This is a genomic window from Polynucleobacter sp. GWA2_45_21 (assembly GCF_001830325.1).
Lineage (GTDB): Bacteria > Pseudomonadota > Gammaproteobacteria > Burkholderiales > Burkholderiaceae > Polynucleobacter.
On record NZ_MHZG01000018.1, the window covers coordinates 1 to 46,102 of the forward strand.

Annotated in this window: 43 protein-coding genes and 1 pseudogene; 17 read left to right on the forward strand and 27 right to left on the reverse strand. The window is 45.3% G+C overall.

Features of this window, described 5'->3' with window-relative positions; translation table 11 throughout:
• The 6 genes and pseudogenes from eno to gcl all read right to left on the reverse strand — a co-directional run.
• Positions 1 to 224, reverse strand: a pseudogene (gene eno, locus A2X74_RS10570) (phosphopyruvate hydratase); the annotation flags it as partial.
• Positions 221 to 1,636 carry a pyruvate kinase gene (pyk, locus tag A2X74_RS10575; protein WP_293625113.1) on the reverse strand — a complete coding sequence of 472 codons (1,416 nt, stop codon included), beginning with the start codon at positions 1,634 to 1,636 and terminating at the stop codon, positions 221 to 223. The pseudogene eno and the gene pyk, both read right to left, overlap by 4 nt.
• 2 nt (positions 1,637 to 1,638) lie before the next feature.
• Positions 1,639 to 2,943, reverse strand: a complete 1,305-nt coding sequence (locus tag A2X74_RS10580) for a glycerate kinase (protein WP_293625111.1) — start codon at positions 2,941 to 2,943, stop codon at positions 1,639 to 1,641.
• Between the two features lie 11 nt (positions 2,944 to 2,954).
• Entirely contained in the window at positions 2,955 to 3,851 is an 897-nt protein-coding gene (gene glxR / locus A2X74_RS10585) for a 2-hydroxy-3-oxopropionate reductase (RefSeq protein WP_293625109.1), read from the reverse strand.
• A gap of 23 nt (positions 3,852 to 3,874) precedes the next feature.
• Positions 3,875 to 4,663: a hydroxypyruvate isomerase gene (gene hyi / locus A2X74_RS10590; RefSeq protein WP_293625107.1), complete on the reverse strand. Its 789-nt coding sequence runs from the start codon at positions 4,661 to 4,663 to the stop codon at positions 3,875 to 3,877.
• 9 nt (positions 4,664 to 4,672) lie between these two features.
• The gene (gene gcl, locus A2X74_RS10595) at positions 4,673 to 6,463 is read right to left on the reverse strand and encodes a glyoxylate carboligase (RefSeq protein ID WP_293625105.1); all 1,791 of its coding nucleotides are present in this window, start codon (positions 6,461 to 6,463) and stop codon (positions 4,673 to 4,675) included.
• Between the two features lie 101 nt (positions 6,464 to 6,564).
• On the opposite strand from gcl, the gene A2X74_RS10600 reads away from it, so the two are divergent.
• From A2X74_RS10600 to A2X74_RS10625, 6 genes are all read left to right on the forward strand, one after another.
• Entirely contained in the window at positions 6,565 to 7,473 is a 909-nt protein-coding gene (locus A2X74_RS10600) for a LysR family transcriptional regulator (RefSeq protein ID WP_293625103.1), read from the forward strand.
• A 15-nt stretch (positions 7,474 to 7,488) separates the two neighbouring features.
• Positions 7,489 to 8,388, forward strand: coding sequence for a LysR substrate-binding domain-containing protein (locus A2X74_RS10605; protein WP_293625101.1), 900 nt, complete (start codon positions 7,489 to 7,491; stop codon positions 8,386 to 8,388).
• Positions 8,389 to 8,455: 67 nt separating this feature from the next.
• Positions 8,456 to 9,967 (forward strand): FAD-linked oxidase C-terminal domain-containing protein, encoded by a 1,512-nt coding sequence (locus A2X74_RS10610; protein WP_293625099.1) that lies wholly within the window; start codon positions 8,456 to 8,458, stop codon positions 9,965 to 9,967.
• On the forward strand, positions 9,967 to 11,112 hold the full coding sequence (glcE, locus tag A2X74_RS10615) for a glycolate oxidase subunit GlcE (RefSeq protein WP_293625097.1): 1,146 nt from the start codon (positions 9,967 to 9,969) through the stop codon (positions 11,110 to 11,112). Before A2X74_RS10610 ends, glcE begins: the two co-directional genes overlap by 1 nt.
• Before the next feature lie 8 nt (positions 11,113 to 11,120).
• Positions 11,121 to 12,428 (forward strand): glycolate oxidase subunit GlcF, encoded by a 1,308-nt coding sequence (gene glcF, locus A2X74_RS10620; RefSeq protein WP_293625095.1) that lies wholly within the window; start codon positions 11,121 to 11,123, stop codon positions 12,426 to 12,428.
• Between the two features lie 101 nt (positions 12,429 to 12,529).
• Positions 12,530 to 14,191, forward strand: coding sequence for an L-lactate permease (locus A2X74_RS10625; protein ID WP_293625093.1), 1,662 nt, complete (start codon positions 12,530 to 12,532; stop codon positions 14,189 to 14,191).
• A 508-nt stretch (positions 14,192 to 14,699) separates the two neighbouring features.
• Here the strand turns inward: A2X74_RS10625 and A2X74_RS10630 are convergent.
• The 7 genes from A2X74_RS10630 to A2X74_RS10665 form a co-directional block, all read right to left on the reverse strand.
• Positions 14,700 to 18,104 carry a site-specific integrase gene (locus A2X74_RS10630; RefSeq protein WP_293625091.1) on the reverse strand — a complete coding sequence of 1,135 codons (3,405 nt, stop codon included), beginning with the start codon at positions 18,102 to 18,104 and terminating at the stop codon, positions 14,700 to 14,702.
• A 2-nt stretch (positions 18,105 to 18,106) separates the two neighbouring features.
• Positions 18,107 to 20,896 (reverse strand): hypothetical protein, encoded by a 2,790-nt coding sequence (locus A2X74_RS10635; protein ID WP_293625089.1) that lies wholly within the window; start codon positions 20,894 to 20,896, stop codon positions 18,107 to 18,109.
• Positions 20,889 to 21,437, reverse strand: a complete 549-nt coding sequence (locus A2X74_RS10640) for a hypothetical protein (RefSeq protein ID WP_293625087.1) — start codon at positions 21,435 to 21,437, stop codon at positions 20,889 to 20,891. The genes A2X74_RS10635 and A2X74_RS10640 overlap by 8 nt, the downstream gene beginning before the upstream one ends.
• 219 nt (positions 21,438 to 21,656) lie before the next feature.
• Entirely contained in the window at positions 21,657 to 23,693 is a 2,037-nt protein-coding gene (locus A2X74_RS10645) for an HD domain-containing protein (protein ID WP_293625085.1), read from the reverse strand.
• Positions 23,694 to 23,708: 15 nt separating this feature from the next.
• On the reverse strand, positions 23,709 to 25,514 hold the full coding sequence (locus A2X74_RS11020; RefSeq protein ID WP_363925364.1) for an alpha/beta fold hydrolase: 1,806 nt from the start codon (positions 25,512 to 25,514) through the stop codon (positions 23,709 to 23,711).
• 65 nt (positions 25,515 to 25,579) lie between these two features.
• Positions 25,580 to 26,230, reverse strand: coding sequence for a CoA transferase subunit B (locus A2X74_RS10660; RefSeq protein WP_216133186.1), 651 nt, complete (start codon positions 26,228 to 26,230; stop codon positions 25,580 to 25,582).
• A gap of 50 nt (positions 26,231 to 26,280) precedes the next feature.
• Complete coding sequence (locus A2X74_RS10665; protein ID WP_293598726.1) at positions 26,281 to 26,979, reverse strand: CoA transferase subunit A; 699 nt, start codon at positions 26,977 to 26,979, stop codon at positions 26,281 to 26,283.
• Between the two features lie 204 nt (positions 26,980 to 27,183).
• On the opposite strand from A2X74_RS10665, the gene A2X74_RS10670 reads away from it, so the two are divergent.
• Positions 27,184 to 28,854 (forward strand): electron transfer flavoprotein-ubiquinone oxidoreductase, encoded by a 1,671-nt coding sequence (locus tag A2X74_RS10670; RefSeq protein ID WP_293625115.1) that lies wholly within the window; start codon positions 27,184 to 27,186, stop codon positions 28,852 to 28,854.
• A gap of 15 nt (positions 28,855 to 28,869) precedes the next feature.
• On the opposite strand, the gene A2X74_RS10675 is transcribed toward A2X74_RS10670, so the two are convergent.
• From A2X74_RS10675 to A2X74_RS10690, 4 genes are all read right to left on the reverse strand, one after another.
• The gene (locus A2X74_RS10675; protein WP_293624974.1) at positions 28,870 to 30,027 is read right to left on the reverse strand and encodes an MFS transporter; all 1,158 of its coding nucleotides are present in this window, start codon (positions 30,025 to 30,027) and stop codon (positions 28,870 to 28,872) included.
• A 20-nt stretch (positions 30,028 to 30,047) separates the two neighbouring features.
• Positions 30,048 to 31,163 carry a chorismate synthase gene (gene aroC / locus A2X74_RS10680; protein WP_293624972.1) on the reverse strand — a complete coding sequence of 372 codons (1,116 nt, stop codon included), beginning with the start codon at positions 31,161 to 31,163 and terminating at the stop codon, positions 30,048 to 30,050.
• A gap of 42 nt (positions 31,164 to 31,205) precedes the next feature.
• The gene (locus A2X74_RS10685; protein WP_293624970.1) at positions 31,206 to 31,661 is read right to left on the reverse strand and encodes a CBS domain-containing protein; all 456 of its coding nucleotides are present in this window, start codon (positions 31,659 to 31,661) and stop codon (positions 31,206 to 31,208) included.
• A gap of 77 nt (positions 31,662 to 31,738) precedes the next feature.
• Positions 31,739 to 32,587: a YihY family inner membrane protein gene (locus A2X74_RS10690; protein WP_293624968.1), complete on the reverse strand. Its 849-nt coding sequence runs from the start codon at positions 32,585 to 32,587 to the stop codon at positions 31,739 to 31,741.
• Positions 32,588 to 32,617: 30 nt separating this feature from the next.
• Here A2X74_RS10690 and wrbA point away from each other — a divergent pair, with 30 nt between their 5' ends.
• From wrbA to A2X74_RS10705, 3 genes are all read left to right on the forward strand, one after another.
• Positions 32,618 to 33,214, forward strand: a complete 597-nt coding sequence (gene wrbA, locus A2X74_RS10695) for an NAD(P)H:quinone oxidoreductase (RefSeq protein ID WP_293624966.1) — start codon at positions 32,618 to 32,620, stop codon at positions 33,212 to 33,214.
• Between the two features lie 8 nt (positions 33,215 to 33,222).
• Complete coding sequence (locus A2X74_RS10700) at positions 33,223 to 33,621, forward strand: DUF2069 domain-containing protein (protein ID WP_114652794.1); 399 nt, start codon at positions 33,223 to 33,225, stop codon at positions 33,619 to 33,621.
• 112 nt (positions 33,622 to 33,733) lie between these two features.
• Positions 33,734 to 33,919 (forward strand): hypothetical protein, encoded by a 186-nt coding sequence (locus A2X74_RS10705; protein WP_162785873.1) that lies wholly within the window; start codon positions 33,734 to 33,736, stop codon positions 33,917 to 33,919.
• Between the two features lie 42 nt (positions 33,920 to 33,961).
• Here the strand turns inward: A2X74_RS10705 and A2X74_RS10710 are convergent, their stop codons facing one another.
• Positions 33,962 to 35,146, reverse strand: a complete 1,185-nt coding sequence (locus A2X74_RS10710) for an MFS transporter (protein ID WP_293624962.1) — start codon at positions 35,144 to 35,146, stop codon at positions 33,962 to 33,964.
• Positions 35,147 to 35,291: 145 nt separating this feature from the next.
• On the opposite strand from A2X74_RS10710, the gene A2X74_RS10715 reads away from it, so the two are divergent.
• Positions 35,292 to 35,582: a serine/threonine protein kinase gene (locus A2X74_RS10715; protein WP_293624960.1), complete on the forward strand. Its 291-nt coding sequence runs from the start codon at positions 35,292 to 35,294 to the stop codon at positions 35,580 to 35,582.
• A gap of 28 nt (positions 35,583 to 35,610) precedes the next feature.
• The gene (ppk2, locus tag A2X74_RS10720) at positions 35,611 to 36,384 is read left to right on the forward strand and encodes a polyphosphate kinase 2 (protein ID WP_293624958.1); all 774 of its coding nucleotides are present in this window, start codon (positions 35,611 to 35,613) and stop codon (positions 36,382 to 36,384) included.
• 5 nt (positions 36,385 to 36,389) lie between these two features.
• Here the strand turns inward: ppk2 and A2X74_RS10725 are convergent, their stop codons facing one another.
• The 4 genes from A2X74_RS10725 to A2X74_RS10740 all read right to left on the reverse strand — a co-directional run bounded on the left by A2X74_RS10725 (position 36,390) and on the right by A2X74_RS10740 (position 38,767).
• Positions 36,390 to 37,283 carry an alpha/beta hydrolase gene (locus tag A2X74_RS10725; protein ID WP_293624956.1) on the reverse strand — a complete coding sequence of 298 codons (894 nt, stop codon included), beginning with the start codon at positions 37,281 to 37,283 and terminating at the stop codon, positions 36,390 to 36,392.
• A 62-nt stretch (positions 37,284 to 37,345) separates the two neighbouring features.
• Complete coding sequence (locus A2X74_RS10730) at positions 37,346 to 37,609, reverse strand: hypothetical protein (protein ID WP_293624954.1); 264 nt, start codon at positions 37,607 to 37,609, stop codon at positions 37,346 to 37,348.
• Positions 37,610 to 37,617: 8 nt separating this feature from the next.
• A complete protein-coding gene (locus tag A2X74_RS10735; protein ID WP_293624952.1) occupies positions 37,618 to 38,304 on the reverse strand; it encodes a DUF3313 domain-containing protein in 687 nt (228 codons plus the stop codon).
• Positions 38,305 to 38,395: 91 nt separating this feature from the next.
• On the reverse strand, positions 38,396 to 38,767 hold the full coding sequence (locus A2X74_RS10740; RefSeq protein WP_293624950.1) for a hypothetical protein: 372 nt from the start codon (positions 38,765 to 38,767) through the stop codon (positions 38,396 to 38,398).
• 86 nt (positions 38,768 to 38,853) lie between these two features.
• Between A2X74_RS10740 and A2X74_RS10745 the strand changes: the two genes are divergently transcribed.
• Positions 38,854 to 39,231 (forward strand): carboxymuconolactone decarboxylase family protein, encoded by a 378-nt coding sequence (locus A2X74_RS10745; protein ID WP_015420989.1) that lies wholly within the window; start codon positions 38,854 to 38,856, stop codon positions 39,229 to 39,231.
• A 255-nt stretch (positions 39,232 to 39,486) separates the two neighbouring features.
• Here A2X74_RS10745 and A2X74_RS10750 read toward each other — a convergent pair whose 3' ends face one another.
• From A2X74_RS10750 to A2X74_RS10760, 3 genes are read right to left on the reverse strand one after another with little or no spacing between them, the layout of a single operon-like run.
• Positions 39,487 to 39,660: a hypothetical protein gene (locus A2X74_RS10750; protein ID WP_293624948.1), complete on the reverse strand. Its 174-nt coding sequence runs from the start codon at positions 39,658 to 39,660 to the stop codon at positions 39,487 to 39,489.
• 2 nt (positions 39,661 to 39,662) lie between these two features.
• Entirely contained in the window at positions 39,663 to 39,806 is a 144-nt protein-coding gene (locus A2X74_RS10755) for a hypothetical protein (RefSeq protein ID WP_293624946.1), read from the reverse strand.
• A 55-nt stretch (positions 39,807 to 39,861) separates the two neighbouring features.
• Positions 39,862 to 40,464 (reverse strand): DUF6641 family protein, encoded by a 603-nt coding sequence (locus tag A2X74_RS10760; RefSeq protein ID WP_363925366.1) that lies wholly within the window; start codon positions 40,462 to 40,464, stop codon positions 39,862 to 39,864.
• Between the two features lie 176 nt (positions 40,465 to 40,640).
• Between A2X74_RS10760 and A2X74_RS10765 the strand changes: the two genes are divergently transcribed.
• On the forward strand, positions 40,641 to 41,168 hold the full coding sequence (locus A2X74_RS10765) for a hypothetical protein (protein WP_293624942.1): 528 nt from the start codon (positions 40,641 to 40,643) through the stop codon (positions 41,166 to 41,168).
• Between the two features lie 259 nt (positions 41,169 to 41,427).
• Complete coding sequence (locus A2X74_RS10770) at positions 41,428 to 41,994, forward strand: site-specific integrase (protein WP_293624940.1); 567 nt, start codon at positions 41,428 to 41,430, stop codon at positions 41,992 to 41,994.
• A 23-nt stretch (positions 41,995 to 42,017) separates the two neighbouring features.
• Here A2X74_RS10770 and A2X74_RS10775 read toward each other — a convergent pair whose 3' ends face one another.
• On the reverse strand, positions 42,018 to 42,833 hold the full coding sequence (locus A2X74_RS10775; RefSeq protein WP_293624938.1) for a hypothetical protein: 816 nt from the start codon (positions 42,831 to 42,833) through the stop codon (positions 42,018 to 42,020).
• A 137-nt stretch (positions 42,834 to 42,970) separates the two neighbouring features.
• Here A2X74_RS10775 and A2X74_RS10780 point away from each other — a divergent pair, with 137 nt between their 5' ends.
• Both A2X74_RS10780 and A2X74_RS10785 read left to right on the forward strand, forming a co-directional pair.
• Entirely contained in the window at positions 42,971 to 43,795 is an 825-nt protein-coding gene (locus A2X74_RS10780) for a hypothetical protein (protein ID WP_293624936.1), read from the forward strand.
• A gap of 82 nt (positions 43,796 to 43,877) precedes the next feature.
• On the forward strand, positions 43,878 to 44,627 hold the full coding sequence (locus A2X74_RS10785; protein WP_293624934.1) for an AAA family ATPase: 750 nt from the start codon (positions 43,878 to 43,880) through the stop codon (positions 44,625 to 44,627).
• A gap of 29 nt (positions 44,628 to 44,656) precedes the next feature.
• On the opposite strand, the gene A2X74_RS10790 is transcribed toward A2X74_RS10785, so the two are convergent.
• Positions 44,657 to 45,877, reverse strand: a complete 1,221-nt coding sequence (locus A2X74_RS10790; RefSeq protein WP_293624932.1) for a tyrosine-type recombinase/integrase — start codon at positions 45,875 to 45,877, stop codon at positions 44,657 to 44,659.
• Positions 45,878 to 46,102 lie beyond the last annotated feature (225 nt).

A 46,102-nucleotide genomic window follows, 5' to 3' on the forward strand; every position in this document is an offset into this window, starting at 1 on the left:
ATCTCGATATTAATATTTTGAACAGCCTTCAGAACGCCTTTACCCAAGTAACGTTCTTTATCTCCATCGCGAAGCTCAATTGCCTCACGTGAACCCGTGGAAGCCCCTGAAGGCACTGCAGCACGCCCCATAACGCCAGACTCTAGCAATGCATCGCACTCAACTGTTGGGTTGCCGCGTGAATCTAAAACTTCTCTACCGATGATGTCAACAATGGCGCTCATCGTTTTAGCTCTGCGATTTTCAAAAGATTAGTTGATCCTGGCTTACCAAAGGGAATGCCAGCACTGATTGCAATCTTTTTCTTAGCCTTAAAGCCCATATCTAGGCAGGTATCAATTGCCAGCCTCTCCATTTCTTCAATGTTTTTAGATTCAGCACCAATGACTGAGCGCACCCCCCAGACCATACATAAACGTCTAGCAGTACTGATATTAGGAGTAATGCTCAATATATTAGTATCAGGACGCTGTCTTGCTGCTCTAAGACTGGTATAGCCTCCACTAGTGTATGTAACGATAGCTGCAGCATTTATTGCTTGAGCCACATCCCTTAAGGCACCGCAGATTGCATCAGCCTCATTCAGGACTTTTGCCCCCAGTAACCGCGCATCGGCTGCATTTGTTTTGGAGTAGTTAGGGTCTTGCTCTACTTCGCTAACTATTTTATCCATCATTGTGACTGCCTCAACTGGATATTTTCCGCTAGCCGATTCAGCAGAAAGCATCACTGCATCAGCTCCATCATAAATTGCGTGCGCCACATCCGAAGCTTCAGCACGCGTCGGCACAGGGGTGTTTATCATCGATTCCAGCATTTGAGTAGCTACAACAACTGGTCGCCCATATTTTTTAGAAAGAGTAATGATATTTTTCTGCGCCTGCGGCACCTTCTCTGGCGGTAACTCAACTCCTAGATCCCCACGTGCAACCATCACACCGTCAGAAGCCTGAATAATGGCATCTAAACTTTTTAATGCGGCTGGTTTTTCCAGCTTAGACATAATCCATGCCCTACCCTTGACAAGATGGCGAGCCTCATGGATATCTTCAGCACGCTGTACAAAAGATAATGCAATCCAGTCGACGCCTAATGACAATGCAAATTCCAAGTCAATTTTGTCTTTAGCGGTCAAAGCTTTAATGGGCAAGATCGCATCAGGAACATTGACGCCTTTACGATTTGAAATCGTACCGCCCACAACTACCTCTGTTTTAATCTCTGTTTTGGTGGAACCAGTTACCTTTAGTTGCACTTTACCATCGTCAATCAGCAAGTTTTGCCCTTTAGCCACCACTTTAAATAATTCAGGGTGGGGAAGGCATACTCTTTGAGAGTTGCCTGGCTTGACTTTACTATCCAAAGTAAATGATTGGCCCTGTTTGAGCGTAACTGATACTTGCGTAAATGTTCCCACCCTAAGTTTTGGGCCCTGAAGGTCGGCCAGAATAGCCAAGGGTTTCTTAAGCTTTTCCTCCACCTTACGAATAGTTTGATAGCGCAACTTATGATCATCATGAGTACCATGACTAAAATTCAGGCGAAAGACGTCTGCCCCTGCTGTTACCAGACTTTCTATTTCTTTTGCGGTGCTACTTGAAGGCCCTAAAGTTGCCACTATTTTTGCTTTACGCATGATTAGCTTTCTAAAATTAAAATTGCCCTGAAATCATTTACATTCGTTCTGGTTGGTCCAGTTTTAATCAGGGCATCTACTTGTTGAAAATACGTGTAGGCATCATTACGCGCCATATAGTCTTTGATTGAAATGCCTCTTCGATTTGCTAAATCGATAGTCTCAGGGGTTGCAATTGCGCCCGCATTATCTTCAGAGCCATCAATACCATCGGTGTCAGCGGCAAGCGCATAAATTCTCTTATCGCCATGTAATGATTCTGTAAGGCTCAACAGAAACTCAGCATTACGTCCACCCCTACCACCCCCTTTGACTATGACGGTTGTTTCACCGCCACTTAATAGGAGCAAAGGCTTAGCAAAGGCTTTTGTATCTATATTTGATAAACCTAAGGCAATTGCACCTAATACCCTGCCAACTTCTCTAGCCTCACCCTCTATAGAGTCAGATAACACTACAGAGTTAATTCCCTGTTTCTCCGCAAAGTCTTTAGCCGCTTCCAACGATTGCTTTGCAGTACTCATCACTACAGGTTTTGCAACATTACTAAAGATAGGATTCGTTTTTTTAGGCGTCTCTAATTCGCCATTAGCAAGGCTATTTAAAATCCTCATTGGCAATTGAATGCTGTACTTTTTGATGATTTCCAATGCATCTCGACAGGTAGTCTCATCTGGCAAAGTAGGTCCACTAGCAATAACACTAGGATCGTCACCCGGCACATCGGAGATAACAAAGGTTACCACCCTAGCTGGAGAACAAAATTGGGCAAAACGGCCACCTTTAATTTTGGATAGGTGCTTGCGCACACAATTGATTTCGGAAATAGATGCTCCGCAAGATAGCAATTGCTTATTGATATCCTTTTTTTCATCCAAGCCAATGCCATCGGCTGGTACGGTCAACAATGCTGACCCTCCCCCTGAAATCAAGCAAACTACTAAATCATCCTCAGTTAACCCACTTACTCTTTGAATGATCTGATGAGCCGCTTGTTCTCCAGCCTCATCAGGAACCGGATGAGACGCTTCAACGACTTCAATTTTCTCGCACTCTAGACCATGCTGATAGCGCGTAATCACCAGCCCGGAGATTTTTTGGTATTCATTCTCCGGCCATAGGACTTTAGCCGCTTGCTCAAATGACCTAGCCATTGATGCGGCTGCTTTGCCAGCACCTACTACGACAACTTTACCCTTAGGTGGATCAGGAAACAAGTTCGAGAATTTCATAAAATCTGGACTTGCCGCCTTCACCGCAACAGCAAAGAGTTCTTTTAATAAATTCTGTGCTGAGTTTGAGTTCATATTGCTCTTACTTAGTTTGCAATCTGATGATTGGACATAATCTCAATGGCTCTGCACAATGCTGAATGATCCATATTGCTTAAACCATTCGCAGCACATGCATTCATGAGTTCTTGGGTAGTCGCCGTATTTGGCAGAGAAATATTGAGCTGTTTAGCGCCCTGAAGAGCTAAATTCAGATCTTTCTGGTGAAGCTCAATTCTAAATCCCGGCTCGAATGTTCTCTTAACAATTCTCTCGCCATGGACCTCAAGTATTCTTGAAGAAGCAAATCCCCCCATGAGAGCTTCTCTCACTTTGGCTGGGTTTGCACCAGCTTTAGAAGCAAATAACAATGCCTCTGATACAGCCTGAATATTCAGGGCCACAATAATTTGATTCGCTACTTTAGTTGTTTGACCATCACCATTACCACCAACCAAAGTAATGTTCTTGCCCATCAACTCAAATAATGGTTTAACGCGATCGAAATCTGATTGTGAGCCACCAACCATGATGGTCAAACTTGCAGCTTTTGCTCCAACTTCGCCACCAGAGACTGGCGCATCGAGATAGGTAGCTCCAATTTCATTAATCTTTTTAGCAAACTCTTTGGTAGCCATTGGTGAAATAGAGCTCATATCAACAATGATTTTTCCTTTAGCCTCAGACTTCAGACTCTGAGCGATACCATTTTCACCAAATAAGACTGCCTCAACATGGGGGGTATCTGGGACCATCGTAATGATGATGTTTGATTTTGCTGTTACATCTTCTGAGCTTTTGCAAACTTCTGCACCTGCATTCAATAGCTCCTTGGATGGGGCTTTAAAGTCAAATACGTTAAGCTCGTGGCCACCCTTTAGTAAATTCAAGGCCATAGGCGTGCCCATGATCCCTAAGCCGATAAAGCCAATTTTCTCTTTCATGTTTTATCCTTTTTTATTTTTTATTACTGCTGATGTAGACCGTGTGTATCAACCCAAACAAGCCCTAAGACCGTTTCTTTGGCGGGCTTGTATTCGCATCCTACCCAACCTTGATAATTGAGTTTATTTAAAGACTTAAAGATATTTCTGTAATTGATTTCACCGGTGCCAGGTTCATTTCTTCCTGGGTTATCAGCTATCTGAATATGAGCAATGCGATCAAAATACTTTGTAATATTTCCTAATAATTCGCCTTCCATACGTTGCGCATGATAGATGTCATATTGCAAATAAATATTGTCACTATCTACCGCATCCATAATTCTGATAGCTTTTTTGGTCGAATTTAAAATAAAGCCTGGGATGTCATAGTTATTGATTGGCTCAACCAATAACTTAATTTTGGCAGCCTTCAATTTTTCTGCGGCGTACTGTAAATTACTAATGAGTGTATTTTCCGCATCCTCATCGCTGATATTTTCTGGCTTAATTCCCGACAGACAGTTCAATTGATTAACGCCCAGAGCATTCGCGTACTCAATTGCAAGATCTACACCTTTCTTAAATTCATCAACGCGGCTAGGAATACAAGCTATTCCACGTTCACCAGATTCCCAATTTCCTGCTGGAAGGTTATGTAAAACAATTTTTATGTGGAATTGTTTTAGCTTTTCTTGTATCTCTTCTACCTTGTATTCATAGGGGAAAAGAAATTCAACCGCTGCAAATCCATTGTCTGCTGCGCGTTTAAAGCGGCGCAAAAATGAGTCCTCAGTAAAGAGCATCGATAAATTGGCTGATAACTTAATCATGTCGTCTCCTTAATCAAGCAAGCCAGCCAGCTCAAGCCCCTTAATACCTTCTGGATGCTTGCAGTCAATCTCTTCAAATTCCATGATGTTGTCAATTTCTGTGCCCATGGCGATATTGGTCACCTTCTCTAGGATCACCTCAACAACTACTGGAACACTAAACTCACGAGCCATTTTTTGGGCTTGCACCAAGGCATCTTGAATCTTGGCTGGATCTGTTACGCGTAAAGTTTTGCAACCTAAACCTTCAATAACTGCCTGATGGTCAACTCCATACCCTTTTAGATTCGGATCTTCAACGTTTTGGTTTTCAAAAGCTAACTGAACGCAGTAGTCCATATCAAAACCACGCTGTGCTTGACGAATCAAACCAAGATAACTGTTGTTAACCAGTACATGTACGTATGGCAGCTTAAATTGGGCGCCAACAGCTAACTCTTCAATCAAAAATTGGAAATCGTAATCCCCAGAGAGGCCAACAACGGTTCTTGTTGGATCAGAGGCAACCACCCCTAGCGCCGCAGGTATCGTCCAACCAAGTGGACCTGCTTGTCCGCAGTTAATCCAATTTCTTGGGCCATATACATGCAAGAACTGAGCTCCTGCAATTTGAGATAAGCCAATAGTGGAAACAAAAATCGTATCGCGTGGGAATGCCTTATTCATTTCCTCGTAAACCCTTTGTGGTTTAACTGGGATATTGTCAAAGTGACTCTTCCGCAACATCATTTTCTTGCGATCGGCACAACGATCCGCCCACTCTTTAAAATCTTTCAGCTGACCTTTTGCCTTTCTTTCTTTAGCAACTTCCACTAACAGCTTTAATGCAGATCCAGCATCAGAGGCTATCCCTAAATCTGGTGTAAATACACGGCCAATTTGTGTCGGCTCAATATCTATATGAACAAAACGACGACCTTTGGTATAAGTTTCTACTGAACCTGTATGACGATTTGCCCAGCGATTGCCGATGCCGATTACAAAATCACTAGCGAGCATCGACGCATTTCCATAACGATGGCTGGTTTGCAAGCCACACATACCCGCCATCAAGTGATGATCATCGGGAATGGTTCCCCAGCCCATTAGAGTTGGGATTACTGGAATTCCAGTGATTTCAGCAAACTCAACCAGTAGATCTGAAGCATCAGCATTGATAATTCCACCACCAGCAACAATCAATGGCTTATCAGCAGTCATCAACATATCGATTGCTTTTTCGATTTGTTTACGTGATGCGTGTGGCTTATAACCCGGCAATGGCTCGTATGTATCGATATCGAACTCAATCTCTGCCAACTGCACATCAATTGGAAGATCGATTAAGACAGGCCCAGGTCTTGCTGAGCGCATTAAGTGGAAAGCTTGCTGGAATGCACGAGGTACTAAGCCTGGTTCACGTACTGTGACCGCCCATTTAGTAACAGGCTTCGCGATCGATTCAATATCAACCGCCTGGAAATCTTCCTTATACAAGCGCGCTCTAGGAGCCTGTCCTGTAATACATAAAATTGGAATTGAGTCAGCGCTCGCAGAGTACAAGCCTGTAATCATGTCGGTACCAGCTGGCCCAGATGTACCAATACAAACACCGATATTGCCAGCCTTTGCTCTGGTATATCCTTCAGCCATATGAGAGGCGCCTTCAACGTGTCGGGCAAGAATATGACTTATCCCACCATGCTTTTTTAAGGCAGAATACATAGGGTTAATTGCGGCACCCGGCACTCCGAACGCTTGGTCAACGCCCTCTTTCTCCATCACCAATACCGCCGCATCAATTGCTCGCATCTTTGCCATATCGATCTCCATTAAAAGTTCTATTAGGTTTGAATCATAGGTATACTTTTTGAAAACATCGACAATGCTTTAATCAACTGAATACTTAAAAAAAGTATCGAATGGATAAATTCAGAGAGGCGAAGGCACTAATTCTGGTTGCTGATTTTGGCAGTCTTGCGAAAGCAGCAGTTCAGGAAAATGTCACTCCAGCAGTCATTAGCAGGCGTTTAGACTCGCTTGAGCGAAGACTTGGGGTTAAGCTATTGCACCGCAGCACAAGATCAATTAAGTTCACAGATGTGGGTATTGCTTTTTTAGAAGACTGTCGAAGATTAACTAAAGAATGGGATCAAGTAGAAGATAGCGTGTCATCAGGACCACGAGAAGTCTCTGGCTATCTCAATATCACAGCACCTGCTGCTTTTGGACGAATTCATATTGCTCCACATGCCACTTCATTTCTAACGCAGCATCCAAAAGTTAAACTCTCCTTTAACTTCACCGACAAGGTATTGGGCTTCGTTCAAGAAGGTTATGATCTCTCCATTCGCATCGGCGGAAGTATCGATCCAAACCTTGTAGCTACGGAACTTGCAGTCAATAAGCGCGTTGTTTGTGCTAGTCCAAGCTATCTGAAAAAGATGGGGATACCCAAACACCCTAAAGACTTGCTCAATCATGAGTGCTTGGCTCTCAATTACAGAGATACCTCTTCTAATGCCTGGCACTTTCAAGAGAGCAATATTCCTTTTCAGGTAAAAACCCACGGTGCAATCGATTGCAACGATGGGGAGATATTAAAAAACTGGGCAATTGATGGTCTTGGGCTCGTTTGGAGATCCACATGGGAAGTGCAAGATGAATTGCTCAGCGGAAAACTAGTTACAGTTTTAGATGAATTTAGCATCCCAGGGTACAACATCATGGCGGTATACCCACATCAAAGAATCGTTCCAACCAAAGTTAAAGAATTTATTAGCCACCTTAAAAAAATCTACACGGTAGAGATTCCCCCGCCTAGGGGCTAATGGAATACATTGATTATGATCAATCAATTCAATCGAATCCCCCCGCTACATCTACTAATTGCATTTGAGGCGATAGCTCGCCATAGTAGCTTTGCAAGAGCCTCAGAAGAGCTAGCTCTTACACCCTCTGCTATTTCTCATCGTATTAAAAACTTAGAAGAATTATGGGGTATCGAGCTTTTTAATCGTACCGGCAATCAACTGCGACTTACTACCGCTGGGGCAAGATACTTACGAGAAGTAAAAGAATCACTTAATTCACTTAACACCCTTGCAAGACCTGAATTTAAGGCTAAGAAGACCAGGTTACGCATCGCAACACCACCTACCTTTGGCAGACAACATCTCCTACCAAAACTTAGTGAATTTACTAGGCTCCATCCAGAGATTGATATTGAATTACATATCCAGATACCTTTGATGGACGTCAATGCCGAGGAAGTTGATATTGAAATTCGTTTTGGAGATGGCAACTATCCTGGTTTTGAAGTCACGACGCTTATTGCCGAGCCTTGCGTACCTGCCTGCAGCAGGAATTACTTTCAGAAAATTGGAGGCTCATCAATCTTCAACCCAATACAAAAACCAAGGGATCTCAAGGATCTAGTGTTGTTAAGGAGTCCACTAGAACCATGGAAGCCTTGGTTTGATGCTGCCGACCTAGATTGGAAGGAGCCTGATGTGGGTCCACAATTTAATGATTTAGGATTACTCATTGAGGCGGTAGTGGCCGATATGGGGGTTGGTTTAGTAAGACCAAGAATGGTCAGATCTTTAATGGGTACAGGACAAATTATTAAACTGATTGATATTGAATCAGCCTCTCCTCATAACTATTACATCGTCAAAAACCCAAATAAGCAGTTCCCAGAAATTCAATCTTTTGTGAATTGGTTAACCCTCCAGCAATGGTGAATTAAATTCACCATCATCATGTAAATCTTCCACCCTCTACTTGTTCCTTTCTTCGTAAAGTGAGCAAATGGAAATTTCATCGACAACTGCTGACAATCTAGATCTAGTGACCGCTGCTCTCTTGAGCAAGCAATCATTACTGGTATCGGCCCTGCAACCCATCCTCCCAGAGCATGCCTTGCTATGGGAGCCTGAGGACACAATTCCCTATGAATGTGATGGTCTTGCAGCCTATCGACGCATGCCACTGGCAGTTGCCCTGCCGGAGACCGAGGAGCAGGTTGCCCAGATTCTGAAGGTTTGCTTTGAGATGCAAGTGCCCATCGTCCCACGCGGATCTGGCACGGGACTATCTGGCGGTGCTATGCCTATTTCTCAGGGTTTAGTGCTCTCACTAGCTAAGCTCAAAAAGATCATCAGAATTGACCCCTTCACCAGAACTGCGGTGGTGCAACCGGGCGTACGAAATTTAGCCATCTCTGAAGCAGTTGCCCATCTTGGCCTCTATTACGCGCCAGATCCATCATCCCAGATTGCCTGTTCTATTGGCGGCAATGTGAATGAAAACTCTGGTGGTGTGCATTGCCTCAAATATGGACTCACGCTTCACAACGTATTAAAGGTTCGCGGCATTTTGATGAACGGCGAAATTGTGGAATTTGGCAGTCTCGCGCCTGACGCCCCCGGTCTAGATTTACTTGCCATCGTCATGGGCAGCGAAGGCATGCTCGCAGTAGTGACTGAAGTCACTGTTAGATTAATTGCTAAGCCGAAGTTGGCACGCGTCATCATGGCTAGCTTTGACGATATAGAAAAAGGTGCCAATGCCGTGGCCGCCATTATTGCCGCCGGCATTATTCCTGCCGGTCTAGAGATGATGGATAAAGCAACGACTCGCGCGGTAGAGGAATTTGTACGAGCTGGCTATGACCTTGAAGCTGAGACCATTCTCCTATGTGAGTCAGATGGCACGCCTGAAGAGGTAGCAGAAGAAATTGAGCGCATGACTAAAGTTCTCGAACAAGCAGGCGCTAGCGGTATCCAGATTTCTCAAAATGAAGCAGAGCGTCTCAAGTTTTGGAGCGGCCGAAAGAATGCATTCCCAGCAGCTGGACGCTTGGCACCAGACTACTACTGCATGGATGGCACGATCCCCCGCAGAAATATTGCCACCCTACTCAAACGCATTCAGGGTATGGAAAAGAAATATGGTCTCGCCTGTTTGAATGTATTTCATGCGGGCGACGGTAATATGCATCCCCTCATTTTATTTAACGGCGCTGATCAAGAAGAGTGGCATCGCGCAGAAGAATTTGGTACTGAAATCTTAGAAGCCTGTGTTGAGCTTGATGGCACGATTACTGGTGAGCATGGCGTTGGTATTGAAAAGATTAATTCGATGTGTGTTCAATTTGGTGAGGGTGAGCGAGAAATGTTTTGGGGCGTTAAAGCCGCATTTGACCCAGAAAAACTCCTCAATCCCGATAAAGCTATTCCGACTTTAAATCGCTGCGCCGAGTATGGCCGTATGCGTATTAGTGGCGGCAATTTACCGCATCCAGAGTTGGAGCGCTTCTAATGTCCACATCAAACATGAATATCAATTTATTCCGCGATCAAATTCTGGCTGCAGCTAAAAACAAAACACCTTTGTCGATTGAAGGTGGCGGTACGAAGTCTTGGTATGGCAATGCCAACTCTTATGCCAAATTAGATGCTCGTACTTACTCCGGGATCTTGGAATACCAACCGGAAGAGCTCGTGATTACAGCCCGTACTGGCACACCTTTAAAAGAAATTGAAGCAGCCCTCGCTGAAAAAAACCAAGTACTCGCATTTGAGCCACCGCATTTTGGTGAGAACGCGACTTTTGGTGGTGCGATTGCTGCAGGTCTAGCTGGGCCAGGTCGTATTAGTGTCGGTAATTTGCGTGACTTTGTTTTAGGCGCACGCATTATGGATGGTCAAGGTCAAGATTTGTCCTTTGGCGGGAAGGTGATGAAGAACGTTGCGGGCTATGATGTTTCTCGTTTGCTACCTGGATCTATGGGAACCTTGTCACTATTGCTCGAAGCCTCAGTAAAAGTTCTGCCGCGAGCAGCCGCTACAACTTCTCTTCGTTGCAACATTACTCAAGCACGCGCACTACAACTATTAAATGAGTGGGCTGGACAGCCTCTTCCTTTATCAGCCAGTTGCTGGATTGGAAATTCCAAGGGTGGTGACGGGGAACTCACTATTCGCTTAGCGGGCGCAGCTGCTGCTGTTAAGGCGGCGATTCCTCTAATGGGCGCGGCAGTTAATGCAACAGAATTAGACTCTGGCACTGCCCAGACCTTCTGGAATCAGTTGCGTGAACAAGAACTACCGGCGTTCGCTAATCTGAAGGGTGACGACACCCTCTATCGCCTAGCGCTTCCAGCTGCCTGTGGACCACTCGCTCTAGAAAATATCGGCGACGATCTCGTATTGGAATGGCATGGGCAACAACGCTGGTTTATAGCACCTAGTGACGTTGCTACTTTTGCATCCATTAAAGCTTTAGCTAACGCAAATGGAGGCCATGCCACTCGTTTTAAGCAGGGCACTCACGTGGATCCAAGCAAACAACGTTTTACCCTTCTGAGTGAGCAAGCGCACTCAACTGCTTTAGAGGCAGTACAAGCACGCCTACGAGCCGCCTTTGATCCTTCAGGCGTATTTGCTACTTCACGCCTTCCTTAACTCTTTATATGCAAACTCAACTCGCCCCCCAATTTGCCAATACCCCTGAAGGTATTGAGGCTGCCAGAATTCTTGGAAAATGTGTGCACTGCGGCTTCTGCACTGCTACCTGCCCTACCTATCAAATTCTAGGTGACGAACTCGATGGCCCACGTGGTCGTATCTACCTCATCAAACAAATCGCTGAAGGCCAAGCTCCTACCGAAAAAACACGCTTGCATTTAGATCGCTGCCTGACTTGCCGCAATTGCGAAAGCACTTGCCCAAGCGGTGTGCAATACGGTAACTTAGTGGATATCGGCCGCAAGTGGGCAGAAGAAAATACTCCTGAACGCCCCATTGGTCAGCGCCTCACGCGCTGGGCACTCAAAGAAGGTTTAACGAGCCCTAAGTTATTTAATTCTGCTATGGCAATTGGTCGTCTGGTTCGCCCATTGATGCCCAGTGGTATCCAGCGCAAGATTCCAGAAGCAAAAAATAAAGTTCTATCAAGCAACACTGATCCTTACGCCAGACCACAAGCAAGTCACTCTCGCAAGATGCTATTGCTCGAGGGTTGCGTGCAACCAGGCATGCTGCCAAATATCAACTCTGCGACAGCACGCGTCCTAGATGCACTCAAGATTGAATTAATTAGCGCCCCCAATGCGACCTGCTGTGGCGCCCTACGCTACCACCTCAATGATCAGGCGGGTGGATTGGACAACGCAAAGCAGAACATCGATGCCTGGTGGCCGCTAGTTGAGCAAGGTGCAGAAGCCATTGTGATGACCGCTTCTGGCTGTGGTGTCATGGTCAAAGACTATGGGCATCTATTTGCGAACGATCCACAATACGCTGCTAAGGCAAAGAAGATTTCCGATCTCACAAAAGACATTTCTGAAATCTTGCCAACACTTCAGGAAGAGCTTATTGCTTTAGTTGGTACTGAACCCAAATCTGGCGTGGTCTATCACCCGCCCTGCACATTGCAACATGGTCAACAAATTCGAGGCAAGGTAGAAGGTCTTTTGGCTGGGATTGGTATTGGCGTTCGCCTCTGTGCTGATAGTCATCTGTGCTGTGGCTCAGCGGGAACTTACTCTGTTACTCAACCTGAGCTATCAGAGCAATTACGCAAGAACAAACTCACCCACTTGAATGCCGCTTGCGAAGAGTCTGGTGCTCAAGTGATTGTTTCTGGAAACATTGGTTGCATCACCCATCTGCAACAGCAAGATACACCGGTTCTTCACTGGATTGAGATCGTAGATCAGTTGATATCAAAAGTATCAAGTCGGAAGGAAGTTAAACCTATTCACCAACCAGGTGAATAGTTTGATGAGTTTTTAGGTATTAGCCCTAGAGCCTGAATCACAATCAGGAGAATAGGATTCAAAACTAGTTTTATTTTTAGAAATTATTTAAGGAGATCATCATGGTTTGGCAACAAATTTATGACCCGCTAGGGAATATGATCCTATCCACCCTTCTTGCGGCTATTCCTGTTGTCGTCATGTTGGTTGGATTGGGATTTTTACATTTAAAAGCGCATATAGCTGCAGGTGCAGGCTTATTAAGCGCAATCATAGTTGCGGTATTTGTTTATGGAATGCCTGGAGAGATGGCAGGTAAGGCCGCTCTGATGGGAGGCCTAACAGGCTTACTCCCGATTGGCTGGATTGTTCTAAACATTATTTATCTACACCAACTCACCGAACAAAACGGCTCCTTCAAGGTTCTGCAAGACTCTATTGCAGGCATCACTGAAGATCGACGCTTGCAATTACTTTTAATTGCATTTGCTTTCGGAGCTTTCTTTGAAGGTGCTGCAGGCTTTGGCACACCAGTTGCAGTAACAGCCGCTATTCTGATTGGATTAGGATTCTCCCCACTTGCTGCATCTGGCTTATCGTTGATCGCCAACACAGCCCCAGTTGCTTTTGGAGCACTTGGCACACCAATCATTACCTTAGCCAAGGTCCATGACTACGATTTAATGGAAATCTCAGCAATGGTTGGTCGTCAACTTCCACTATTTTCGCTGATTGTTCCTTTCTGGTTGATCTGGGCTTTTGCCGGCAGAAAAGGAATGATGCAAATCTGGCCAGCCATTCTAGTAACTGGTGCAACATTCGCAATCGCTCAATTCTTGGTATCAAATTACATTGGGCCAGAATTGGTGGACGTAATTGCTGCTATCGTTTCCATGGCATCTTTGGTAATGTTCCTAAAAGTTTGGAAACCAAAAGAAATTTGGAGATCTACATCCCTTAAAGGACGCGAAACTGATGGTGGCGTATCGATTACTCCAACCATCCCCACCGTTCACCCACGTGCTGATGTTATTCGCGCATGGATGCCTTGGTGTATTTTGACTGTCTTCGTCTTTATTTGGGGCTTGCCGGATGTTAAGAATTACTTAAATACCATCTTTGCACCTAAGTTTCCGATCGAAGGTCTACATTTAATGGTTGAGAAGATTGCTCCCGTAGTCACCAAGCCCACTAAAGAGTCTGCAGTTTATGTATTGAATCTCTTGTCTGCTACCGGAACTGGAATTTTATTCTCCGCAATTCTGGGTGGCCTATTGATGAAATACAACCCAATTACTTTGGTCACAAGTTATGTCAGAACCTTCTGGTTAGTACGCTACTCATTAATCACCATCGTTTTGATGCTAGGTCTTGGCACGTTGACACGCTACTCAGGCCTGGATACAACGCTAGGCTTAGCATTTGCGGCCACAGGTATGTTCTACCCATTCTTTGGCACTTTGATGGGGTGGATGGGTGTTGCCCTTACTGGCTCCGATACAGCATCAAACGTGCTCTTTGGCGGAATGCAAAAGGTTGCAGCCGAACAGATTGGATTAAGCCCTAACTTAATGGGTGCAGCTAATAGTTCGGGTGGTGTAATGGGCAAGATGATTGATGCTCAGTCAATTGTTGTTGCCTCTACAGCTACTCGTTGGTTCAATCATGAAGGCGATATTTTGCGGTACGTATTCTTCCACTCTGTTGCCCTTGCATGTTTAGTAGGTATTTTTGTAACACTTCAGGCCTATGTATATCCATTTACCTTGATGGTTATTAAGTAACAAGTTGTAACTCCCTTTCAAGACCGCCATGTGCGGTCTTTTTTTGAGTTTGCGGAGAGGGTGCCAATGCAAATTCAGATGGCAGCTATTGGCCGAACTGAGACGGTCAAGCATCTCAAAATACCTTGTTTGAGCGGCTGAAATTAGCACAAAGGAAGTCGCTACTCGCTATTGACTACCTAGCCTTTCCAGATCAGATTGGGTGACTCTTTTGGCCGTAATACGCACTTCAAACACTTTACTGATTTGGCAAAAGCAAAATAAACACAACCCCCATCAAGCCCAAAATTAACCCCTACTTCCGTATAGTTCAGCACATTGCCAACACCATGCTGCGCCTCACCTCACTTTTTAGCCAAGCTACCTTGGGACGGAAGTGGAATTTTACGCCTAGACCAATACCCCCTGCCTCCTCAAGGCCAATCTATAGAAATAGCAGAAATTTTTTGAAGCGGTCAACCTTAATCATGTCGCGCGCCGGTATATCGCTAAGCCTCGGATACAAAACTCAATCTAGAAAGGCGCACTGAATCAAAGCCAATATAGATAATGTTGCCCTCACACCAAATAAGATAGTTGCCCCCTTATGTTGCGGCTCGCCACCCCCTTTGGAAATTTGAGTTAAATCAAGATCTATTCGAATCTTTCCCCTCGTACTATCCGAAACCTTTGGCTCCGACTCTTTGATCTGACCTATCTCGAGCTGACCTTCCCAGTATTGCCGCTGGCGCTTTGCGGATGGGAAATCCTTACCAATGGATGGGGTATGAGTGACATCAATTGCAGTGCCAATGTTTAGCTCTCTTAAGAACCAGAGCCAGCGTTTAGATTTGGGCAACGAATCAGTCTCAATAGAAAGCTGGGTTCCCGGAATCCAAAGCTCAAGAAAATCACTTAATAACTCTTGAACACGTTTTTGACAGGCTAGCTTTTTACCAAGCCCTGGCATTTCGCCCTGGTAGACCTTTTTTAGTAATTCACAAGCCGTCATTGCAACGCTTATTTGCTCGGGCTTACTCACCAAATCTGCCGCCATCCGATTGTATTTAGGCCTTGCTAGTGGCACCCCTTTTGAGCGCAATACTCCTTGAGGAAGGCTTTTTAGCTGCTGAACCCATATCTTCAAATCCTCTAACGGATAGCCATAACGCTCAGAGCTTATCTTGATCGGGTACAACTCAAGATCTTCATTCTGCGGTGCTGACACAGTTTTTGCATATTCAAGAAAATTGAATATCTCCAGAACCTGCAAAGTTTTTGTCGTGATATTTTTTGGTGGAATAACAGCTGATGACTTAGTAAAGTTTACGGTCGACTTCTTTTTTACGGGAACCCTATTTTTTCCATCTAACAACAATCGGGCGCAAATGGAATCCAAATAGACGCCTGGTCTAATCTGAGAAGGCGTAGCAACCGATAGTTTTCTCTCGATTTCGTAAAGATACGAGGCCGAGTAACCGCTTAACGCCTCTAGGGTGGCAATATCCCATTTGGGTGTTAGCCTATAGGCCATGCGCCCTAAAATAAAATCCGCTAAGTGGATGTATGAGCCCATTGTGATATCTAGCCCAGCATGCCCCATTAGGCTGCTGATCTGAAGCATTGACCGAGTATTGCTTGGCGCCGCTCCGAGCAAAGATTGACGCACAGATGCAGAAATCATCAACCTCCTGGAATCATGCTCTGTGGGCATGAACCATTCTGGCAAAAAGACACCCTTACCCTGCTCACCTAACCAGAGCATCACAGTAAGCCAATTGGCAAAGCTATGTCGTAGATGATGAAACCGCAACCCCTCATCATCATTTAAATGCTTAAGCGCTTTGGTGAGACGCTCTAAATTGAGATCCCTGTCATTGACCTTGCCGTCTTTAACAAATAGTTTAAACAAGGGCTCAGTCCCTGTAATCGCCTTCAGCGGATCATGGGTATCGGGATTTTGAGCTTTATCGCTTGCTCTAATTTGGTTGCGGCGAAGCACCCATAAATTGCGCACTTCAATTAAGACAGGCAGAGGCATTAATACAAAAGCTGGCAAAAGTCGATTGGCAGAGCGCGACTTAAGTTCACGCAATCCATTTTTACAAATCTCTATCCAAAATTCCGGAGGGTTTTCTGGCGTAATCGAGATGCCCTCAATAAAGTCAAGATCTTGAATTTGCAAACCCAAGACCTCCGATCGTCGCAAACCGCAAAAAAAACCCAAACTCAGGACAACTCGAAGCTGCTGGACTAGAGCGCTTGCTACTTTACTCTTGCCCACTTGAGCGCCATAGAGTTTGTTAATTTCTTGCTCAAGGTGGTTGGAGATTTGAAAAAATGAATCCGTACTAATCAGATTAGCATCTACGGCCGCATTCCCCCGACCGCTTACTCGAAAAATATCATGGTCACTTAATGGCACTACGCCATGCTTGGATTCCAAATACTGATGTAGCGATTTAAGAGCGCGGCCCACAATACGGCGAACCCCGTTAGAGGGCGTGTCCTCTAGAGCAACTTGATAGACTTCAAGATAAGCCCCCTCATTACCTAACTTCGTTAAATCTAATCGACCCAATTGCCCTACTAAGCGCCCAGCGATGCAATTGACCATTTGATAAGTGGTGCGTGGTCTTTTAATCCTGCGCCCGCGACCCTTTGCTAGAAGATGTTCGGCTGCCCATAACCCCAGGATGCGTACACTTGGTAGCAACTCACCATTATTGGCGGCCAACCAGGCCTTCACCCTTTTTTGAGGCCCATCTTGTTTTGAATTTAATACGCCGCCTAATTCACGCAACTGCGCAGGAAGCGTCTCATCTTTCTCGATCAGAGCGTTACCCGACTCATACTCGCCCTCATCCCCCTCATCACCCCCCTCCTGTTCCTCATCATCCAAATCATCAAGCATCGATACCGGGCCTGCCAAGGCAGGCACTACTCGACTGGTGAGGGTGCTGACATATTTGGAGGGTGGATGCATTAATCGCTCCCAAACATGCTCCGGTAGCGAGGTACTCACCAGGCGATCGCTTGCATATTGAACTAGCCAAGGAGGCATATGCAAATGAAGGCGTGCCCTTGCTCCATCTAAAAGGGCTTTAATTCCACCGGGCAACTTATCTGAAAACTCATGGTGTTTTGCATAAGCACTGATGCAGCTATAGACATTTTGCCCATCAGAAACTCGCTTGAACTCGGGCATCACTAGTTTTTGCCCATTGATAGAGCTGGCCAAGATTAAGCGGGTAACCGGATCAACAAACCAGCGTCTTAATACCGGATGCTTGGGGGGATTCTTTCCCTTGACTGGATACAAGCAAACCCAGCGTAGCTCAGGATCGTAGTCTCCTCCAGCCAAAGATTTGACTAGCTCCATTAGAAAAACACTATCTACCAATGCACCATTTAACATAGCTGAGAGCAGAACTTGACCCCACCAAGCCTGTGAACTTACGGTGCACCGCGACTCTTTTAAGGAGTAATTGAAAGCCGCAAGCAAAGGCGTAATCTTTGCTCGCCTTTCCATGTTTTCATGAGTAAAAGGAGATGGCGGCATTGGTGGCAACGGCGCCGGAACATAAGGAATGGGAATATCAAAACGGCCCATGGCATTGCCGGCCTCGATTACCTCTAAAAATCGGCGTCGCACTTTAAAACCAGAGCCCGTTTTAGCGCAGTGCTTCACCTCCAACAAAATTGCCTTGATGGCAGACTTGTCTAGCTTTAAAGACGCCGGTTTGCACTGAAGAATTTGAGCATTTTTTTGCTGAACCTGATACAAGATTTTGAGCGTGTCCACACTTAATCTACTCAAGTCTAGCGACTGCTCGGCATGATCCGCACCCGGGAATTTGGCATACGGCTCTTCCAAATGTGCCCAGCCCACCCAAATATCGGGGTCTAAGTCAGAGATTTGAACGCGCGCCATCGTTAAAAATCAATTACCTGAAAATCGACGCCCTCTTTTCCCAACAATTTTTCAAATGGGATTTTGAGTGCCTCACGTAGATGATAGGGATCCATAGCTGAATCCGGTCCCCAGGGAGATTCCCCCATTTGCCAGTGACCCATTACCGTCTTAATCACCGTTGCATAACTATTTTGCTTTTCATTAAATAAGGTGGTTGCTAAAAAATGGCGTCCATTATTGGGGATTGGCCAAGAACCCTTCTCCAAGGAATCTAATAAGGCCTGCAATCTTCTGCCGGAAAATTCCTTAGGCTGCCATTTACCACCTACTACTTCAAAAAGAAAAAGTGAGCTTTGTAATGACAGAGGAAATGACTTGGTGCCATAGATACGAATATCGCGATTTTTTGTCGCAGGGACAATTAACTCTGGACTGGTTTGATAAGAAAGGGTTACCCATAATCGCTTGAGGTGATTTAAATAGGCGCTGACACAAGCGCATACCTCATCCGGAATCCACACCAGGCGTGCATGAGAAGCGTTCTCCCGGTCCTTCTCCTCCATGTGCAAAAAGCCCGTTTCTTGGTCTATTAGACTTAAATCTAAGATGGGGGTATTGGCATTTCGAAAGGCCGAGACAATGCTTAGAGCAATACCGGTATAGGCTGCAACCCAATTGTGATGCTGATACGGATCTTGCTCACCAGGACTGGCGATCTGCGTGCGCAGTACTTGCAAGAGCCTTTTAATGCTCCCCGCTTTCGGAGCCCAATCATTACCCGCAAGGCTTGTCCCAATCTGTGCAGGATGCTGCGATAAAGAAAAGAGAGGTTTTGATATTGACCCCTCTTTGGACAATTTTTGAGCATCTGGCGTGGTAACTTGGATTCGCTTCCATAGATTGCGCATTATCTTGCAGTAGTAATCATCCAAAACCGCCCTATCAAGCGCGGCGTAGTGAGATTGGACTTCAGACTGAGGGCTACTTCTGCCAAACAGGGCGCAATTTCTAAGCAACTCGCCCTCTTCTAAGCCCTCGAACCAACTTGGCAAGAGCTCCCCAATGCTCTCAACCCCGACCCAGTCTTCATCAACCCCCGCCCGAATTAAAGCGGGAGCTATCTGCAAAATAAAGACCTTTTTATAAGCTGCCTCGGTTTGTGTGAACCATTTCTTATTATTGGTTTTTGGGAGCAACTTACCTACCGACCAAATGTCGGAGAAGGCAATGCGAGGAGATACTGCTACTGAGTCGCTAAAAATGATTCTGGCATTCTTATTTCTATCGGGCACTGGGTACGGGCGAAGCCAAACACGATACTGCTCTGAATATGCAATCTTCCACTCCGATGGCAGCTCTTTGATAGAGGTAAAGCAATGTAAAGAGCTCGCCTCCTTTAGGCTATGACCTGTAAATAATGCTACTGCGCAAAGCTTGACAGTCTCATTTAGCAAAGCTGTAGCCTCATCACCGCCATCTATCAAGCTTTGGCTATAAAGATCCTCTAAAACTCCCATAACCCTGACAAATACCGGCACTCTAGCGCGATCAAGACGGGTGCGAAAAGATTGCGCCCTCATGATTTCCATTCGATGCCGAGCCCTGGCCGCAGCGTAAAGGGTGTTTAATGGAGGCAACTCCCGTGGTCCACCATCGGCGCTGACTGGATCCATAAAGTCGTCGGGTTCAAAAAAGATCTCTTCTGCCTCAAGATATTCGCCAGGGTGAGCACCCTCTTCAAACAAGCTGGCTGTCGTTTCCACCTCTGGCCCAATCCATTCGATATGAGGACGAGAATTTTTCTTCTGCTTTGATGTAATTACGGGAAAACCTTGGGCAATCCAAAATAAATGGTGATCCTCATAAATCCTTGAATCGGTTAGTTTTCTTTGGGGAATCTTTTTTTTATCACCCGGAAGAGAAAAGTTATCAACCAATTTTTTTGCAAACTCACTGGGATGCCCTAGCGCATAGCCAGAATTAACTACATCGGCAAACCCAGCAAATTCCTGACGGAATAATTCCTCAGGATTTGCGTGCATATCCGAAAACACTTGATGCAGCTTATTGGGCTCGTCATAGCCGCAACAATGGACACTTAGACGCTCAAGTAAAAAACCATGCTCTAGAGAATGAATTTTGCGCAATAAGCGTCCAGAGTCCCGCAAGCGAGTAAAGAGGTCGCTACCAACAACATGCTTTGTATACCCTGACTCATGGGAGCTACGCAGCCGAATGTAGGAGCCAAGATACAAGCCTTGCAAGTCTCGATAGACTTGGTTACGCAGTGCGTAAATAGCCTCTGTAGGAGGCGTACCTGATCGGTACCAGAGGGTCATCCATATGGGGTGCTCATCTTCGATACCCCTAAATGGCGGCCCAATGGATTTCAAATCTCGCTTCCTGCTTGCTCCCTCACCATCCCCACTCTCTGAGCCCCATCTTTTCTCCACCTTACTCAAGAGGTAGATCTTTTGAAGCTCCAAAGATTCACGCTCCGCTTGAACAATCTGACTCCACCGCTCTAAATCACGAAAAACTGCCTCTAGATCGCGGGGATAAATTGGCCCTCGTCCCAAACTCCACCGCTTTGCGCAAGTGAGGATTTCAGGCAAATTGGCTAGGTTTTGCCAAAGTCCAGCCAAAGATTTAGGAATATCTAGATACTTTTCGGCAAGCTGGTGCAAAGCCTCAAAACCATCATATTTTGAAAAAGCAGATAAAAATTGGGCCCGATTATCTTCATCTCGGGCAGGAGATTTGCGAGGCCCCTTGTCTTCAAGGGTCTGTGCCAGCTCTTCGTTAGGCACCGGCCGGGGTCTCCCCATTATTTGATGTCTCGGCTGGTGTGGGGGCTTGTTCTGGTTTTTTCTGGTCAACCTGAAAAGCTAAATCAATCAACTTAGACCAATTTTTAGGCAAATTAAGGGTTGAACCCATTTTGACTAAGTCATCCCTGGGAAAGGATCTAACCCTCTCTCGCAGCTCTTTAGGACGGTTTTCAGGGAAAAACAATGGGCTTAGTAGATCATGAGTCAGCTCAACTAGTTTCGAGGTCTTGATGTCATCAACGATCCAGACTGGGATCTTCGTCTTGAGCCCCAAAATCGCTTTTGCCAGAATCAGTTGGGGCTTTCCACTAACTACCCGATACTTTCCACTTCCTCCAGCCGCGAGAGGCTCACTAGATGAATCCGCCAGCAAGACAATGGGGTGCATGACAAGCAAGGCCTCTAGAGCCTCAGAATTGAGGGATTGAGCTAACTGGTGCAGAAATGGATGATTCTCAGAAAAGTCTGACTCTAGCTCGATTTGCTGAATCGTAAGAGAGATTTGCTTGATTTTCGTCATGGGACCAATTTGGGTGGTGCTCCATTTTTATCACACTATTTCTTGTAAATCAACTATGGTCTTTATCTTTTATTTTTATGTTTTTGTCAGTTTTAAAAGGTCGTAATATGTATAAAACACTGTTTTAAAGCATTTAAACGATGTTTTTAAAATATGAGCTCGACTATGTCAAGGTGGTGCAACCAGCTGAGCTACGAGCCTATATAGCCATAGAGTTTATCACCGGCGGCGCACTTGGGTCACTCCTTTGACCTCTTCAAGACTGTTTTGAACTAAACGTAAGGCTTCTGAGTCCTTAATTTCCACAGTCAATAGGATTTGAGCAAGTCCTCGTTTAGCTGATTTACGCAAATCAATCACATGAACGCCCTGCCTTGTGAGGATTTCAAATAACTCGCGCATGAGTTCGGGACGATCCAGGCCAGTGACAGCCAGATCTGCCGGGAATACGCGTTTTGGATCATTAGTTGATGGGGTTTCTGGGGTCGACTCATTCCAGGCGGTTTGAATAACCCGCTCCGGCGCTCGCTCCAGTAAACCTCTAAAAGTTTTACAGGATCTTCTATGAATCGATACACCGCGACCCTGAGTCACAAAACCTGCGATTGCATCCGGCGGGACTGGCCTACAGCAACGAGCCAATTGAGTTAACAATGAATCCACCCCAACAACCAACACATCACCTGCTTGACCTTGTTTGCGGGCACTTTGCTTCAGAATAATTTCTGGTGCTGGCGTGATCGGCTTAGCCTCTGGCTTTTGCTCTGTTTTGCTTTCAGCAGACTTAGCGCCAGCCTCTTCATCATCCAAGGCATTAAACCAAGTCCGCACACGAGTTCGGGCACGCTGCGAGCGCAAGTAGTTGCGATTAGGGCTTATCCAATCACGTGAGGGACCACCATGCTTCACCGCAATGATTTCTATGGTCTGACCATTTTGCAAGGGCGTATCTAACGGCACCATGGCACCATCAACCCGAGCACCACGACAGCGGTGTCCCAAATCTGTATGCACTGCGTACGCAAAGTCTATGGGTGAGGAACCTTTCTCCAAGGAGATTACTTTTCCAAGCGGAGTTAGAACGTAAATATGGTCATCAATCTCGTGGTGCTTCAATTGCTCCCAGGCGTCTTCTTTCCAGGAGATCAGTTGTCTAGCCCAAGCAATCTGACGCTCATAGGCTACTGCTGCACTATGTGTGCCAGTTTGATGATTCGGGTTTGGTGTACTTGGGGTATTGGATGTGGGTTTATTTTTGGGTGGTGTTGCAGCCCCAACATAAGCACCCTCTTTGTAACGCCAATGTGCAGCCAATCCATACTCTGCTTGTTGATGCATTTCATTGGTACGAACCTGAATCTCAAATGCCGTTCCATGCTCATCCATCACTACGGTATGCAAAGATTGATAGCCGTTAGGTTTGGGCCTCGCAATATAGTCATCGAACTCACGCGGTACGGGCTGCCAGACGTTATGCACTATTCCTAAAATGGCGTAGCAAGATTTAACATCCTCCACTAGAACCCTAAATGCTCTGACGTCATAAAGATTGGCAAAATCGAGTGACTTGCCCTGCATCTTTTTCCAGATGCTATAGATATGCTTTGGGCGACCCTGCACTTCACCTTGAATATGCGCAGCTGTTAATTCTTCTTTGAGCTTTCTGACAATCTGCTCAATAAAAGATTCACGCTCAATGCGTTTGCCATCCAGCATCTTGGCGATGTCTCGATAGATCTCTGGAGACAGAACTCGAAACGCCAAGTCCTCCATCTCCCATTTCATTTGCCAGATACCGAGGCGATTTGCGAGCGATGCATCAATATTAAGAATCTCTTGCGCCCAAGCTTTTGGCATCTCCATCTTTTCTTGGGTAACCCAACGCAGTGTTTGCAAACGAGAGGCAAGATAGATAAGTACAACGCGTAAGTCATCACCAAAGGCAAGCAACATCTTTCTAAGCATTTCTTCTTGCCCAGAGATGCTGAGACCACCATCGTTACGTACTAGCTTGGCTTGAGCCTGTCTGAGGCCGCGGTATCCGATTAGAAGTCTTGCCGACTCCTCGCCGATCAGCTTGATCAGCGCTTCTTTGCCATGGGTCCGAGCAATATTGCTTGCGGCAGTTAGTGTTGCCTCGTCCAGATGAAGCAGCTTCAGAATACTCAGTACACCGGCGGCATGATTTTCTGAGGGCTCACCATACCAGCCATCAATAATTTTGATGCTCTCAGATACATTGCCAGCATTTGACATGGAAGACCGAAATCCTTAACTAAAGAATTCTTTTGCTAAAGCTACTTGTTCTGACTTCACAAAAGCAGGTGCGTGACCTACTCCTGGAATTTCAATACTCCGAATGTATGGATTCACCTTACACATCTCAGCCACTGTTTTAGCTGAGAGCAAATCTGATTCACCGCCACGCACGATCAGCATCGGGATATGGATTTGCTTGAAGGCGTGCCACATTGCCATCTCACCTGCTTTCGCCATAATTGGATTAACAGATGCAAACGGTACAGAAATATCAGGGTCATAGTGCATCACCCAAAGACCATCCTTTTGCACGAGCATCGGTCCGTTATAAATTTCCCACTCTTCTGGTGTATGGCTACCAAACGATGCACAGATCTCATTTAGGCGCTCCAGCGCATCTGCGCGATTAGCAAAGCTAAAAGGTTGCCCAACATAAGAACCCAAACGTTTAATGGCCTCGGGCTCAATCCGTGGACCCACATCGTTAATCAACATACGACGGATTGGATTTTTAGGCATCGAGGCATAGACCATGCCAATGAGACCGCCCATCGAAGTTCCAAACCAGTTAACTTGTGCAACACCAAGGTGCTGGACCAAGCTTGCCATATCGGCAACGTATTGCGGAACGGCATAGAGCATGGGGTTCTTCAATCGATCAGAATCGCCTCGTCCCACTACATCAGGGCAGACGACGTAGTAATCATTGCTCATCGCCTGCGCAAGGGTTTTGAAATCACTACCCCTACGAGTCAGGCCATGAACACAAACTAATACCTTTGGATTGCTAGGATTTCCCCAGGCGTGATACGCCATGCGATGCGGACCATCGGGGCTAGTGCAGGTGACAAAGAAGGTATCTCCATGATGAATCACATTGGGTTTTTTAATCTCATCATGCGTATGTTCATCCACCATACCTGCAATCTCAGGCTGTAGAGTGACGTGGTCAATCCCATGCTTATTCAACAACATCTCGTTGATGCGTGCCATGATCTCTGGCCACTCACTCATCTGATCAATTTCAATATGGCCAATGAGTGCTGGAAAACTTGGCGTCATTTCCCAGACGTGTAAATCGTGCACCGCCAATACACCAGGAACTTTTTTGAGATCATTACCCACTTGCAGGTAATCAATATGTAAAGGTACACCCTCCATCAAGAAGTGATATGACTCACGCAAGATGGAAATGGTAGATTTCAAAATCAGTAAAGAAACCAAAATGGAGAGAATTGCATCGATCGGCATCCAACCAGTCAACTGGATCACAACACCAGCAATCAATGCGGCTACAGAGCCCAATAAGTCACCCATGACATGTACTAAGGCCGCACGTGTATTAACACTTTTCTTATCGCGCGAAAGCACCCAAGCCACAACGATGTTCATCAGCAAGCCGATCGCAGCTACCACTGTGACCGTTAATCCATCTACTTGGTGCGGATCATAAAAACGGCTCACTGCCTCCACCATAATCCAGGCGACCAATGCCAACATCGCAATACTATTTACAAATGCAGCAAGTGCCTCTGCTCGACCGAATCCAAACGAATGTTTTGGTGATGGGGGACGACGCGAAATAATTTGGGCTAGTAAGGCTAAGCCTAGTGCAGCTGCATCTGTCACCATGTGACCTGCATCTGATATCAAGGCCAATGAATTTGCAAAATAAGCAGCGGCACCCTCAACACCAGAAAAACCTAATGTCAGAACTAAAGCAATCAGCAGGAGGTTTTGATTGGAAACCTGCTTGGCATGAGAATGTTTGGCATCACCCTGCTTATGCGCATGAAGCGAATGGTCTGCAGCACTCATATAAGGCTCTTTAGAAATAGAAATGGGGTCATTGACCCCATTATTTCACTATCTAGTAGAAAAGGTTAGAAACCCGTTGTATCTACAGGGGCACCTGTTTTGGACAATACTTCTTCCTTAGTAACGCCTGGCGCCAACTCCACCAACTTCAAACCCTTAGGAGTGATATCAAGCACGCACAGATCGGTGATGATGCGACTGATAACACCTACACCAGTCAATGGCAAAGTGCACTTAGGCAGAATCTTGATTTCTTCTGTGCCGTCTTTCTTCTTCGCAACGTGCTCCATCAGGACAACTACATGCTTCACGCCAGCAACTAAGTCCATGGCACCACCCATGCCCTTCACCATCTTGCCAGGAATCATCCAGTTAGCTAAGTCGCCATGCTCGCTCACCTGCATTGCGCCCAAAATCGCAATATTGATTTTTCCACCACGAATCATTCCAAATGAATCAGCGGAAGAAAAAATGGAGGAGCCAGGCAAAGTCGTAATCGTTTGCTTGCCCGCATTAATTAAATCCGCATCAATAGTTGCTTCCGTTGGAAATGGGCCAATACCTAATAATCCATTTTCAGACTGGAGCCATACTTCCATTCCTTCTGGAACGTGATTGGCCACTAGGGTTGGCATACCAATACCCAAATTGACGTAGTAACCATCCTTTAACTCTTTAGCAGCACGTGCTGCCATTTCATCTCTATTCCAAGGCATATCAATCTTCCTAAATATTCTGTACTGTTTTTATATTGCTTCGATGGGTATTAAGCTGCAGATAAAGTGCGTTGCTCAATACGCTTCTCAGGGGTAGTGTTGAGCACCAAGCGATGCACATAGATGCCTGGCGTATGAATCTCATCCGGATCCAATTCACCGTTCTCCACAATCTCTTCCACTTCAGCAACGGTAATCTTGCCAGCCATAGCCACTACTGGATTGAAATTACGTGCGGTGTAGCGATAAATCAAGTTACCTGACTTATCCGCCTTCCATGCTTTGACAAGAGAAATATCTGAAACGATTGCGCGCTCCATGATGTAACGCTCACCATCGAATTCTTTTTCTTCTTTACCTTCGGCAACCAAAGTACCTACACCAGTTTTGGTATAGAACGCAGGAATACCACAACCGCCTGCGCGTAACTTTTCTGCCAAAGTACCTTGAGGGGTAAATTCCAACTCCAGCTCGCCAGCTAAGAACTGACGTTCAAACTCTTTGTTCTCGCCCACATAGGATGCGACCATCTTTTTGACCTGTCTTGAATTCAAAAGCAAACCCAAGCCAAAGCCATCTACGCCAGCATTATTAGCAATCGCAGTCAGATTTTGCGCGCCAAGATCCTTTACCGCTTGAATCAAAGCCTCAGGAATGCCGCAAAGACCAAAACCGCCAACCGCGAGCTTCTGGCCATCCTTCAAGATATCCCGTAAGGCATCTACTGCTGATGGGTAAGTTTTATTCATACATTCGTCCTAATATTGCCAAAAAAGGTAAAAAAGTAATCATAACGCTTTGGGAATCTGAGCCGACGGGAAGGGGCACCAACCTGGCTTTTATCGCTTAGAACTAAACTAGAAGGGTTCAATGAAACCATAAAAATGGTGGAATTGCCAAAAATTGCTGAAAATGAGCTCAGCAAGCTATTTTTAGAGATGTCGGAGAGTGAAATGAACGCCCAGGAATTGCTCGAACAATTTGGACCAAGAGAATCCATGGACTATGACTTAGTCATCGTCGGAGGTGGTCCAGCAGGCCTATCTGCAGCCATCAAAGCAAAACAACTCGCGAATGAGTCAGGCAAAGAAATTAGTGTCTGCGTCTTAGAAAAAGGCTCCGAGATTGGTGCGCATATTCTTTCTGGCGCCGTTATGGATCCCAAGGCGCTGACCGAGCTGTTCCCCAACTGGAAGGAAATGGGTGCACCACTAGATACTGAAGTGACTCAAGACCAGTTTTTATTCTTAACAAAAGAAAGTTCGTTCCAAGTTCCGAATTGGATGCTGCCCCATTGCTTTAAGAATGAGGGTAACTATATTGTCAGCTTAGCCAATGTGACTCGCTGGCTTGGCCAACAAGCCGAGAATCTCGGTGTAGAAATTTTCCCCGGATTTCCTGCGGCAGAAATTCTGTATAACGAACAAGGTGCAGTCTGTGGCGTCATTACAGGTGCAATGGGTTTGGACAAAGAAGGCAATCCAACCGATCAATTTCAACTTGGCATGGAGTTGCGCGCCAAGTACACTCTATTCGCCGAAGGTTCACGCGGACATTTAGGCAAGCAACTCATTAGCAAGTTTGCATTAGATAAAGATGCTGACCCACAAAGTTACGGGATTGGCATTAAAGAACTATGGGAAGTAGAACCCTCCAAGAGCAAGCCCGGTCTAGTAGTTCACACTGCAGGCTGGCCATTAGAAAGCGACACCTATGGTGGCTCATTCTTGTATCACTTGGGTGATAACAAGGTTGCAGTAGGTTTGGTAGTGGGCCTCTCCTATAAGAACCCTTACCTCTCGCCGTTTGAAGAGTTCCAGCGCTATAAGCTGCATCCAAAAATCCGTGAGACTTTTGAGGGCGGAAAACGTCTGGCTTATGGCGCACGCGCACTAACGGCTGGCGGCTTAAATAGTCTGCCTAAGACTGTTTTCCCAGGGGGTGCATTAATTGGTTGTGATGCAGGATTCTTAAATGCATCACGCATTAAAGGAAGTCATGCTGCGATTAAGACCGGGATGCTGGCTGCGGAAGCCGCAGTTGCAGCACTTACTGAGAATCGCTCTGCTGATGTCTTGTCAGCTTATCCAAGCGCCTTCAAAAATAGTTGGTTACATACCGAGCTTAATCAAGCGCGTAACTTTAAGCCGTGGATGTCCAAAGGGCTTTACCTTGGAACTCTGATGGTTGGTCTAGAGCAGAAGCTGTTGGGCGGAAATATGCCTTGGACAATTCATTTAAAACATCCAGACCATGAGTGCCTTGAACCAGCGGCGCAGCATCAACCCATCGAGTATCCAAAGCCAGATGGCAAGATTACTTTTGATCGCCTCTCATCAGTATTTATTTCCAATACCAATCATGCTGAGAATCAACCTATTCATCTCACACTAAAAGATGCGTCGGTGCCTGTCAGCTTGAATCTTAAAACTTACGCAGGTCCCGAGCAACGTTACTGCCCTGCTGGCGTATATGAGTATGTAGAAAAAGATGGGCAGCCACAGTTGCAGATTAATTCACAAAACTGCGTGCATTGCAAAACCTGTGACATCAAAGATCCAAGTCAAAATATTATTTGGATTACCCCTGAAGGTGGCGGTGGCCCGAACTACGGATCAATGTAAAGATGGTTTATTGATTTATCTAGCTGGGTAGTGGCGTGGGCGCAGTTTTCCAATCGCCATACCCGCTAAGCCACAAGCTAAAGCAGCCATCACGAAGACATTGCGCGGCTGAGTTGCCTCCCAAAGCCAACCCGCAACTAAACCACCTAGCGTCCCACCCAAGCCATACGATACTGTTGCCATCAAAGCTTGCCCTCTGGCCTGCAAAGGGCCAGTAAACCAGCGCTGCAGTAACTTGGTGGCAGCACTATGGTGGGCACCAAAAGTAGCTGCATGCATCAACTGGGCCAAAATCAGCACCCAAGTAAATGGGAAGAAGGCAATCAAAATAAATCGAAATACGCCAATACCGAAAGCAAGCTGCAAAACAACTTCAGCATCCAGACGACTGAGCACTTTGCTCTGGAAATAAAAGAAGATCACCTCAGCAGCAACACCTAGGGCCCAAAATAAACCGATCTCGAATTTATCGTAGCCCAGGTCTGCTAGGTAGAGTGAATAGAACACATACAAAGCTGCATGCGCAAAGACCATAAAGAAGCCCGACAGCAAGAACCAACGCACATCAGGATTAAACAAAACAATTAAGAGTTCGCCCTTTACCATCTTGCGACGCTCCATCTTGGGCTCATGCAAGCGGAACGTAACTAATGCCAAGAAGATCAACACTACCGCGCCCACAATCGGATAGAGTTCAATACCTTCGCGCTGAAATAACTCGCCAGCAATTAAGACCATTCCAATAAAACCAATTGATCCCCATAAACGTAAGCGGCCATAACGTTTATCAAATGAATTGTCTTTAAATAAAGCATGTACTGTGGCCGACTCTCCTAGTGGCATCAAGCTACTAAGAATGGTGTGCAATACAAACATCCAGATAAAGAATGCAATGTAACTATGCAGAAAAAAGATGCATAAAAAAGTAACCGCTGCCAAGCAAGCGCAGAATCGAATAATCCCAATACGATCGGACAAGTAGTCAGACAGCCATCCCCAGGAGAATGGCCCAACTATTCGTGTAATTTGCAGCATGGACATTAAGACCGCAATCTCAATGACACTAAAACCACGGTCCAAAAAAAAGAGACTGGCGTAGGGAGAAACTAAGCCAACATACGCAAAATATAAAAAGAAAAAGGACCCGAAGGCCCAACGCACTGAAGGTGTCATTTTCTTTTTCTTAAACGGATTTAGTCGCTTACTGAACCAGGTCGAGCAGCCGGCACCGGCGGCACAGCATGTTTCACATCACCGCATTGAGCACGATGGCGTAGAGCATGATCAATCAATACCAGAGCTAACATCGCTTCAGCAATCGGCGTTGCACGAATACCTACACAAGGATCATGACGGCCTTTGGTTTGCACAGTAATCGGCTTGCCATCTAGGTCAACTGATTCCTTTGGACTCAAGATACTAGAAGTGGGTTTGATTGCAATCGATACGCGCAGATCTTGACCGGTGCTAATCCCGCCCAAAGTGCCGCCAGAGTTATTGCTTGCAAATCCATCTGGATGCAGGTCATCGCCATGCTCACTACCGCGTTGCGCTACTGACCCAAAGCCAGCACCAATCTCAACACCTTTGACCGCATTAATACCCATCATGGCGTGCGCAATATCAGCATCCAACTTGTCAAATAAAGGCTCACCCAGACCGATGGGCACATTGCGCGCCCGCACTTCAATCTTGGCACCACAGGAATCCCCTGCTTTACGAAGCGCATCCATGTAATCCTCTAACTGGGGAACGATATCCTCGTTTGCAGCAAAGAATGGATTGCTCTCAATCAGCGCTGCATCTTGAAACGGAATTTCAATTTCACCGAGCTGACTCATATAGCCATAAAACTCCGTGCCATATTGTTCTTTGAGCCACTTCTTAGCGATAGCTGCTGCAGCCACTACAGGCGCAGTCAATCGCGCTGAAGATCGTCCACCGCCACGAGGATCACGTAAACCATATTTGTAGTGATAAGCGTAATCAGCGTGGCCAGGTCTAAATGTTTGCAGGATGTTGCCGTAGTCTTGACTACGTTGATCCGTATTACGTATCAACAGTCCAATTGGAGCCCCAGTAGTCTTGCCCTCGTAAACACCAGACAGAATTTCAACCTTGTCTGCCTCTTGACGCTGCGTGACATGACGAGAAGTTCCTGGTTTTCGGCGATCTAAATCAATCTGCAAATCTGCTTCAGATAAAGACATTCCTGGAGGGCAGCCATCAACAACAGCGCCAATCGCGGGACCATGGGATTCACCAAAAGTGGTGACCGTAAAGAGAAGGCCTAAAGTATTTCCTGACATATCGACATTATGTCATCTGTCAGGCCTATCGGGATAGGCCGCTTAAGGGGATGCCTTTTCGGCCTCTTCTGGCCAGTCGCGGATGTAAGCCTTCAGCATGCTGTTCTCAAAGTCCTGGGCTTCAACTACCGATTTAGCCACGTCATAGAAAGAAATCACACCCATCAGCATCTTTTGATCCATAACTGGTAAGTAGCGCGCATGATCTACCAGCATCATCCGGCGGACCTCATCGATCTCGGTTTCCATATTGCAAGTCAGTGGCTTGGCATTCATAACGCTTTGCACCTTCAGATCGTCCAATTTGCCATGATGTTTAGCCAATGCGGCAATCACCTCACGGAAGGTCAAGATGCCGACAAGCTTGTCGTATTCCATAACTACCAAGGAACCGATATCGTGTTCACTCATGACTAAGACCGCTGTCTGCAAAGCAGTCTCTGGAGCCACCGTAAATAGTGTGCTGCCCTTTACGCGCAATATGTCACAAACCTTCATATGGTCTCCAGCAATAAGTTCTTATATGAGCAATATATTCTCAAGCCCAAAGGGAATCAAGGGTCAATTGAGAAATTTCAGTAACGAATAACCCTTAGCAACCCACTTCGAATACTGGGCAGGTTGGCAACTAAGACTGCTCCAGCCAAGGTAATCCACCAGGTCAGGTAGATCCAAATGAGCGCTAAGGGGAAGATAGCAAAGGCGCCATAGACCGTTTTGTAAAAGGCCACATTGGTTAAAAAGAGGCCAAAGCCAAACTTCATCAACTCAAAGGTAAGGGCTGCAAAAAAGGCGCCGCTGAAGGCATCGCGCCACTGGATTTGGGCATAGGGCAGAATTTTGTAAGCCACGGAAAATACCGCCATAGCCAAAAGCACTGGAACCACTGTTGCAAATAGACCTAAACCAAAACTCAGGGCCTCCGTCCATCCTTCTGCCGCACTAAACAATAGGCCGCTCAAATAAGTGCCGACACCCAGCAGAATAGGACCCATAATCGTCGCTGCTGAATAGATTGCGACCTTTTTCAGAATGGGTCGTTGCTGTGTCACACGAAATATTTGATTGAAAGCATTCTCAATCACTGCCATCGTCATAATCGTCGTAATCACGAGACCAACCAAACCAAGCAAAGTTAGACCCTTGGCCTGTGCTGAAAATTGATTCAAGTAGTTAAAGACCTGCTCATTTAACCCACCAGGCATATAGGTATCGAGCAACCAAGACTGAACGGCAGACTTGATCCGCACTACACTGGGAAGGTAGCCAATTAGGATAGAGGCCACTGTCAACATTGGCACCAAGGAAAGCGTAGTTGTAAAGGCCAAACTAGCTGCCACTTGCTTGAGATTTTGTCCGCGATTACGCTCCCAGATCTCTTTTCCAAGAGAGAGCCATAATTGAGGATTACGAATGAGCTGCATCGCCCATATCATAAAAGATAAGAGAGAAACATGAGCCAATCCGACATATTAGTTTTGTACTACTCACGCTATGGAGCCACCCGTGACCTGGCACGCCTGATTGCTGAGGGAATCGAGAGCGTTCCTGGCGCTAATGCCAGACTGCGCACTGTTCCAGCCGTCTCTACAGTATGCGAATCTACAGAGGCAGCCGTTCCATCTGATGGTGCCCCCTATGTTGAGTACGCAGACTTAAAAGAATGCGTTGGCCTTGCTTTGGGATCACCTACTCGCTTTGGCAATATGGCAGCCCCCATGAAATATTTTTGGGATGGCAGCTCGTCAGAGTGGATGAATGGTGCACTCATTGGGAAGCCAGCTTGTGTATTCACTAGCACGGGCAGTCTGCATGGCGGACAAGAAAGTACCTTGCTCACCATGATGATTCCCCTACTTCACCACGGCATGATGATCATGGGCATTCCGTACAGTGAGCCTGATCTCATGAGCACCTCCACTGGCGGCAGCCCTTACGGACTCACCCACCTCGCACATGCTGATGGACGAGCTCCTATTAGCGCAGAAGAGCAACGCTTAGCCATTGCTCAAGGCAAGCGCTTAGCGCTCACAGCACTCAAACTTATTTAAGGCAATTCATGCTCAAAAGCTGGCTCTCCAAAAATCCATACCAACTGATTGCTACAGCAGCTTTTGTTGACCTGTTCATTTTGTGCATTGCCTGGGAATGGTTTATCTCCCCGCTCAGACCCGGTGGCTCATGGCTCATCCTCAAAGCCATTCCTCTCTTATTTGCTATTCCAGGACTCTGGAAAGGTAATGTTTACACCATGCAATGGGCTTCGATGCTGATCTTGCTCTACATTACTGAGGGTTTAGTCCGCATTCTGGAAACCGGGGCTAATTTCTGGATGGCCGCCCTAGAAACCACCCTAGGTACCGTTGCCTTTGTTTGCCTACTGATCTACCTTAAGCCCATCAAAGCTCGGGCCAAAGCAGCCAAAAAAGAGCGTGCCGAAGCAGAAATACAGGGCTAGAGTGTCAAAAAGGGCTTATTTAGCAACTTTTGCCAATTTCTTAAAAAATATTCCTCATTCCTGTCATCTCAGCTACTTTTTCATGCGTTGTATGCTCATGGAGGTGGCAAATATGTCAACAAGACTCAAACGTTGGGCCCGCGCAATTCAACAAATCGACCTGTCCAAAAGGACTCCTGAAGTCGCCGTTGGCTATCTAGATAGCAAATACCGCGATATCGCCTGGCGTTATATCCGCATTTTGGGCTTTGAGCGCACCATTAGCTTCATGGCTAGCAATAACTTCCACCCGGAATAATTCAGCAGAGCCTCAGCTTTCCAATCACCCCAGATGATGTCTTTATCTGGGGTTTTGTGTTTCTGGGACTCTGAAAACCCAAAATGCCAGCAAGAGAAAGGCCAAGCAAGCGCAAGAGCCTGAGAATAGAAATGCGTAACTGGGATTGAAGGATTCATAAAGCCAGCCAAATATTAATGAGGCTGGCAGCAACATCAAGCCCGAAACCAAATTAAACCAACCAAAGGCAGTTCCTGCCATGCCTTTAGGAGCAAGGTCTGCTACTAGCGCCTTCTCTACCCCTTCTGTAGCCGCCTTAAATAGTCCATAGATAGCAAATAGCCCGCAAAGCATCCAGAGCGTAATGCCAGTAAAACTCATGGCAATATAAAAAAATGCAAAGGCAGCCCATGCAATGAGGATAAAGTTCTTACGGCTAAATCGATCTGAAAGAGCCGATAGCGGCGTTCCGAAAACAGTTGTGATTAAAGAAATAGCAGCCCATAACAGAGGGATCTGCTCTTGAGGAACGCCAAGCTCTCTGGCTCTCAACAATAAAAACATGTCCGATGAATTTGCTAGGGCAAAAATACCAGCGACCAAAATATAGCGCTTGAATTGTGATGGAAGACCTTCGAGAGACCATGAAAAAGGTTTAACAGTCACTTTTTCTCGAACAGGCTCTTTAAGGCAAAGCGCTAGAACTACGGCGATGACTCCGGGGACAACCGCCCATAGGAAGATATCCCTCAATGGGACTTGCATCCACAATAAGTACGCTGCCATTAGTGGTCCAAAGACTGCACCCGCGTTATCCATGGACCGATGCAATCCAAAGGTAATGCCTCGCTGGTTGGGCTCAACACTCTCGGCCAACAATGCATCTCGCGGAGAACTTCTCAAACCCTTGCCAAGACGATCAGTAAATCGAATACATAAGACCCATGCCCAAGAACTTGCAATCGCAATTAAGGGTCGGCCAATCCCCGCCAGGAAATAACCAATCACAATCCAGGGCTTCGTCTTTTTGGTGCGATCCACAATCACACCGGAAACCAATTTAAAGATACTTGAGGTAGCCTCTGCAATTCCCTCAATCAGACCTAGCGCCTTAGGCCCTGCCATCAAGACAGTGGCGAGATAGAGCGGCATCAAGGGATACAGCATTTCACTCGCAGCGTCATTAACAAAGCTAATCAGGCCGATGAGCCACACAGTTCGAGGAAGAGAAAATAAAGTTTTAAACATGCAGTTTCAATGTAGCATCAAATTAAATTTCGATGGGACTGTCACAATCGCTTGAAAGTAAGCCCAATAGAACGTAGGATCAAGAGGTAGGCGTTAGCCAATTACGCAGATTAAATAACAAGCACCCTATTTAAAGGAATACATCATGAGTCAGAAAAAAGTAGTGAAGCAATTATTGAAAAAACTCGACAAGCTTGAAGCTGACAGAGAGAAATTAATTGATAAGCTCGCTAAAGCTCTAGATAAACTCGAGAAAAAAGCTCCAGCTAAAAAAGTACCTGCAAAGAAAGCGGTTGCGAAAAAAGCCCCAGCTAAAAAAGCTGCAGTCAAGAAGACGCCGGCAAAGAAAGTTGTGGCCAAGAAGGCTCCTGCAAAAAAGGCAGTTGCAAAAAGAGCTCCAGCTAAAAAAGTTGCTCCAGCAACAACTGCTCAGTAATCATTGAGCAATTCCTAAAGGACTGCCCGTGAGTAAATCACTAATTTCGGAAGATACTTACGAGGCAGACTTACGACTTCTACAAATTGAATTAGTCAAACTACAGCGTCATATTATTCAAAAAGGCAAACGTCTCCTAGTAATTTTTGAAGGACGTGATGCCGCAGGAAAAGATGGCAGTATTAAAAGTGTTACTGAAAATTTAAGCCCTAGAGATACCAAGGTAGTTGCATTGGCAGCCCCCTCCTCCCTTGAAGAGCATGAGTGGTACTTTCAGAGATACGTTGCACAGCTCCCATCATCTGGTGAAACCGTCCTCTTTAATCGCAGCTGGTACAACCGCGCTGGCGTAGAAAAGGTGATGGGCTTTTGCACCGATGATCAATACAAGCTATTCATGGCAACCGTAAATGACTTTGAATCCCTCCTGGTCAGATCCGAGATTCAAATCATCAAGTACTACCTAGATATCTCCAAAGAAGAGCAAGCAAAAAGACTGAAAGATCGAGAAAAAGATCCGCTGAAGCAATGGAAGATTAGTCCCATTGATCAGAAAGCTCAGAAGATGTGGGATGCGTACTCTGAGGCTAGCGATGAAATGCTAAAGAAAACTAGCTCATCAGATGCGCCGTGGACCGTCATCTGCGCAAATGACAAAAAGCTTGCACATCTGAATTTGATCGCTGATTTATTGTCGCGAGTTAATTATCCAGATAAAAATAAGAAGATTTTAAAAGTTGATCCTCAGATCGTTTTAAGCTGGCCAGCCAGTTCTAAAAAATTGCCCAAACTAGCTAAATAGATTACTCAGGCAAAGAATTGCTCAGCCTCTGCAAGTAGCTCCTGCGGTAATTCCTCAGGAATGTAGTGACCACAAGGAAGCCCTCTTCCAGAAACATCTACAGCAACCCTCTTCCAGTCTTCAATTGGTGAGAAGCACTTAGCTATCAGACCCCGATCCCCCCATAGGACCCGAAACGGCATTGGTAATTTCTTACCAGCATCCCTGTCAGCTCGATCATGAATTAAATCGATTGAAGCGGCTGCACGATAGTCCTCGCACATGGCATGCATGGATTCTGGGTTACTTGCACCTGCTAGATACTCAGCCCACACTTGTGGGTCAAAAATTCCAACACCAGCATGTCTGCCCATATGATTTCTGAGCCAAAACTCTGGATTGGCACCAATCAGCGTTTCAGGAATAGGATTAGCTTGGATTAAGAAAAACCAATGCCAATACCCCCTGGCAAATTCCATCGTCGTGTTCTCATACATTGCGAGTGTTGGAGAGATATCCAGCACCATCAGTCGCTCAACACTCTCTGGAAAATCCATTGCCAGACGATGTGATACCCGCCCACCACGGTCATGACCTAATACGGAAAACCGTTTGTGCCCAAGAGCTTGCATCACAGCATGCTGATCAGCGGCCAAAGATCTCTTTGAGTAGGTTGAGTGATCCGAAGCCCCCACTGGTTTTGATGAAGCACCATAGCCACGAAGATCCGTCACGACAACAGAAAAGCGCTTTGCCAACTGAGGAGCAATGTGACGCCAAATTGCCTTAGTTTGAGGAAATCCATGCAGCAATAGCAATACAGGTCCAGAGCCAGCAGTCTGACAAGCAATATGAATCGGGCCATCTGCCGAGGGGACTGTAATGATGGAATCTTTAAAACCTTCAATTACGTACGTCATCATCTACTCCAATAAAAAAGAGCCTCATCTGAGGCCCTTTCATTCTATCAATCTACTAGCAACTACCTAGCCGCCATTGCCTCAATCTGAGCAACAGTCACGTAGCCTTTGTTCTGTTCATCAATTCTGCTGAAATGATCATAGATTCGAGGCATGCATCCCTTGGCTTCATCAAGAGTGAGCTTGCCATCACGATTGACATCGCATTTAGCAAAGCGCTCCTGAATTTCTTTATTACGTGATGCGTCATCAGCGCTTACAGGAGTTGCTATCAGCATGAATGCTGCCGCGCCGATGAGGCTAAGATTAGAAATGAGTGCTCGCATAAGAGATCTTATTTAGCAGCAGTAGCTCTTGGATCGGCAGAGGTTTCTAATGCCACCTTCACTACCTTTTTAGCCATAGCTACAAATGATTCAACGGAACCACCACCAGTGCGGAAAGACTCACCCTGAATCGTTACCAAACCTTCGCCAATCACTTCTTTGGTTTGGCTGTCGGTAATCTTGCTCTCCACTAACATCGCTGGAGTTTTAGAGTTCACGCCACCAGCATAAGCTGCTGCATTCATTGCCAAGCCAATTGGTGTGAAATTCCATGGCTGCAAACTATCAGTAGAGCTTTCAGCACCAGTGATGCCTACTGAGATACGCGCCACACCAGGACCAGGCTTATTTACAATCTTTATATTGCCGCGACTATTCACCGCGCTTACCATCGAATCCTGCAATGCGATCTGCGCCTGATTAATCGCTTCTGGAGAAATTTCTTTAGTAGCATTCTGGTTCAAATAAATTGGATCCAAAATGACTGCTGTGTATGTACCTGGATTAACTCCAGCTTTACGGTATCTCCAAATACGGGTATCGGATTCCGAAGTAGCCATTGGGACGAGGACGGAGTAATTCGGCAAGAAACCAGACTTCGGCATTGGCTGACTCGCCAATTTAGGAGTGTTGCTACAAGCTGCCAACAGAGTGGCTGCGGAGATCGCTGCAACTAAAGCGCCTAATTTATTCATTTTTAGATCCAGTAAGTTTTTGTTTGGTATTAGCTCTTAAGCTAGTTTCATCAGATCATACGCCACATTGAAGACTGTGATTAATCCAACCCTAGGGCGCTGGGCAAGGCATCAAGCTGCCCGACTTTTGATGAAGCTGTGGCTTGCACTCAACTGGTGCACTGGTAGATTTTGGTGTTGATGCTGATGCAGGCGCTGGTGATGAGCTTGCAGTCACTTTGGATGCTTGAACCTCTGCGGGCTGATTAACTTTCGGGGCGTTCGTATTGAGGCTTGGAATGGACTTATAAAACTCTTTATCAGTTCCTGGGCATGGCATTAAGGCTCCGGTTTTGGTATTGACGACTGACTTACATTGAGGGTCAGCCTGCAGTCGTGCCTCGAGCTTGTCAGCAGTACAGCCGCTCAGCAGAGCAAAGATAGAAGAGATGGCGGCAAGGCGCAAAGCAAGAGTAACAGTCATAAAAATCATTCTAGGCTAAACGAGAGCACCTGAATAGTGGCAATATATGGAATCCATAGAACACAGCTTTAACTCAGGAGACCAATATGAATAAAGAAGCATTTGAAAAAGGACTGAAGACTCGCCGCGAAGTGCTGGGAGCGGAGTATGTAGACAACTCCATTAAGAATGCCGATGCGTTCAATATGCCAATGCAGGAATTAGTGACTGAATATTGCTGGAATGAAATTTGGAACCGCCCTGGCCTGGATAGAAGAACAAGAAGCATCATTAATCTATCAATGATTACCGCCTTAAATCGCCCTCATGAGCTGAAGCTTCACGTCAAAGGGGCTATTAATAACGGCCTGAGTAAGGAAGATATTCAAGAAGTATTTTTACAGGCAGCGATTTACTGTGGCGTACCAGCTGCAATTGATAGCTTTAGATGTGCCAAAGAAGTTTTTGCAGAAATGGGGATATAAATCAGCAAACTAAAACAATGGAAATGAACCGAGGACACAGCAAGAGGATTTGGCCTGCCCAGCACGATTCGAACGTGCGACCTACGCCTTAGAAGCTGTAAAAATGAGCTAAAACAACAGCAAAAACAATGAGTTAAGCCTAGCTAGATCAGGTGTGGCGTACGCACAGAGATCTGTGGAGTCATGTGGAATTTAATGGTTTTGGTGCGGCATCTACAGAAGTGGAGTCGGTTAAACCGACAGAATATGACGTAGCTAACCTGTGCTGCTATTTGCTTTGATTAATTGATCTTGGCCAGCTTTAATCTTCTGTCTAGCCCGCTCAGCTTTTACAGCTTGCTGATCACGCTTAACACGTGCTTGCATAGCCTTAATTCGCTGTTGTTCAGGTGTTGGGAGTTTTGGAACGGTGATTTCTGTGATCTTCATGGCTAAACTTGCGTTGGAATGCTAATCACATTATTGGCGCCAAATTGAGCTTGCAATATTTTGGTGGCGAAGTTGGTGTTTTCAGCAAATACGATAGTGGTAACAACGATCCCACTGGCCCTTACAGTTGCACGAAATTGTTTCATGTAGATATTTATCACATAGAAGGTATCGCGCTTAATGCGATACCTCCCTTTTAACCTACTTACGAAAACCTGCCCTTAATGTATCACTGGCAGCCTCAATCTGAACATCTAAATCACCTGCTTCCACTGCAACCTTAACCGCCTCCAAGGCTTTGATTAAATCCTCTGCACTATCCACTTGAATACTAGGCTTGCCCTTTGCTAGTTCTAGTGTTCGCGCTCCATATTTAATAGACACGCAAACTTTACCCTCCTCCGTTTGAAACCACCAAGGCTTAATCCGCTTGGGTACTTCTACTTGCTTTCGAATCCCAGTATGTAGATCCTTAATGCTGCGAAATTTCATCAAAACAAATGGAGTTCCTGTCATCTGCCCCTTGGCAAGCTGGATCTGCTCCCATAAATGGCTGGATAACTTATTTCTACGAATAACAATGGCTGGCTGATGTATGGGCTTTTTAAGGGCCACGAGTTTTAACGAATTTAATGTGCTCATTTCATTTCTCCTATTAGTTAATGGGCACATATAACTTAATTTCGAATCCGCAAACGGTCGACCTCTATTTAGATCATGGGTATTTTGGCTAATTTTGTATTGAAAAAATAAGCCTTTTATTAACGAGAGATAAATATTTACGAGTCGCGTAATGAGTTGCATTGTGATGCAGTAAAAGAAAGAGATGCAGTTGCTAGTAGTTAGTTGCAGTAGTGGAGACAAATGAGTAACTCTGAATTGCAACAACGCAACTAGCAACAGCGTCTATCTTTTGGATCTGCCTCTCAAAGCATCTGAAGCAACAACGCGACTTCTTTCAACATTCAAGGAGATTAAAAATGAAAGAACTTACAGCCCGCTTATGGGAGAACAAAATGTACGGAACTACCTATGGCAAAGGTCAATATCGCAAAGCTGTCTTTAACGGAACATTAGAGATTCAAAACCCTTATGGCAAATATTTAGTAGATATGGAAGATATTGAGACTTGGTTTCATTTTCCCAAATCGCCAATTCACGTGGAAATAACTAATCGCATCGCTCAACCCCCAGGCAATGAAGATGGGATATTGATGAGTTGGCTATACAGATATGAAGGTGGCATCAAAACTGCTGTTGATGGCTATGCCGCTTTAGATATGAACAACAATCAATTATCAATTCAAATTAATGACGCTGAATATGGGATAACTGAAAGCTGGGAACTACCAGTGAGAAAATGCATCTCTAGAGTGCCTGGAAAACCTACTCCAGCACTGATAGCCACAAATCAAACAGAACTAAGCACCCCTCAAAAACCGTCTACAAACGGCGTATTTCATAGGGACAATACCCAAGCAATTGAGGCATTGCTTAACCGCGCATAGCGGTGATTTGAGCATTAATCTGAGAACCCCTGTTTTAAAGATTTTTTTGTGTCGTCTAATTCCCACAAAATGGGGCGAATTAGCTAAATACTTGTAGAAAGGATCAGGTTAAGAAAATTGCACTTTTCTTAACCTGCCTTGTAAGTCATTGATTCTTGGAAGATATTTTTTGATGGCCAAATAAACAAATTTCGGTCGACCTTTTAAGACTTAGAAAACATACTAAATACACACTTTTTATTTATCTAAGGAGCATTAAATGGCACAAGCAAAAACGCTATCTCAAACAGAACTCGATCTTGTTCTTAATTACGTCAGCACCAAAAAATATGCCTTGCGCGATAGAGCGTTAATACTTACAAGCTTTCTTGGTGGACTTCGCGTTGCCGAAATTGCCAGCTTGAAAATGGGCGATGTATTAAATCTCGATGGCACTATTAAAAATGAAATCCGCCTATCTGCTGAGCAAACTAAAGGCAAACACCCTAGGACAGTCTTTGTTTCTCAACGCTTACAAACTGAATTAGCCAACTACCTATCAACAAGACATATTAAAGAAGCAGATATCCCCTTCTTTCATACAGATCACCGCTTAGGATTTAGTGCAAATGGCTTATGCGTGTGGTTTTATCAGCTTTATAAGAATGTGGGTATTAGCGGTGGCAGCAGCCATTCAGGAAGAAAATTCTTTATTACTACCCTCGCTAATAAAGGGATTGGTGTTCGAATCTTAGCCAGCCTTGCAGGTCATAGATCAATTGCAGTGACTCAGAGATATATCGATGTCAATGATGAGCAAAAGAGGAATGCTGTCGAGCTAATTTAAATGGTAGTCGGGTAAAACCGACTCTAACAGGCATACCTAGTCAATTGCGATACTCGATCTTTTGCGCAGTCAAACTCGTGATTACCTAATGAAAATAATCGGCTAGCAAAATTTTCATCTTCAAAACTAAAGCGGGTTTGAAAGCTTTTACCTAATTCTTGTTGTGGGAATATACCAAGTGCAGCCTGCTCTGAGATATTTAAAGCGCTTTCCTTGTGCCTCATCACCATCAATGTCATATGGCGCCGCATATGATCATCTCCACTTTTATGCTTTGCTGCTAATGGGTCTAACCTCCCGATAAAGCGATCTACTAGCATTGCCATTGCCCCAGCCCTCCAGAGCTCAGTATCGGGATTTAAAGCCATGGTGTAGATTAGGAGCAAATCTTTCCACATATTCTTTAATTTAGCGCCTTTAAGTACTTGACTATGAATTTGCTTGATTTGAGTATTTGGCCAAATTTGCGATAAAGCATTAACCAGTTGGGTTATTGATGGGGGGTCTTGATCGCTACAAAGCTTTAGCAATACGTCGTCATTACAAACGAATAATCTATCCCCGCCTCTAATAACCTCAATCACTGGTTGGCAAGAATACATTGGTAACTGTTTGTGCCCTTCAAACCAAGTCGTAAATGGACAATCTAAGACACAACCGTACTTGGAGTAACAATCTAAGATCTTACGATTATCAAGACTCATTTTCTTAGGTAATCGTTTTGGTCTAACATACTTGCTGGCGGCGGTATAGCTAGGACTGATACGTAAAAAGTTAAAGAAAAGCCTCGCCATCTCCTGATGACAGTCTTGCTGCTCCGCACAAAGTTTTCCGCCCATGCGGATATCTCCAGCCTAAATTTACCTACTTTTTTTAATTCTAAATTTTGTATGTATTCACTACAGGGATGCTGAAGTGAAATCAGATTGTGAATGGAATTCACCATCACATTTTTAACAATTTCAGGAGAAAATCCATGAATGAAACTACTGTAGTCGAATCAGGCGTTAGCGCCCCTAACGCTGAAAAAACGAATGCCAACCCTTTTGCAGTGGGAATTGGCAATTTATTAACAGGCAGCAATCCAGAAAAAGCCATTGGCGACTCTATTGATCGCCTAGTTGAATATCGCAAAAACTGGGAAAGTAATGAGCTTTCTAGTGCAAATGATGTCTTGTATGGAATTTTGCAGCATTGTTACGCCTTAAACAACACAATGCAAGGCTCAGACAGTATTGCCAAAAGCCTTAAAAAAGGTCTAGCGAACTACATCAAGACCCATGAATACAAGTTCAGCGACAGCTCGCCACTAATCACTAAGATCGTGAAATGTGTATTTGGTGTTAATCGTCGTAGGGTTAATGCCTATAGCACAGCTATGAAGGCTGCAATGGCTGAGAGAGTGAGCGTACTTGATCTACCAAAATATTTCCGTGAAAAAGGTGGCGTTGAGGAAGTTAGACGCTCTGCTACTAGCAAAGGCAAATCGATTGCTCAGAAGGTGGAATTAGGGCGTACCGTACTTGATGGCGAAATACTAGCGAAGGTACAAAGTGATTCTCTTAATGCCTCATTCTCAAATGAGCAGCTAGAGGAAGGCGTTGTATTGCTAGCAACACGAGAAGATGACGGCAGTTTTGCAATCCGCAGAGTCATCCAAAGTGGAACAGCAGTTAAATCAGCGTTAGCAGCTTGCTCCAGTGTTGGCGCTGAAAAAGAAAAAGCGCAGAAACTAGCTGATGAGGCTAAAGCAATTGAAGATGAGCGTTTAGCAGCCCAAGCAAAACTCAAAGCCGCTTGAACTTGTTGTTTGCTATCTGATTGCTGGTATTTACTCCCTAAGATAAATCCAGCAATCATTTCATTATTTTAAGGAGATTGCGATGCATAACCCTAGACCACCCTCTATTGTCATACAAGCACCCGGATGTTTAGATGATTTTGCTTTACAACCTAATAGTCGATTTAAGCTTGAATCCATACTTGATTTAAGTCTGCCTATTCCAGCTAACGGTATTTGTGGGATTGTTCTATATGGTTTATACGGAACTGGTAAAACTACTCTGGCCAACTTATTGCCAGGCTTAATTGAAACGGCCAAAGTCAATCCTGCTTGTGCAGCAATGAATGCTGGATCTATCGTTGATACAGAAGATCCTAATTCAGATTATTTTGCCTGCGCACAAGGTCAGAATGGCGCTCAATTAACTCAATCGATTCAAAATAGAACCACTTATATGTCATTTAATAGTAGTGGTCTGCATTACATCATCATGGATGAGGTTGATGTCTTAACCCCAGCAGCGCAAGCAGGCTTCAAATCAATCATGAATCGTAAAGACGTCATATTCATCATGACTAGCAATAACTTAGATCAAATTGATAAAGGCATTCAGAATAGATCAATTTTGATTGATATGAATGTTCCACCAATTAATGATTGGCGACCAATTTTGCGTCGTGTTTATGAAAATGCAGGTCTACCAGCACCGCCTGATGATGTATTAGATCAAGTGGTTCAGGCTGGTAGAGGATCAGCTCGAAGCATTTTTTCAGATATCGTGATGAGCGTTAACCAAGAGGTGAGAGAAAAGCATGAGACTCACTTAATTACCCTTAAAGCATGCAGTTAAGTGATATGTAGCGTCGGGTAAAACCGACACTACATGATTGCCCCTGCCAATCTTTCAGCACTCATCATTGGTGTTAATTTTGAATAATGACGTTCAATCATCCCTACGCTAGTACCCATTTGTTTTGCCAATGTGTGAATATCAATACCATCTGCCAATCTAAATGTAGCGTAGGTATGTCGCAGGCTATACAAGGTTCTATTCTTACCAGTAGCATCCTTTAATAAGTTAGATTCAACCATGAGCCGCTCAAAGACATCATCTAGACTATGCGGAGCATCCCCTTCAGGAAATACAAACACCTTGCGATCTAGCTTAGCTTCAATCACCGCATCTAGGTTCTTATAAGGTAAAGCCTGCCAAGCAATTAAACGCTCTAAAGCCTCAATCACAAAATGACGAGCAATTAAATATCTTGGGCCTGTTTTGCCTGATACCCAAATTCTTAAGTAACGCTGCTCCCCAATCCAGTGCCACTGCAGAGCTTTCCAGCGAATTGGCATGCTCTCAGTGCCCTGCCTAATGCCCGTTCCCAGCAAGAACTCCACATAGACCCTGCACAGCCTTCTCATATGATTACTGCGTTGATTGCGGCCAAAACGCTCCCAGTCCCGCATGTATTCCAATAGGTAACTGACTTCTTGTTGATTAAAAGCTGGCCTGATCTCTGCCCTATCGGCGTTTATCTCCAACAAGGGAATGGTACGATTTCGATGGATTAAACCCTGATCCCTGGCTCGCTCAATTACTCGCTTATAAAGACCAGCATGGCGCCTTTGAGTATAGGTCTTGGGATTCTTGCCCATCTGGGATATGCGCCACGCCACATAGTCATCTACTAACTCTTGGGTGATGTCATTAATTTGATAGGCGCCAAAGAATGGGATCAAGTACTTGGTGTAGATATGAATATAGTCCGCATGAGTGCGTTTATTGGGATTGGCTTGAACTATCCTGGCAGCTGCAGCTAGTTCTTGCGTGGCTAGTTGGCGAAAGGTGCGAGTCTTAATGGCTAGATCACCGGCTAGCTTGACCTTGACTGTTTCATAGATAGCAATGGCTTGGGTTGTGGCTTCGGCCACCTGATCTGAGCCAGTACTTGCCGAATGCCAAGCGCCAGTAGACAACTTAAAACGGCATTGCCATTGGTGACTACTAGGTCTTTTGTAGAGGGTGACGGCACCATCAAGGAGTTTGATGGGTTCATTATCAATGATAGCAGTGGAAAATAACAGGGATAAATTATTCATAACAAGTGTCTCGAAACCGGACACTTGTTAGCTTAATTTCAGAATTACGTTTATGCGACCTGAATTATTTAGGGTCCGTTAAACCAAGGGTACAGCGTCAGGGATGCGATGGACTGTTGCTGATCACAAAGCAGACCTTCACCCTACTTGCTCGTGGCAGGCTCAAAACGACCCAAAGCAGACCATCAATTCAATAATCTGAGTACGCTAACTCTCACCCAAAAC

Excerpts from the sequence above, each read along its gene's own strand:
- pyk (WP_293625113.1), bottom strand. The coding sequence starts at position 1,636 with ATGCGTAAAGCAAAAATAGTGGCAACTTTAGGGCCTTCAAGTAGCACC.
- A2X74_RS10580 (WP_293625111.1), bottom strand. The coding sequence starts at position 2,943 with ATGAACTCAAACTCAGCACAGAATTTATTAAAAGAACTCTTTGCTGTT.
- glxR (WP_293625109.1), bottom strand. The coding sequence starts at position 3,851 with ATGAAAGAGAAAATTGGCTTTATCGGCTTAGGGATCATGGGCACGCCT.
- hyi (WP_293625107.1), bottom strand. The coding sequence starts at position 4,663 with ATGATTAAGTTATCAGCCAATTTATCGATGCTCTTTACTGAGGACTCA.
- gcl (WP_293625105.1), bottom strand. The coding sequence starts at position 6,463 with ATGGCAAAGATGCGAGCAATTGATGCGGCGGTATTGGTGATGGAGAAA.
- A2X74_RS10600 (WP_293625103.1), top strand. The coding sequence starts at position 6,565 with ATGGATAAATTCAGAGAGGCGAAGGCACTAATTCTGGTTGCTGATTTT.
- A2X74_RS10605 (WP_293625101.1), top strand. The coding sequence starts at position 7,489 with ATGATCAATCAATTCAATCGAATCCCCCCGCTACATCTACTAATTGCA.
- A2X74_RS10610 (WP_293625099.1), top strand. The coding sequence starts at position 8,456 with ATGGAAATTTCATCGACAACTGCTGACAATCTAGATCTAGTGACCGCT.
- glcE (WP_293625097.1), top strand. The coding sequence starts at position 9,967 with ATGTCCACATCAAACATGAATATCAATTTATTCCGCGATCAAATTCTG.
- glcF (WP_293625095.1), top strand. The coding sequence starts at position 11,121 with ATGCAAACTCAACTCGCCCCCCAATTTGCCAATACCCCTGAAGGTATT.
- A2X74_RS10625 (WP_293625093.1), top strand. The coding sequence starts at position 12,530 with ATGGTTTGGCAACAAATTTATGACCCGCTAGGGAATATGATCCTATCC.
- A2X74_RS10630 (WP_293625091.1), bottom strand. The coding sequence starts at position 18,104 with ATGGCGCGCGTTCAAATCTCTGACTTAGACCCCGATATTTGGGTGGGC.
- A2X74_RS10640 (WP_293625087.1), bottom strand. The coding sequence starts at position 21,437 with ATGACGAAAATCAAGCAAATCTCTCTTACGATTCAGCAAATCGAGCTA.
- A2X74_RS10645 (WP_293625085.1), bottom strand. The coding sequence starts at position 23,693 with ATGTCAAATGCTGGCAATGTATCTGAGAGCATCAAAATTATTGATGGC.
- A2X74_RS11020 (WP_363925364.1), bottom strand. The coding sequence starts at position 25,514 with ATGAGTGCTGCAGACCATTCGCTTCATGCGCATAAGCAGGGTGATGCC.
- A2X74_RS10660 (WP_216133186.1), bottom strand. The coding sequence starts at position 26,230 with ATGCCTTGGAATAGAGATGAAATGGCAGCACGTGCTGCTAAAGAGTTA.
- A2X74_RS10665 (WP_293598726.1), bottom strand. The coding sequence starts at position 26,979 with ATGAATAAAACTTACCCATCAGCAGTAGATGCCTTACGGGATATCTTG.
- A2X74_RS10670 (WP_293625115.1), top strand. The coding sequence starts at position 27,184 with ATGAACGCCCAGGAATTGCTCGAACAATTTGGACCAAGAGAATCCATG.
- A2X74_RS10675 (WP_293624974.1), bottom strand. The coding sequence starts at position 30,027 with ATGACACCTTCAGTGCGTTGGGCCTTCGGGTCCTTTTTCTTTTTATAT.
- aroC (WP_293624972.1), bottom strand. The coding sequence starts at position 31,163 with ATGTCAGGAAATACTTTAGGCCTTCTCTTTACGGTCACCACTTTTGGT.
- A2X74_RS10685 (WP_293624970.1), bottom strand. The coding sequence starts at position 31,661 with ATGAAGGTTTGTGACATATTGCGCGTAAAGGGCAGCACACTATTTACG.
- A2X74_RS10690 (WP_293624968.1), bottom strand. The coding sequence starts at position 32,587 with ATGCAGCTCATTCGTAATCCTCAATTATGGCTCTCTCTTGGAAAAGAG.
- wrbA (WP_293624966.1), top strand. The coding sequence starts at position 32,618 with ATGAGCCAATCCGACATATTAGTTTTGTACTACTCACGCTATGGAGCC.
- A2X74_RS10700 (WP_114652794.1), top strand. The coding sequence starts at position 33,223 with ATGCTCAAAAGCTGGCTCTCCAAAAATCCATACCAACTGATTGCTACA.
- A2X74_RS10705 (WP_162785873.1), top strand. The coding sequence starts at position 33,734 with ATGTCAACAAGACTCAAACGTTGGGCCCGCGCAATTCAACAAATCGAC.
- A2X74_RS10710 (WP_293624962.1), bottom strand. The coding sequence starts at position 35,146 with ATGTTTAAAACTTTATTTTCTCTTCCTCGAACTGTGTGGCTCATCGGC.
- A2X74_RS10715 (WP_293624960.1), top strand. The coding sequence starts at position 35,292 with ATGAGTCAGAAAAAAGTAGTGAAGCAATTATTGAAAAAACTCGACAAG.
- A2X74_RS10725 (WP_293624956.1), bottom strand. The coding sequence starts at position 37,283 with ATGACGTACGTAATTGAAGGTTTTAAAGATTCCATCATTACAGTCCCC.
- A2X74_RS10730 (WP_293624954.1), bottom strand. The coding sequence starts at position 37,609 with ATGCGAGCACTCATTTCTAATCTTAGCCTCATCGGCGCGGCAGCATTC.
- A2X74_RS10735 (WP_293624952.1), bottom strand. The coding sequence starts at position 38,304 with ATGAATAAATTAGGCGCTTTAGTTGCAGCGATCTCCGCAGCCACTCTG.
- A2X74_RS10740 (WP_293624950.1), bottom strand. The coding sequence starts at position 38,767 with ATGACTGTTACTCTTGCTTTGCGCCTTGCCGCCATCTCTTCTATCTTT.
- A2X74_RS10745 (WP_015420989.1), top strand. The coding sequence starts at position 38,854 with ATGAATAAAGAAGCATTTGAAAAAGGACTGAAGACTCGCCGCGAAGTG.
- A2X74_RS10750 (WP_293624948.1), bottom strand. The coding sequence starts at position 39,660 with ATGAAGATCACAGAAATCACCGTTCCAAAACTCCCAACACCTGAACAA.
- A2X74_RS10755 (WP_293624946.1), bottom strand. The coding sequence starts at position 39,806 with ATGAAACAATTTCGTGCAACTGTAAGGGCCAGTGGGATCGTTGTTACC.
- A2X74_RS10760 (WP_363925366.1), bottom strand. The coding sequence starts at position 40,464 with ATGCAACTCATTACGCGACTCGTAAATATTTATCTCTCGTTAATAAAA.
- A2X74_RS10765 (WP_293624942.1), top strand. The coding sequence starts at position 40,641 with ATGAAAGAACTTACAGCCCGCTTATGGGAGAACAAAATGTACGGAACT.
- A2X74_RS10770 (WP_293624940.1), top strand. The coding sequence starts at position 41,428 with ATGGCACAAGCAAAAACGCTATCTCAAACAGAACTCGATCTTGTTCTT.
- A2X74_RS10775 (WP_293624938.1), bottom strand. The coding sequence starts at position 42,833 with ATGGGCGGAAAACTTTGTGCGGAGCAGCAAGACTGTCATCAGGAGATG.
- A2X74_RS10780 (WP_293624936.1), top strand. The coding sequence starts at position 42,971 with ATGAATGAAACTACTGTAGTCGAATCAGGCGTTAGCGCCCCTAACGCT.
- A2X74_RS10785 (WP_293624934.1), top strand. The coding sequence starts at position 43,878 with ATGCATAACCCTAGACCACCCTCTATTGTCATACAAGCACCCGGATGT.
- A2X74_RS10790 (WP_293624932.1), bottom strand. The coding sequence starts at position 45,877 with ATGAATAATTTATCCCTGTTATTTTCCACTGCTATCATTGATAATGAA.